Origin of the sequence: Mesorhizobium sp. Root102, from assembly GCF_001425625.1 — a bacterium.
Classification (GTDB): domain Bacteria; phylum Pseudomonadota; class Alphaproteobacteria; order Rhizobiales; family Rhizobiaceae; genus Mesorhizobium.
The window spans coordinates 111,695-168,101 of sequence record NZ_LMCP01000023.1 but is presented as its reverse complement, the minus strand read 5'-3'; the positions used below and the strand labels follow the sequence as shown (position 1 = coordinate 168,101).

Here is a 56,407-nt window from a genome sequence, read left to right as displayed (position 1 = left end):
GCGAGACGAGGCGGGCAAACTCGGCTTGGCTGCCGCCCGCCGATTTCAGGAACCAGTTCCTGAACGTCGCTTTCTTTGTCTTCGAGCCGATCATGCCGACATAGGCAGTGTCGCCGCGTTTCAGCACCTCGGCGACGATCAGGAAATCCAGCGCATGGTCGTGGGTGAGGATGGCGAAGGCTGTGCCAGCGGGGGCGTTTCGCACCTCGGCCTCGGGCATCGGTGTCAGCCGCGTCTCCACGGTTTCCGGCATGCCTTCCAGTGCTTCGGCGCGAGTCTCGATGACGACGCCGTGCACGGGAAGAAGTGCTATAGTCGACGCCAGCGCCTGGCCGACATGGCCGCCGCCGAAGATGTAGACATGCGGCAGGTGCGCCTCCTCGGCTTCCGCAGCCGCAACCAGTTCGGCGGCTAGCGTGGCATCGACGAGCCGGATCAACACTTCAACGCGCCCGCCGCAGCATTGCCCGATTTCCGGCCCGAGCGGGACGTCGAGGGTTGCGCAGATCTCGTCGACCTCGATACAGGCCTCTTTAGCCACCATCTGCCTGGCCTTGTCGATCGCCATATATTCGAGCTGACCGCCGCCGATCGTGCCAAAGATCGCCGTCTGCGAGACGAGCATGAAGGCGCCCTTTTCGCGTGGCGTCGAGCCTTTTGTCCCGGCCACTTCGACCAGGGCAACCCGACCGACGCTGGCGAGAAAGGCTTTCAGGCTTTGCACTTTCGAGTTCATGGTTCACGTTCCCGAATGGGAAATATAGGGTTTTTCGGCCCGAATTGCACGCTTTGCCGAGCCTGGGGCCGGGTTCAGGCGACGGCCTCTTTCTTCAGCCGCTCGATCGCCATCAGCACCCGCTCTGGCGTTGCCGGCGCGTCGAGGCGCGGGCAGATCCTGTTGTCGGCGACACTGGCCACCGCGTCCGACAGCGCGTGCAGCACCGACATGCCGAGCGGGAATGGCGGCTCGCCGACCGCCTTTGAACGATGGATGGTAGGCTCGCTGGCTTCCGGCCAGTCGGCCAAGGTGACGTTGAAGATCTTCGGTCGGTCGGAAGCGAGCGGAATCTTGTAGGTCGACGGCGCGTGCGTGCGCAGCCGGCCCTTGGCGTCCCACCACAGTTCTTCCGTCGTCAGCCAGCCCATGCCCTGGATGAAGCCGCCCTCGATCTGGCCGATGTCGATTGCGCGGTTCAGAGATCGGCCGCAGTCATGGAGAATATCGGTGCGCTCGACCATGTATTCGCCGGTCAGCGTGTCGACCGAGACTTCCGAGCACGACGCGCCATAGGCGAAATAATAGAAGGGGCGCCCCTCGCCCTTGTCGCGGTTCCAGTGGATTTTCGGCGTCTTGTAGAAACCCGCCGCCGAAAGCTGGATGCGGGCCATATAGGCTTGCTTGACGAGGTCGGCGAAGGCGATCTCCTGGTTGCCGATGCGCACCCGGTTGGGCAGGAACAGCACCTGATCGCGCGGCACCTGATATTTTTCGGCGGCGAAATCGATCAGCCGATCCTTGATCTGACGAGCGCCATTCTGCGCAGCCATGCCGTTGAGGTCGGAGCCGGACGACGCTGCCGTGGCCGAGGTGTTCGGCACCTTGCCGGTCGTCGTCGCGGTGATCTTCACCTGGTCGAGGTCGATCTGGAACTCTTCCGCCACCACTTGCGCCACCTTGACGTAGAGGCCCTGCCCCATCTCGGTGCCGCCATGGTTCAGATGCACCGAACCGTCGGTATAGACATGCACCAGCGCGCCGGCCTGGTTGTAGTGCGTGGCGGTGAACGAGATACCGAACTTGACCGGCGTCAGCGCCAGGCCACGCTTGATGAAACGGCTGTTGGCGTTGAAGGCCGATATTTCCCGACGCCGCCGCGCGTAGCTGGCGCTTTGCTCCAGCTCAGCGACGATGCGCTGGATGATGTTGTCCTCGACCGTCTGGTGGTAGGGCGTGATATTGCGGTCTGATGTGCCGTAGAAATTCTTCTTGCGGATTTCGAGTGGATCCTTACCGACGGCAAAGGCCACCTCGTCTATGACGCGCTCGGCGCCGACCATGCCTTGCGGGCCGCCAAAACCACGAAAGGCGGTGTTCGACACGGTGTTGGTGTACAGCGGCGCCGATTGGGCGTGCACCGCCGGCCAGAAATAGGTGTTGTCGCAGTGGAACAGCGCGCGATCGGTTACCGGGCCGGAAAGGTCCGACGAGAAACCGCAGCGCGCCGCGAACATGAAATCGACACCGAGAATGTTGCCCTCGTCATCGAAGCCGATTTCGTAGTCGACGAGGAAATCATGACGCTTGCCGGTGGCGATCATGTCGTCATCGCGGTCGGGTCGAATTTTCACGGCGCGATGGTGTTTCTTCGCGGCGATCGCGGCCAATGCGGCAAACTGATTGCCCTGCGTTTCCTTGCCGCCGAAGCCACCGCCCATGCGGCGGATTTCCACCGTGATGGCGTTGCTCGGCACGCCGAGCGCATGGCTGACCATGTGCTGGACTTCGCTCGGATGCTGGGTCGAGGAATAGATGGTGACGTCCTGGTCTTCGCCCGGAATGGCCATGGCGATATGGCCTTCGAGATAGAAATGCTCCTGGCCGCCGATGCGCATATTTCCTTTCAGCCGGCGCGGCGCCCGACGGATTGCTGCAGCGGCATCGCCGCGCTTCAGCGTGAGGGGCGGCGTGACGAGCTTGTCCTTCTTCGGATCAAGCGCGCCAATGTCGGTGACGAAGGGCAATTCCTTGTATTTGACCTTGGCCAATCTTGTGGCGCGGCGCGCCTGCTCTCGCGTCTCGGCAATGACGCAGAAGATAGGCTGGCCGTAGAATTGCACCTTGCCGTCGGCAAGCACCGGCTCGTCGTGGCGGCCGGTCGGCGAAATGTCGTTCTCGCCGGGCACGTCACTGGCCGTCAGTACGTCGACAACGCCGGGCGCCATACGCACCGCCGAGAGATCCATGCTGGTAATCGTGGCATGCGTGGCGGCAGAAAGCCCGAGGCAGCCATGCAGAGTGCCGGCCGGTTCCGGCATGTCGTCGATGTAGACGGCGGTGCCGCTGACATGCTTGTGGGCGGAGTCGTGGCGCTGATCGGTGGAAACGCCGCCGGCGATCTTTTCAGCCTTGAGGTTGGGGGCAGCGTGCTTGTTCATCATGCCGCCTCGTGCCTTGAAACCTCGACCGGCTCCCCGGTGCCGCTGGTCTCGGCGAAGAAGCGCAGCAAAAGGTTGCGCGCCGCCAGGGCGCGATACTCGGCCGAGGCCCGCATGTCGGTGAGCGGGGTGAAATCCTTGGCATATTCGGCCATCGCCACGTCAACCGTCTGTTCGGTCCACGGCTTGCCGAGCAGCGCTTTTTCGACAGAAGACGCCCGCTTCGGCGTCGCCGCCATGCCGCCATAGGCGATGCGCACCTCCGCGACCGTGCCGTCCTTGGCCAGCGTCAGGAAGAAGGCGCCGAGGGCCGCGGTGATGTCCTCGTCGCGACGCTTGGTGATCTTGTGGACGGCGAATTTTGTGCCCTTGGCGGGAACAGGAACATGCACGGCCTCGACGAATTCGCCCGGCTGCCGGTCCTGCTTGCCATAGGCGATGAAGAAGGTTTCCAGCGGGATCGTGCGCCGCTTCTTGCCCTTGCGCAGGGTGAGGCGCGCGCCGAGCGCGATCAAGGGCGGCGGCGTGTCGCCGATCGGCGAGCCGTTGGCGATGTTGCCGCCGATGGTGCCCATGTTGCGCACCTGTTCGCCGCCGATGCGATCGAACAACGGCCCCAGCGCCGGGATGCGCCTGGCCAGCGTCGAGAACGCCTCGGTGTAGGTAACGCCGGCGCCGATTGTGATGACGCCCTTGTCTTCCGAGATGGTGCAAAGCCCGTCGAGATCTCCGATGAAAATGGCCGGTGAAATATCGCGCATATGCTTGGTCACCCACAGCCCGACATCGGTCGAACCGGCGACGATGGTGGCGCCGGGATCCTTGTCCAGCACGGCGGCGAAATCATCGACGTTGGCCGGTACAACCAGCCGCGCCTTGCCAACGCCGATCTCGACCCGGGCGCCGTCGTGCATGACTTCCAGCCTCGCGGTGATCGCCTTGCGCTCCGCGGCCAGCGGGTCCTTCGCCGCCTTGCCGTAGCTGGAGATAGCGCGGGCGGCGCGCATGATCGCCTCGTAGCCGGTGCAGCGGCAGAGATTGCCTTGCAAAGCCTTTTCGATGGCCTCGTTCGATGGGTCGGGCGATTTCATCCACAAGCCATAGAGCGACATGACGAAGCCCGGCGTGCAGAAGCCGCATTGCGAGCCGTGGAAATCGACCATCGCCTGCTGCACCGGATGCAACTGGCCGGGTGAACCACGCAGATGCTCGACGGTCACGACATGGGTGCCGTCCAGCGAGCCGAGGAAGCGGATGCAGGCATTGACGCTTTCATAGACCAAGCCGCCCTCCGAGAGCTTGCCGACCAGGACGGTGCAGGCACCGCAATCGCCCTCGGCGCAGCCTTCCTTGGTGCCGCGCAGCGAACGCTCGAGCCGCAGCCAGTCGAGCAGGGTCGCGTCTGATGCCACCGACGAAAGTACCACATCCCTGCCGTTGAGAATGAAACGGATCTCGTTGCGGATATTGACCTTGGCCATGCCTCAGCTCCCCCTGTAGGTCGAGTAGCCGTAGGGCGAGACGAGCAGCGGTACATGATAATGCACCGCTTCGGCCATGCCGAAGCGGATCGGTATCACATCAAGGAAGGCGGGTTTCGGCAGGCTCAGCCCCTGCTGGCGCAAATAGTCGCCCGCGGCGAAGACCAGTTCGTATTCGCCGGTGCGAAACTCCGCTCCGGCCAGCAGCGGCGCGTCGCACCGGCCGTCGGCATTGGTGGCGACAGTCTTCAGATGTGTCCGCGCCTTGCCATCGACGTGATAAAGCGCGATCGACAGTCCCGCCGCCGGCTTGCCGGTCGCGGTGTCGAGGACATGGGTCGTCAGACGCCCGCCATCGGCTTTCGACGTTTCTGCCATTGGCCGCCTCCCATTTCCGGTACGGGCGAATTGGCCCGGTACGATCAAGTATCAACAGTGAATTGTGCGCCAATTAAAGGCGATGCATAAGCCCCGGTCGAGCGGAGTGCGACAAAAACACTTTCAAAAATTTTCGGGGGAATGCGCAGGCAGTCCTTTCGATATCCTGATCTTACTTCGGGCCATGCCCGGCGGGAGGGACGATGCGTTACATCAGAGACATGCGCGGCTATGGAGCCAATCCGCCAGACCCGAAATGGCCTGGCGGCGCGCATGTCGCCGTACAGTTCGTCGTCAATTACGAGGAAGGCGGCGAAAACTGCGTGCTGCACGGCGACAAGGCCTCTGAAGCCTTCCTGTCGGAAATCGTCGGCGCGGCGCCCTGGGTGGGCCAACGCCATTGGAACATGGAATCAATCTACGAATATGGGGCGCGGGCCGGTTTCTGGCGGCTGCTCCGGCTGTTCACCGAGGCCGAGGTGCCAATCACCTGCTATGGCGTCGCCACCGCGCTCGCCCGTTCGCCGGATCAGGTCACGGCCATGCAGGAAGCCGGCTGGGAGATCGCTTCGCACGGTCTGAGATGGATCGACTACCGTGACCATAGCGCCGAAGATGAGCGTCGCGACCTCGAAGCGGCGATCAAGCTGCATTACGAAGTTACCGGCGCGCGCCCGACCGGCTGGTATACGGGTCGCACATCGGTCAACACAGTGCGGATTGTGGCTGAAGAAGGCGGCTTCGACTATGTGTCGGACACCTATGACGACGAACTGCCCTACTGGTTCGAGCACGAGGGCGGCACGCAACTCATCATCCCCTATACGCTCGACGCCAACGACATGCGCTTCGCCACGCCGCAAGGCTTCAACTCGGGCGACCAGTTCTTTGCCTATCTGAAGGACAGCTTCGACACGCTCTATGCCGAGGGCCAGGCCGGCCGACCGCGCATGATGAACATCGGCCTGCATTGCCGCCTCGTCGGGCGGCCGGGCCGGGTCGCGGCGCTGAAGCGCTTCGTCGACTATGTGAAGTCGCACGACAAGGTCTGGCTGGCGCGGCGCATCGACATCGCCCGGCACTGGCAAGAGGTCAATCCTTACAAGCCAGCGGCACTCCGCCCATCGAAGATGGAATTCGAGACCTTCGTCCACACATTCGGCGGCGTGTTCGAGCATTCGCCGTGGATCGCTGAGCGCGCCTACGAACTGGAACTGAGTCCGGCGCATGACACTTCAGGCGGCCTACACAATGCGCTTTGCCGTATCTTCCGCTCCGCCAGCGAAACCGAGCGGCTTTCGGTGCTCAATGCCCATCCCGACCTTGCCGGCAAACTGGCCAAGGCCAAACGGCTGACGGCGGAATCGACCAGGGAACAGGCCTCGGCCGGCCTCGACGCGCTGACCGACAAGGAGCGCGAACTGTTTTCCAAGCTCAACGCCGCTTACGTCACCACCTTCGGCTTCCCCTTCATCATCGCGGTGAAGGGCAAGACGAAGGAGGAGATTCTTGCCGAATTCGAGGCGCGCATCGGCAACAGCCGCGGCGTCGAATTCGAAACCGCCTGCAAACAGGTCGAGCGCATCGCGCTGCTCCGCCTCAAGGACATGCTTCCGCAATAGGTTTGAACCCATGGATACGATCAGGATGCCCGAGCGAACCTATTACGCGCCGCATGGCGGCCATTCCGGCCAGAACGAGCTTCTGACCGGCCGCGCCGTCTTCACCGAGGCCTACGCCGTCATTCCCCGGGGGGTGATGCAGGACATCGTCACGAGCGCCCTGCCGTTCTGGGACAGGACCCGCGTCTGGATCTTGTCGCGACCGCTGTCCGGATTTGCCGAGTCGTTCTCGCAATACATTGTCGAGGTCGCGCCCGGTGGCGGCAGCGATCGGCCGGAACCCGATGCCGACGCCGAGGGCGCCCTGTTCGTGGTCGAAGGCGAACTGACGGTTCTGCTTGCCGGCAAGAAGCATGTGCTGCGACCGGGCGGCTTTGCGTTCCTGCCGCCGGCCAGCGGCTGGACGGTTCGCAACGAAAGCAAGGCCGACGTGCGCTTCCACTGGATTCGCAAGGCTTACGAGGCGGTCGACGGTCTCGATGCGCCGGAAGCCTTCTTCACTTACGAACAGGAGATCGCGCCGACGCCGATGCCCGGCACCGAGGGCCGGTGGGCGACGACGCGTTTCGTCGATCCGGCCGATTTGCGCCACGACATGCACATGACCATTGTGACGTTGGAACCCGGCGCGGTCATACCCTTCGCCGAGACCCATGTCATGGAGCACGGGCTCTATGTGCTGGAGGGCAAGGCGGTCTATCGCCTCAACCAGGACTGGGTCGAGGTCGAGGCCGGCGACTATATGTGGCTGCGCGCTTTCTGCCCGCAGGCCTGCTATGCCGGCGGCCCGGGCAAATTCCGCTATCTGCTCTACAAGGACGTCAACCGGCATGCCAAGCTCGGCGGCGCAGGCACCGCAAAGCGCGCGCCATGACACGTATCGTCGCGCGGCCGCTGATCCGCGAGAGCTTTGCCCCCTTCGGCGACGTCATCGACATGGGCGGCGACAACCACTACCCGATCAATGGCGGCAAGGCCGAGCGCTATCACGATCTCGCCACCGCTGAAGCCGCGGGCCCGAACGCCCGCGTGCTGATCTCGATGGTGCGCGGCACGCCCTACGAACTGCCTTTGAAGCTGAGCATGGTCGAGCGCCACCCGTTCGGCAGCCAAGCCTTCATTCCACTGTCGCCGCGCCCCTTCCTGGTCATCGTCTGCCATGACGGCGATGAGGGGCCGAGCGAGCCGCATGCCTTCATCACCGCACCCGGCCAAGGCATCAACTACCGGCGCAATCTCTGGCATGGCGTGCTGACGCCGCTCGGCGAGGCCCAGGATTTCCTGATCGTCGACCGTGGCGGCGACGGCTCCAATCTCGAAGAGTTCCATTTCTCGCACGCCTACGAGATCCATCTCCCCGACGAGAGCCTATAATGACCGATATTTCACTGATCGACCGTCTGCTCGATGTCATCGAGCACGACATCGTGCCGAAGACGGCCGAAGGCGTTGCCCATGGCAACAAGCTGTTCGGCGCGGCGATCCTGCGCAAGGAGGACCGTTCGCTGGTGCTGGCCGAGACCAACAACGAGATGGAAAATCCGCTCTGGCATGGCGAGGTGCACTGCCTGAAGCGCTTCTACGAAATGCCCAAGGCCGAGCGCGTCGATACGAAAGACGCCATCTTCCTCGCCACGCATGAACCCTGCTCGCTGTGCCTGTCGGCAATCACCTGGACCGGCTTCGACAATTTTTATTACCTCTTCAGCCATGAGGATTCGCGCGACAGCTTCGCCATCCCGCACGACCTGAAGATCCTGAAGGAGGTCTTCACCCTCGATCCCGGCGGCTACAACACTGAGAATGCCTATTGGAAGAGTTTTTCCATCCGCAGGCTGGTGCGATCGCTGCCCGAGACCGAGCGCCAGCGCCTGGAGACGCGGATTGGCGACATCTCGGCACGCTACGACGAATTGTCCGGCGTCTATCAGGCGAACAAGGACGATAACGACATTCCGCTGAATTGACGCGGATTGACCAGCCGAATTCGTTGGCTGGCCCACGACGCGGTACGGCAGGCTCCATCATCTGGCGATCCTGGAGCATGCCATGAAAACCGTCACCGAATTTCCCCGCAAGGTCGTCGAATTCCCGGACATGGGGATCGTCATGCCGGATGGTTGCCGCCTGTCGGCGCGGGTGTGGATGCCGGAAGATGCAGGCGACGATCCGGTGCCGGCAATCCTTGAGCATTTGCCTTACCGCAAGCGCGACGGCACCATCTTTCGCGATCAGCTGACGCATCCCTATTTCGCCGGCCACGGCTATGCCTCGATCCGCGTCGACATGCGCGGCAATGGTGATTCCGAAGGGCTGATGGACGACGAATATTCCGAGCAGGAATTGCAGGACGCCTGCGACGTCATCGCCTGGGCGGCATCGCAGCCCTGGTGCAACGGCAATGTCGGCATGATGGGCATTTCCTGGGGCGGCTTCAACTGCCTGCAGGTCGCGGCCAAGCAACCGCCGGCGCTGAAAGCGGTGATCAGCCTGTGCTCGACCGTCGACCGCTATGCCGACGACATCCACTACAAGGGCGGCTGCCTGCTGATCGAGAATTTCGGCTGGGCCTCGACGATGCTGTCCTACTCGTCGCGGCCACCGGACCCGTTGATCGCCGGCGACAACAGATGGCGCGATCTGTGGCTGACTCGGCTGGAGAACCAGTGCTTCCTGGCGCCGCTGTGGCTGAAGCACCAGCATCGCGATGGCTATTGGAAGCGCGGCTCGATCTGCGAGGATTTTTCCGCCGTCAAAGCCGCGGTGCTGTCGATCGGCGGCTGGCATGACGGCTATCGCAATACCGTCTCGCATCTGGCCAGCAACATCCAAGCCCCAGTCAAGGGCATCATCGGGCCGTGGATCCATAAATACCCGCACTACGCCGGGCCCAAGCCCGCCATCGGCTTCCTGCAGGAGGCGTTGCGCTGGTGGGACCGCTGGCTGAAGGGTGTCGACACCGGCGTAGAGGCCGACCCGGCCTACCGCGCCTATGTCATGGACAGCGTGCGTCCGGCGCGCTGGCATCCCGAGCGGCCGGGCCGCTGGGTTGCGGAAAAGCAATGGCCCTCGCCAGCCATCAAGACGCAAACGGTCGATCTGATCCCCGCAGGCGAAAAACCCGCCATCGTCGCCTCGCCGCAAAGCTGCGGCCTGGCCGGCGGCGAGTATTTTCCCTTCACCTTCGGCCCGGAACTGCCGGGCGACCAGCGCCCCGACGATGCGCTGTCGGTGTGCTTCGACCAGCAGGAACTCGGCGAAGCGATCGACATTGTCGGCGCGCCGGAAGTCGATCTGCGACTATCCTCCGATCGCTCGCAGGCCAATATCGCGATCCGGCTGTGCGATGTGCACCCGGACGGCGCGTCCGAGCTGATTTCCTATGGCGTGCTCAACCTGACACATCGCAATTCGCATGAATTCCCTGAAGCACTGGTGCCGGGCGAAACCGTGTCGGCGCGTGTCGTGCTCGATCAATGCGCCTATCGCGTTCCGGCCGGCCACCGCCTGCGTGTTGCCGTTTCGAACGCCTATTGGCCGATGATCTGGCCGTCGCCGGAGCCGGTCCAACTCACCTTGTCGGCGGCGACGCTCAGCTTGCCGCTGCGGCCGCTGGCGACAGACGACGAAGCGACGTTCGCCGAGCCGGAGGGGGCCACTCCCTGGGCAACGGAGACGATCCGCGCCGCCAGTTCCGAGCGCCATGTCGATCGGGACGAAAAGACGGGAATCGTGACACTTTCCATAGCAGATGATTTCGGCGAGCTCCGAGATCTCGCCCATGACCTGGCAAACGGCAGCATCGCCCGTGAAACCTGGACGATCCATCCTGACAATCCATTGTCAGCCGCGGGGAAAACACACTGGACGCAGACGCTGTCGCGAAATGGATGGTCGGTGCGTACGGAGACATGGGCCGAGATGCGATCGGACGCACGAAACTTCATCGTCAGCGCCAGAATCGAGGCCTATGAAGGCGAGAAACTTGTTTTCGAACGCAATTTCGAGGAGAAGGTGCCGCGGGCGCTTCTTTGAGCGCCGCTATCATTAGTCCAATTGCGACGCACGATTTACGCCACGGCATGTCGCATTCGGTCTTGCTTACCGCTTTCCCTTGCGGTCATTATTCTCCTCACAAGAAATAAGAAAAACGACCGCAGAGTCGAACCAACAGAGTGAGGAACTCAATATGTCGAACGAACTCGAATTCCTTAGCCGGCGTGTCGCATCGGGCAAACTGAGCCGTCGTGATTTTCTCGGCCGGGCGGCAGCGCTCGGTATCTCCGCACCCTTCGCCAACTCCCTGCTTTCAAGTGCGGCGCGCGCGGCCGGCCCAGTCAAGGGCGGCACGCTGAAGGCCGGTCTGGTCGGTGGTGAATCCACCAACAGCCTTGATCCTGCGCTGATGATGACGCAGGTGCCGTTCGCTTTCGGCAAGTGCTGGGGCGAAATGATCGTCGAGCTGTCACCCGAGGGCAAGCTCGAGAACCGCATCGCCGAGGAGATCGGCTCGTCGGACGACGCCAAGGTGTGGACGCTGAAGATCCGCGACGGCGTCGAATTCCACAACGGCAAGACGGTGACCGCCGAGGACGTGGCCGCCACACTCGAGCGCCATTCCGACGAGAAGTCGAAGTCCGGCGCGCTCGGCTACATGAAGGGCATCGAAACCATCAAGGCCAGCGGCAAGGAAGTGGTGCTGACCCTGAAGGAAGCCAATGCCGACCTTCCCTACCTGCTTAGCGACTATCACCTGATCGTCCAGCCTAACGGCGGCAAGGACAAGCCAGATGCCGGCATCTCGGCTGGCCCTTACGTGGTCAAGACCAATGAGCCTGGCGTGCGCCATGGCGCCGAGCGCTTCGCCAATTACTGGCAGGGCGACAAGATGGGCCATGCCGACCAGATCGAGGTCATCGTTATCAACGACGCGACGGCGCGCACCGCGGCCCTGCAGGGCGGCCAGGTCAACATGATCAACCGCGTCGAGCCGAAGATCGTCGACCTGATCAAGCGCCTGCCGGGCGTCACCATCCGCAATCACGCCGGTCCCGGCCACTACGTGTTCATAATGCATTGCAACACGGCGCCGTTCGACAATAACGACCTGCGCATGGCGCTCAAGCTGGCCATTGACCGCGAGGAGATGCTGGACAAGATCCTGCGCGGCTACGGTTCCCTCGGCAACGACTTCCCGATCAACGCGTCCTATCCGTTGTTTACCGAGATCGAGCAGCGCAAGTACGATCCCGACAAGGCCAAGTTCCACTTCAAGAAGTCGGGCCATGACGGCGCCGTCCTGCTGCGCACCTCGGACGTCGCCTTCCCGGGCGCTGTCGATGCTTCCCAGCTCTTCCAGCAGAGCGCGGCCAAGGCCGGCATCCAGATCGAGCTCAAGCGTGAGCCCGGCGACGGCTATTGGAACGAGGTCTGGAACAAGCAGCCCTTCTGCGCTTCCTACTGGGGCGGCCGCTCGACCCAGGACCAGATGTATTCCACCGCTTATCTCTCGACCGCAGACTGGAACGACACGCGTTTCATGCGTCCAGACTTCGACAAGATGGTACTGGCGGCGCGCGCCGAACTCGACGAGACCAAGCGCAAGCAGATGTACCATGACATGGCTGTCCTGGTGCGCGACGAGGGCGGCCTGATCCTGCCGATGTTCAACCAGTTCATCGACGCGACCGGTGCCAAGGTCGGCGGCTGGGTTGACGATCCACATCAAGAGCTGATGAACGGCTACGCGCTGGCGAAGTGCTGGCTCGAAGCCTGAGCCTGGCCTTGCGGATATGTCCTCACCCATCTTGAAACTGGTAGCCCAGCGCGTTGCGCTGGGCATTCTCCTCTTGTTGGCCGTTTCGGTCCTGATCTTCGCCGGCACCCAGATCCTGCCCGGCGACGTTGCGCAAGCTATTCTCGGACAGTCCGCGACCCCGGAGTCGCTCGCCAATCTGCGCGAGCAGCTCGGGCTCAACCAGCCTGCCTATCTCAGGTATTTGCATTGGCTCGGCGGCGTGCTGACCGGAGATCTTGGCACGGCCATGTCGAGCGGCCAGGATATCGCGACATCGATCAAGAGCCGGCTGTGGAACACGCTGTTCCTCGCCTTCTGGGCAGCCATCGTGGCCGTGCCGCTGGCGATCATCCTCGGCCTGATCGCGGTGCGCTACCGCAATGGCTGGGTCGACAAGCTGATCTCCGGCCTGGCGCTCGCCTCGACCTCCTTCCCCGAATTCTTCATCGGCTATGTGCTCGTCTATTTCTTCGCCGTGAAGTGGCAGATATTCCCCGGCATCTCGACCGTCTATGACGGCATGCCGTTCGGCGAGCGGATGCAGGCGATCGCGCTGCCGGCGACGGCGCTGACGCTGGTCGTGCTCGCCCACATGATGCGCATGACACGGGCGGCGATCCTCAATGTCATGCAGTCGGCCTATGTCGAGACGGCGGAACTGAAAGGCCTTTCGGCCTTCAACGTCATTCGCAAGCACGCCTTCCCCAACGCCATCGCGCCGATCATCAACGTGGTCATGCTCAACCTCGCCTATCTGATCGTCGGCGTCGTCGTGGTCGAGGTGATCTTCGTCTATCCGGGCATGGGGCAGTATCTCGTCGACCACGTCACTAAACGCGACGTGCCGGTGGTGCAGGCGGTCGGCCTGATCTTCGCCGCGGTCTACATCAGCCTGAACATCATCGCGGACATCGGGGCTATCGTCGCCAATCCGCGTCTCAGACATCCAAAATAGGGGGCGGATATGCTCGATATCAAACGCATCCCCATCCCCGCGCTGATCGGTATTGTCCTGACGGCGCTGTTCGTTCTGGCGGCGGTCTTCGCGCCGTGGATCGCACCGCACGGCAATGGCGAAATCGTCGGCGACGTCTGGGAGCCTATGTCGGCGACGCATTGGCTGGGCACCGACAACCTCGGCCGCGATCTGCTTTCGCGCATGATCTACGGCGCCCGCATCACCCTATTCATCGCGGTGCTGGCCACCGCGCTCTCGTTCTCGCTCGGCGCGATTCTCGGCTTCTCGGCGGCCGTCTTTGGCGGCTGGTTCGACACGCTGCTGTCGCGCCTTGTCGACCTTTTGATGTCGATCCCGACGCTGATCATGGGCCTCGTCGTGCTGTCCGTGCTGCCGACCAACCTGGTCACGCTGATCCTGGTGATGGGCATTCTCGACTCGACCCGCGTCTATCGCCTGTCGCGCGCGGTCGCCGTCGACATCAATGTCATGGACTATGTCGAGGCAGCGAAACTGCGCGGTGAAGGCAGCGCCTGGATCATCTTCCGTGAGATACTGCCCAATGCGCTGTCGCCACTGGTTTCCGAACTCGGCCTGCGCTTCATCTACGCCGTGCTGTTCCTGTCGACGCTGTCGTTCCTCGGCCTCGGCGTGCAGCCACCGGACGCCGACTGGGGCGGCATGGTCAAGGAAAACAAGGACGGCATCGTCTTCGGCATCGCGGCCGCACTCATCCCGGCGGCGGCGATCGCCTTGCTGGCGATTTCCGTCAACCTGGTTGCCGACTGGGTGCTCAACCGGACGACAAGCCTCAAGGGAGGACGCGGGTGATGGCCGACAGCAAAGCGAAACCCGGCCTGCTGCTCGACATCCGCAATCTGCGGATCGAGGCCACCGTCTTCCCCCCCGGCGAACCGCCGAAGAACATCGTGCTGGTGCACGATGTCTCGCTGACGCTCGAGAAGGGCAAGGTGCTTGGCCTGATCGGCGAATCCGGGGCCGGCAAGTCGACCATCGGCCTGTCGTCGATGGGTTATGGCCGCGGTGGCGTGCGCATCACCGGCGGCGAGGTCATCCTCAACGGCCGCGACATCCTCAAGGGCGGCAAGGACGGCTTCCGCAAGCTGCGCGGCCGCGAGGTCTGCTATGTCGCACAGTCGGCGGCAGCCGCCTTCAACCCGGCGCACAAGCTGATGGACCAGGTGGTGGAGGCCACGCTGCTACACGGCACCGCGACACGAGCCGAGGCCGAGAAGCGCGCGGTTGCGCTGTTCAAGAAGCTCAGCCTGCCAAATCCCGAAACCATCGGCGAGCGCTTTCCGCACCAGGTTTCGGGTGGCCAGTTGCAGCGTGTAATGACGGCGATGGCGCTGTGCTCGGAGCCGGACCTGATCGTCTTCGACGAGCCGACCACGGCGCTCGATGTGACGACGCAGATCGACGTGCTGGCGGCGATCAAGGATGCCATCCACGACACCCATGTGGCGGCGCTCTACATCACCCACGACCTTGCCGTCGTCGCCCAGGTCTCGGACGAGATCATGGTGCTGCGCCATGGAAGGCTGGTCGAATGGGGCGGCACAAGGCAGATCATCAAGGAGCCGCGCCAGGAATACACCAACGCGCTGGTGTCGGTGCATGAGATCGAGCATGCCGAACAGAAGCCCGGCACGACGCCGTTCCTGTCGGTGAAGAACGTCACCGCCGCCTATGGCCGCAGCCACATCAAGGTGCTGAAGAACGTCTCGGTCGACATCTATCCAGGCCAGACGCTGGCCGTTGTCGGCGAGTCCGGCTCCGGCAAGTCGACGCTGGCGCGCGCCATCACCGGCCTTTTGCCGCCAGAAGAGGGAACCGTCACCTTCGACGGGCGCCCGCTGGCAAACCGGCTGGCCGACCGACCGAAGGAGGACCTGCGGCAGTTGCAGATGATCTACCAGATGGCCGACGTGGCGATGAACCCGCGTCAGACCGTCGGCACCATCATCGGCCGGCCGCTCGAATTCTATTTCGGCATACGTGGCCGCGAACGCGACAAGCGCGTCGCCGAACTGCTCGACAAAATCGAGATGGGCAAGGGCTTTTCCGACCGCTACCCGGCCGAGCTTTCCGGCGGCCAGAAGCAGCGCGTCTGCATCGCCCGCTCACTTGCCGCCAAACCCAAGCTGATCATCTGCGACGAGGTGACTTCAGCACTCGATCCGCTGGTGGCGCACGGCATCCTCGAGCTGCTGCTCGAACTGCAGAAGGAGGAGAACGTCGCCTATCTGTTCATCACGCACGATCTCGCGACCGTGAAGTCGATCGCCGATTCGATCGCGGTAATGTATCGCGGTGAGGTGGTGCGCTACGGCCCGAAGAGCAAGGTTCTGACGCCGCCCTTCGACGCCTATACCGATCTTCTCCTCTCCTCGGTTCCGGAAATGGAGATCGGCTGGCTGGAAAAGGCTATCAAGGGACGACGCATGGCCAGCGCAGGGAACTAGCAAGTCAGCGGTCCGCGAGTTCAGGAGAGCCGGCGGGCGTCATCCAAATGCAACACAAGAGTACCACACGCCTTCGGACGGGCGCCGCTTGTGTGACGTTGTTTTGAAAAGGGGTAGGAAAAATGAAAACTGAACTCGACCATCTCGCTGAGCTCGCCGGCCAGGGCCGGATATCGCGCCGCGACTTCCTCGGCCGCACAGCCGCTCTTGGCGTGTCGGCGGCACTGGCAACGACACTGGCCGGCAAGGCTTTTGCCCAGACGCCGGTCAAGGGTGGAACGATCAAGGCCGGCCTGCAAGGCGGCGAGTCGACCAACAGCCTCGACCCGGCGCTCAACCTCAGCCAGGTCACCTACAGCTTCGGCAAGCAGTGGGGCGAATACCTTGTCCGGCTGATGCCCGACAACAGCCTGACAAATCTGATCGCCGAGGAGATCGGCGCCGCCAAGGACGCCAAGACCTGGACGATCAAGGTGCGCGAGGGCATCGAGTTCCACAATGGCAAGACCGTCACCGCCGAAGACATCGCGGCCACCATCGAGCGCCATGCCGACGAGAAGTCGAAATCCGGCGCGCTGGGCATCCTCAAGAACATCAAGGGCGTCAAGGCGAGCGGCAAGGAAGTGATCGTCACGCTCGGCGACGCCGATGCCGACTTCCCCTATCTGATGGCCGACTACCATCTCGTCATCCAGCCGAATGGCGGCAAGGACGATCCCAATGCCGGCATCAGCGCCGGGCCCTACAAGGTCACCGTCAACCAGCCGGGCGTGCGCCATGGCGGCGAGCGCTTCGCCAATTACTGGCAAGGCGACAAGGCCGGCCATGCCGACCAGGTCGAGATCGTCGTCATCAACGACGCTACGGCGCGGTTGGCTGCCTTGCAGGGTGGTCAGGTGCACATGATCAACCGCGTCGAGCCCAAGGTCGTGGATCTGGTCAAGCGCATCGCGGGAGTCACCATCGAGAACGTCTCGGGCAAGGGTTACTACCCGTTCAACATGTTCTGCGACACCGCCCCCTTCGACAGCAACGACTTGCGGATGGCGCTGAAACTCGCCATGGACCGCGAGGAGATGCTGGAAAAGATCCTGCGCGGCTATGGCTCGGTCGGCAACGACTTCCCGATCAACGAGGCCTATCCGCTGTTTTCCACCGACATCGAGCAGCGCAAGTTCGATCCGGACAAGGCGGCTGCAGCCTACAAGAAATCAGGCCATAGCGGCTCGATCGTGCTGCGCACGTCGGACGTCGCCTTCCCGGGCGCCGTCGATGCCGCCCAGCTCTATCAGCAGTCCTGTGCCAAGGCCGGCATCAAGATCGAGATCAAGCGCGAGCCCGGCGACGGCTACTGGTCGGAGGTCTGGAACAAGCAGCCCTTCTCGCTCTCCTACTGGGGCGGACGCGCCACGCAGGACCAGATGTACTCCACCGGCTACGTCTCGACCGCCGACTGGAACGACACGCGTTTCAAGCGGCCGGAATTCGACAAGATGCTGTTTGCGGCGCGTGGCGAACTCGACCAGGCCAAGCGCAAGGCGATCTACCACGACATGGCGGTGATGATGCGCGACGAAGGCGGCCTGATCGTGCCTTTCTTCAACCAGTTCATCGACGCGGCCGCCACCAACAAGATCAGCGGCTTTGCCAAGAGCCCGATCGGCGAAATGATGGACGGCTACGCGCTCGGCGAGTGCTGGCTCAACGCCTGACAATCGCAATATCCGGGCCTGGCGGATTGACCGTCAGGCCCGGGACCTCATCCCTGCCTCCATGACAAGACCGCAAGGAGCCGCCCATGGCGCTCAAATCCAAGCTTTTGCTGATCATCCTTGACGGCGTGCCCTATCGCAACTGGCGCCGGCTGATGGGCAATCTCGAAGGCTGGGTGCAATCGGGCGAGGCGCGCATCTGGAAGATGCGCTCCGTGCTGCCGTCGACCTCAGCCTGCTGCTATGCCTCGATCCACACCGGGGTCTCACCGCAGGTGCACGGGATTCTCTCCAACGAGAACCGGTTTCGCGTCGAGCAGCCTGACATCTTCTCAGAAGTCAGCAAGGCCGGCGGCAAGACGGGTGCGGTGACACATTCCTACTGGTCGGAATTCTTCCGCGCCTATCCGTTCGACCTGGTCGAGGACATGGAATTCGACGAACCAGGCGGGCCGATCACGCATGGCCGCTTCCACACCATGACCGGCTACAACGCTCGCAACCAGATGACGCCGAGTGATGTTGACCTGTTCGCGACGCTGACCATGCTGACCAAACGCCACGGCATCGACTATGGCATCCTGCACACCTGCACGCTGGATTCGATGGGGCACCGCTTCGGCCACGACTGCCACGAGATGGACCATGCCGTCTATGCGATGGACGGCATGCTGGCGGCCTTCCTGCCGCGCTGGATCGAAGCCGGTTATGAGGTGATGGTCACCGCCGACCATGGCCAGACCGACCGTGGCCATCATGGAGGCCATGACGACGAGATGCAGGATTTCGCGCTGTATTATTTCGGCGCCGGCAAGGGACCGCAGGCCGATACGCTGCTCGATCAGCTGCAGCTGGCGCCGACGGTTCTGAGCCGGCTGGGTGTTCCCGTGCCCGCGACGATGATGGCTAAGTCTTTCTTGGGGTGAGAAGCGGTCCGCGTAGCGGACGAAAAGCCAATTGCTTGGCTTTTCGAGCTTCGAACGCCCTGAGCCTGCGAAGGGCCGGGTGGTGATAACCCATCCCCCCTGCCAGCCCTGCGCTATGGCTTCGGGCGTTCGTCACTTCAATCGACAAATCGTTGTCGATTGACCCGCCTCCGGCGGACGCTCCTCCCCCCTCTGGCAACCGCCCCGCTCTTCGGTTAGCCTCCGCAAAATTCCTTGGCGGAGGATGAACCTTTTTGGACCGATCAGCGACAGAGCAGACAGGAGCCAGGCGGCTCGACCGGCCATGACGGCAGCGACGGAGACCGATCGCGCGCTTGTCGACCGGGTCGCGAAGGGCGACCGTGCCGCCGTGCGGCTCCTGTTCATGCGTCACCACGCGCGGGTCTACCGCTTCGTGGCGCGCCAGACGGGATCGGAAATGATGGCTGACGATATCGCCAACGAAGTGTTCCTCGAGCTGTGGCGCCAGGCGCCAAGCTTCGAGGGACGCTCCGAAGTCTCGACATGGCTGCTCGGCATCGCCCGTTTCAAAGCGCTGTCCTTGCTGCGCAAGAAGAAGGAAGACTGGATCGACGACGAGGCCGCTGCCGCGGTGCCCGACGGCGCCGATACGCCGGAAGTCGTCACCATGAAGGAAGACAAGGCTGCCGCCTTGCGGCGCTTCGTCAACGCATTGCCCGATGAGCATCGCGTGGTGATCGATCTTGCCTATTATCACGGACAGTCGGTGAGCGAGATCGGTGAGGTGCTCGACATTCCGGTCGCGACCGTCAAGACCCGGATGTTCTACGCCCGCAAGAAACTCGGCGAGGCCCTCAAGGCCGCCGGTTACGACAGGGGGTGGCCATGAGCGCCGCTGAAAAGATGTCGCGCCGCGACGAAATGGAAACGCTGCTGCCGTTCTATCTGAACGGCTCGCTGGAAGGTTCGGATCTGGAAGCCGTCGAGGAATGGCTGGCCAGCGATCCGGCCGCACTTGCCGCTCTTGGCGAGGCGGAAGCCGAATTCTCCGGCACCACCGCCGCCAACGAAGCAATCCGGCCGCCGGCCGATGCGCTCAGCCGTTTCGCCAAGGCACTAGACGCCGAGGCCGGACCACGCAAGCCGGCAGGTTCGTCCTGGCTGGCGCAGGCCTGGGGCCGCTTCATGGCGGTGCCGGTCGGTGTCGCCTGGGCCGCGGCCGCGGTTCTGCTGGCCCTGGTCATGGTGCAGTCGTTTGTCGAGCCTGGCGGCAAGGGCAATGACTTCGAGATTGCCGGCGCGCAAGACGATCTGGCGAAAATGCCGTTCGCCCTGGTCAAGTTCAAGCCGGATGCCAAGATGTCGGACATTTCTGGCTTCCTGGGCAGCAACGGGCTGAAGATCATCGGTGGACCGACCGCCGACGGCGTGTTCCGGCTTGGCATGCCGGCTGCCAACGCAGCCGACTATGCGAAGCAAATCGGCCTTATTGCCGCCCAGCCTTTTACGGAGACTGTGATCGAGGGAAGGAAACCGGCTGATGGCGGCTGAGGCAGTCATTCGATTTGCGGCAATCCTTGCGGCGGCGATGACAATCGCCGCCGTGCCCGCGTCGGCGCAGACCAACGCCCCCAATCCAGACCAGACGAAAATCGACTGCCGCGACGGGACCAACGCGGCGGGAGCCAACTGCGCCAAGGACGGCAGCGAGACAAAGAGCGGATCGGACGCGGGCCAATCCGGCGCTGTCTTCCTGCCGGCGCTGATCGTCGACCTGTTTCCCAATCCGGCGCCGGTGCCGACGCCACGGCCGGCGCCGGCAACGCCGCCGGCCGACACTCAAGCCGGCCCCCCGCCTGGCGGCCCGATCGTTTCGCCGACCGATCTCATCGCCGTTCAACCGCCGCGCGCGGTGGTCGGCGATTTCGTGCCCGACGAGGTGCTGGTGACCGTCGACGGCGATGCCGGCACTGTCCAGCAGATCGCCGCTTCCTTCGGCCTCCAGGTGCGCTCGCAGCGCCAGTCGCGGCTGCTTGGCACCACGCTGGTGCGCTTCGGCATTCCCGACGGCCGGCCCGTGGGCGCCGTGCTGGCGCAACTGGCCGCCGATGGCCGCACACAGCGGCGCGAGCCCAACCATGTCTATTCGCTGCAGCAGGCCGCCAGCATCGTCAACTATGCGTTCGACCGCATCGCGCTCGATTCCAAACAGGCCAGTGGCGAAAATGTCCGCATCGCGGTGATCGACACCGGGATCGACGACACCAACCCGGCGCTGGCGGGCGTCATTGCCGGGCAATTCGACGCCATGCCTGACGTGCCGATCGAAAAGCGCGATCACGGCACGTCGATCGACGGCCTGATCGCCGGCGTCGGCGCACTGGAAGGCATGGCGCCCGGCGCCAGGATCTACCACGCCCGTGCCTTCGAGGGCGGCAAGTCGACCATGGACGTCATCCTGGCGGCGCTGGACTGGGCGGCCGAGCAGGACGTGCGCATCATCAACATGAGCTTTGTCGGGCCGAAGAACGACCTGCTCGGCGTCGCCTGCCGCAATGCCCGCGCGCTCGGCATGGTGCTGGTCGCCGCCGCCGGCAACAATGGGCCCAAAGCACCCTATGGTTATCCGGCCGCCTTCGACGGCGTCATCGCGGTGACCGCCACCGATGCCAAGGACGGGCTGATGCCGCAGGCCAATCGCGGCGCCTATGTCTTCATCTCGGCGCCGGGCGTCGAGATGGTGGCGCCGAGCGGCGCCGGCTCGGACGTGGTCACCGGCACCTCGTTCGCGGCTGCGATCGTGAGCGGCGCCATCGCCAACCTCATCCATGCCGCGCCCGATCGCTCGGCCGACGACATCGAGAAGTCGCTCGCGGCAACGGCCAGGGATCTCGGCCCCAAGGGCCGCGACAATGATTTCGGCTACGGGCTGCTGGACATCGAGGCTGCAGCAAAGGAATAGGTCTAACGTTGGCCGCCCTGCATTATGCCGTTTTCCTGAAGCTGTCGCCGCCTTGAAGGGTACGCATGCAGGGCTTTGATCTCCCTGCTTCGGTGTCGAGCGAAATTTTGGCCGGGCCGACAGAGGTGTTATCTTGCACCTATACCGGAGGGGGGACTATGCGGAACGCAGTGGTCTGTTCAGGCGGCATCGACTGCTATCTCGGCGCTGGGCCGCTGGCGAAGGCGTCACGTTCATCTTTGCCCACATCAAAGCGCTGCAACGACTCTGGCACAAGGGCCTGCGGCAAATGAGGAGCAACGCCAATGTCCTTGATGCGGTGGTCGTCGGGGCCGGCTGGGCCGGCCTAGGCGTCAGCTATTCGCTGACACGGCAAGGCCTGCGGCATAGCATATTGGAGCGAGGCCGCATCGGAGAAACCTGGCGCACGCAGCGGTGGAATACTTTTCGGATGAATACCCCCAACGTGCAGACTGTCATGCCTGGCGACAGCTATGACGGTTCAGACCCGTTCGGTGCCCTAACGCGCAACCAGTTCGTCGCCCTCCTTGAGGACTTCGCCGAGCGGAACGGGCTCCCGGTCGAACCGGACACCGCGGTGACCGAACTCACCGGCGTGCACGAGAATGGCGCGTATCGACTGACCACCTCGCGCGGCACATTTTTGGCGCGGAACGTGGTGATCGCGAGCGGTGATATGAACTGTCCGGCGCGCCCACCTTGGACCGCTGCGTTGCCGCCGAGCCTCCGCCAGATCGACGCTTCGGATTACCGCAGCGCCGCCGATCTCCCGGATGGAGCGGTGCTGGTGGTCGGAAGCGGCCAGTCGGGTGCCCAGATCGCGGAGGATTTGACAGAAACAGGCCGAACAGTCTTCCTTGCCACCAGTCGGGTCGGACGGCTCTCACGGCGCTACCGAGGTCGCGACATCATGATCTGGCTCGTCGAAAGCGGGTTTCTCGACGTACGTCGAGAGGAAATCATTCGACTTGCGGGACGCGTTCCACCTCGTGGTCTGCTTGGGGCGGAATACACGTTAAGCCTCCAGGGACTCAGTGCCCGCGGTATCGTGCTGCTTGGCCGGTTCGCAGGCGTCGAGGGCGGCGGCTGTCTCTTGTTCGACGACGATCTGGAAGCGAACGTTCGTTTTGCGGACGAAGCTTCGGCCAACGTCAAACGCTATATCGACGAGTATATCAGCCGCTCCGGAATCGATGCTCCCCTTTCGGAACCCGATCCAGCGGAGACTGTCGCAGTCCATCTACCCAATCCGGCTGTCCGTTCTCTTGATGTTGCCAAGTCCGGCATCACGACCGTGGCGTGGTGCACTGGCTTCCGGGGCGATTTCAGTTGGGTGAATCTCCCGGGGGTGCTCGACTCGCAAGGACAGCCTATTCATGAGGATGGCGTGGCCGTTCAGCCAGGCATCTACTTCGCCGGGCTAGATTTTGCCTCCACGCGCAAATCAGGCACAATATTGGCGATTGCCGAGGAGGCACATCGCCTTGTCGAACACATCGTGAGGCATTCCTGACGGGCTGTCTGCCCAACGCGATCGAGTTTTAATCCCTACGCAGGTGCGCCGGCCACCGATCCCCTGACCACCAGGTCGACCGGCCAGACCTCGCCTCGCGCCCCCTCTTCCAGCCCCGAAATCCGTGCCGCCAGCCGCTCGGCGACGCGGGCGCCGGCGAGACGGATGGATGAACGCGTCGTCGACAGCGGCACCGAGAAATTCTCCGGCCTTAGCCAGGGGAAGACATCGTCATGGGCGATCAGCGACACGTCAGCCGGAATGCTCAGGCCGAGGTCGCGCACAGCACGAACGACGCCCAGCGCCATGATCAGGCTGGAGCAGGCGATCGCTGTCGGCGCGTCGCCCTCTTCCAGCAAACGCCTGGTGGCGCGATAGCCGTTCTCCTCGGTCATCGCCACCGAGCAGACATGGCGCTCGCCCAATGTCAGCCCGCTCGCGGCAAGCGCCCGGCGCACGCCGCGTTCGCGATGGATGGCGAAGGTCTCGCGATCGTCGCCGTTGATCAGCGCCAGCCGCCGGTGGCCGAGCTGGATCAGCAGCCTGGCCGCCTCGTGGAAGGCGCCCTCGTTGTCGATGTCGGTGAAGGCATAGTCGAAGTCGAAACCTTCGCTGCGGCCATGGACGATGAAGGGAATGCCGAGCGTGTTGACCAGCGCCACGCGCCGGTCGGCGGGCCTTGGCGACGAGATATAGACGGCGTCGACCTGCCGGTTGGCGACGATGCGCCGGTAGGTGGTCTCCTGGTCGTCGGCGTCGGCCGGCGACAGCACCAGGTCGAGTTCATGCGAGCGGGCGTAGTCGCCGAGACCGGACAGGAACTCGACGAAATGCGGATCGATGTCGACGGCGGCACCGGTCGGCAGGACATAGCCGATCATGCCGGTCTTGCCGGTCGCCAGCCGGCGCGCGCTCGGATTGGGGCGGTAGCCATGGCGCTTGGCGGCATCCATCACCCGCCGGCGCGTTTCCTCGTTGACCTCGGGATAGCCGTTCAGGGCGCGGCTTACCGTGGTCTGCGAAAGTGCCAGCATATGGGCGAGCTGCTTGAGGTTCACGAAAGGTCTCCATTTCCCTCAAAGCGCTTTCAGATTGAATCGACCCAAGTGCCGTAGGGGCCAGTCCATAGGAGGATGAACCATAGACGCGGTTTAGGCCGGTTTGAAACAAAAATTGCTGCTGCACTGCCATAAAAGCATGTTGCAGCGCACTTTTTCTATCGCAAACGCGCGAAATTAAATCGATTAGTTCGCCAGCCTCTTGACTTCCAGGCGATTCAATGGCGAGATCAAAAAAGCCAAAGCGCTTTGGAAGACTCTTCGAAAGGTTGCGGTTCCTTTCTGACTGAGTCACAGTCCTGCGGCGTCGGCGGGCGGAATGGAGGTTCCGTCCGGTGTGTGTGACCCACTGGGAGGAATACCGATGAAGAAAATGCTTTTGCTGGGTGCTGCGTTTGCCACGCTCGCCCTGAACGCGCCCGCGCATGCCGAGCTGAAGTTCAAGCCAGGCGAAGACAAGCGCTTCAACTGGGCGAACTACGAAGAGCTCAAGAAAGTCGACCTCAAGGGTGAGACGCTGTCGATCTTCGGACCGTGGCGCGGTGAGGACGAAGGCCTGGTGCGCGGCGTTCTCGACTATTTCTCGGAAGCCACCGGCGTCGAGATCAAATACTCCTCCTCGGAGAATTACGAACAGCAGATCGTCATCGACACACAGGCCGGTAGCCCGCCCAACATCGCCGTGCTGCCGCAGCCGGGCCTGATCCAGGACCTTGCATCGAAAGGCCTTTTGACGCCCCTCGGTGACGACACCGCCAAATGGGTCAAGGACAATTACGGCGCCGGACAGTCATGGGTCGATCTCGGCACCTTCAAGGACAAGGACGGCAAGCCGGGCTTCTTCGCCTTCCCCTACAAGGCCGACGTGAAGTCGCTGGTCTGGTACTCGCCGGATAATTTCGAGGAAGCCGGCTACAAGGTGCCGAAGACGCAGGAAGAACTCGCCGATCTCGAAAAGAAGATCATCGCCGATGGCGGCAAGCCATGGTGCATCGGCCTCGGCTCGGGCGGCGCCACCGGCTGGCCGGCAACCGACTGGGTCGAAGACCTGATGCTGCGCACCCAGGCTCCGGAAGTCTACGACAAATGGGTGAAGAACGAGATCCCGTTCAACGATCCGGCGGTGGTCAACGCCATCGACATCTTCGGCAAGATCGCCACCGACGACAAGATGGTCGATGGCGGCGCCAAGGCGGTTGCGGCGACTGATTTCCGCGACAGCCCGAAGGGCCTCTTCGCGGTGCCGCCGAAATGCTACCTGCACCATCAGGCATCGTTCATCCCGACCTTCTTCCCGGAAGGCACCAAGGTCGGCCAGGACGCGGACTTCTTCTACTTTCCGCCCTATGCCTCCAAGCCTGAACTGGGCACGCCCGTGCTCGGCGCCGGTACGCTGGCGATGATCACCAAGGACTCCAAGGCAGCGCGCGCGTTCATCGAATTCCTGAAGATGCCGCTCGCCCATGAGATCTGGATGGCCGAGGGCGGTTTCGTGACACCGCTCAAGTCGGTCAACAAGGATGCCTACGCCAGCGACGCGCTGAAGAAGCAGGGCGAAATCCTCGCCAACGCCTCGACCTTCCGCTTCGACGGTTCCGACCTGATGCCGGGCAAGATCGGCGCCGGCGCCTTCTGGACCGGCATGATCGACCTGGTCGGCGGCAAGCCGGCGCAGGATGTCGCCACCGATATCCAGAAGAGCTGGGACGCCATCAAGTAGGTGGCCGACAGAGGTAAGCAGCCCATCGTTCGGACTGGACGTTTGGACTATCCGATCCTGACTGGATCCGGGCCCTGGAGGCCCGAATCCGACCGGCGGCCCGTGCCGCGGCGACTATCATGAGCACACAGACATCCGGCATGAAGCGCGATCGGCAAAGGGAAAACCCGTCTTGCCTGGCGATCGCGCTCTGAACAACTGAATCGGCGCATCTCACCGACCGGACCGTTCGGCTTTGGCTGATGATGCGCAGGGGGAGGGACCCATGGCGGCTCAGATTTTCTCGGCCATTTTCGTCATCATCGTCGGCGTCGGCGGTTGCGTCGCCTATTTCTGGGGCGCCAACAAGCTGGTCGACCTGATATTCCCGTCGCGCGGCGTCGCCGGTGCCGCGGCCATCGACAATCTGCGCCGGCAGGGGCTGGTCCGTCCCTGGCTGTTTGTCGGCCCAGCGATGATCATCCTGACCATCTACCTGATCTATCCCGTGGTCGAGACGCTGCGACTATCCTTCCTCGATCGCGGCGGCATCAATTTCGTCGGCTTCGCCAATTACGAATGGGCCTTCGGCGACCGCGAGTTCCGCAACTCGATCCTCAACAACATCATCTGGCTGGCGGTCGTGCCCGCCGCCTGCACCTTCCTTGGACTGATCATCGCCGTGCTCACCGACAAAATCTGGTGGGGCACGATCGCCAAGAGCCTGATCTTCCTGCCGCTGGCGATCTCCTTCGTCGGCGCCAGCGTCATCTGGAAATTCATCTACGAGTATCGTGGCGAGGGGCAGACGCAGATCGGCATCCTCAACGCCATCATCCAGCATTTCGGCGGCCAGCCGCAGGTCTGGATATCGCTGCCGTTCTGGAACAATTTCTTCCTGATGGTGATCCTGATCTGGATCCAGACCGGCTTTGCCATGGTCATCCTATCCTCCGCCCTGCGCGGCATTCCCGAAGAGACACTGGAAGCCGCCGTCATCGACGGTGCCAATCCGTTCCAGATCTTCTGGAAGATCATGGTGCCGCAGATATGGGGCACCATCGCCGTCGTCTGGACCACGATCACCATTCTGGTGCTCAAGGTGTTCGACATCGTGCTGACCATGACCAACGGCCAGTGGAACAGCCAGGTGTTGGCCAATCTGATGTTCGACTGGATGTTCCGCGGCGGCGGCGATTTCGGCCGTGGCGCCACCATCGCCATCATCATCATGATCGCGGTCATTCCGATCATGGTCTGGAACATCCGCCAGGCGAACAAAGAGACGGGAGGACATTGAGATGGCCGTCGCGACCGGAAATTCCTTCGCCAGCCGCTTTGGCGTCCACATTGCCGTGCTTGTCTTTGTCGCGATTTGGACGATCCCGACGCTAGGTATCCTGGTCTCGTCGCTGCGCGACAAGAACCAGATCATCGCCTCGGGCTGGTGGAATTCCTTCTCCAGTTCCACCCAGACGGAAGCCGGCCGCCTGCCGGCCGCCTCGACGCAAGTCGAAAAGGACGGCAAGTTCGTCCTTGAGGGCAACATCTTCGGCGACGGCGCCAAGCGCAACATCAGCGCCTTCGGCGTCAAATCGGCGGCACCGACGCAATATCCCGCCAGCACGACAGCCGATCTCGGAGACGGCGTGACATTGCTGCTCAACGCCGATGGCAGCTTCGTCATGGCCTCGCCCAAGGCGTTCGAAGGCGATCGCGGCCAACGCGTCTACTATGCCTCGTCGGCGCCACCGAAATTCACCACCGACAACTACAAGACGGTGCTGTTTTCGGAAGGCATCGGGCGGTCATTCATGAACTCGCTGACCGTCACCATCCCGGCGACCGTCATCCCGATCCTGATCGCCGCCTTTGCCGCCTATGCACTGGCCTGGATGCGGTTTCCCGGCCGGGCACTGCTGATCGCGGTCATCATCGGCCTGCTGGTGGTGCCGCTGCAGATGTCGCTGATCCCGCTTTTGAAACTCTACAACGGCGTCGGCTCTTTCTTCGGCATGCCGTCGAAGACCTATCTCGGCATCTGGCTGGCGCATACCGGCTTCGGCCTGCCCTTCGCCATCTACCTGCTGCGCAGCTACATTGCCGGCCTGCCGCGCGAGATCATGGAATCGGCGCGCATCGACGGCGCCAGCGATTTCGAGATCTTCGTAAAGATCGTCTTGCCGCTGTCGTTCCCGGTGCTGGCCTCGTTTGCCATCTTCCAATTCCTGTGGGTATGGAACGATCTGCTGGTGGCGATGGTTTTCCTGGGTACAGAGGCAGACCAGATCGTGCTGACCGCCAAGCTCAACGCCCTGTTGGGCTCACGCGGCGGCGACTGGGAGATCCTGACGACATCGGCTTTCGTGACCATCATCGTGCCGCTGATCGTCTTCTTCTCGCTGCAGCGCTATTTTGTCCGCGGGCTGCTTGCCGGCTCGGTGAAAGGAGGCTGAGACGATGCAATCCGCTTTGAAGGCCAGTTCGAAGCCCGATCTCGCCATCGATAGCGACTGGTGGCGAGGCGCGGTGATCTACCAGATCTATCCGCGCAGCTACCAGGACTCGAACGGCGACGGCATTGGTGACCTCAAGGGCATCATCGGGCGGCTGCCCTACATCGCGGCACTCGGCGCGGACGCCATCTGGATTTCGCCGTTCTTCAAGTCGCCGATGAAGGATTTCGGCTATGACGTGTCCGATTACTGCGACGTCGATCCGATGTTCGGCTCGCTGGCCGATTTCGATGCGCTGACCGCCGAGGCACACAGGCTGGGCTTGAAGGTGATGATCGACGAAGTGCTGTCGCACACCGCCGACAACCATCCATGGTTCAAGGAAAGCCGGTCGAGCCGCACCAACCCGAAGGCCGACTGGTACGTCTGGGCAGACGCCAAGCCGGACGGCACGCCGCCCAACAACTGGCTGTCGATCTTCGGCGGCTCGGCTTGGCAATGGGACACCAGCCGCCAGCAATATTACCTGCATAATTTCCTGGCCGAGCAGCCCGACCTCAACTTCCACAACCGCCAAGTCCAGGACGCGTTGCTCGACGTCACCCGTTTCTGGCTGGAGCGCGGCGTCGACGGCTTCCGGCTCGACACCATCAATTTCTACTTCCACAGCCAGGGCCTGGAAAACAACCCGCCGCTGCCGCCGGAGGAGCGCAACGACCAGACCGCACCCGCGGTCAATCCCTACAATTACCAGGACCATCTCTACGACAAGAGCCGTCCGGAGAACCTCGGCTTCCTCGAACGCTTCCGCGCCCTGCTCGATGAATATCCGGCAACCGCCGCGGTCGGCGAGGTCGGCGATTCGCAGCGCGGGCTGGAAGTGGTGGCGGCCTACACCGCCGGCGGCAAGCGCGTGCACATGTGCTATTCCTTCGATTTTCTGGCGCCGGAAAAGATCAGTGCGGCCAAGGTCCGCTCGGTGCTGGAATCTTTCGGCAAGGTCGCCAGCGACGGCTGGTCGTGCTGGGCCTTTTCCAATCATGACGTGATGCGCCCGGCCTCGCGTTGGGCAGCCAATGAGGCCGACCCGATCGCCTACCTCAAGGTCATCTCGGCGCTGCTGATGTCCTTGCGCGGTTCGGTCTGCATCTATCAGGGCGAAGAGCTTGGGCTTGGCGAGGCCGACCTGCGGTTCGAGGATCTGCAGGACCCCTACGGCATCCGCTTCTGGCCTGAATTCAAAGGCCGCGACGGCTGCCGCACGCCGATGGTGTGGGACGGCAGCGCCAGCAATGGCGGCTTCTCGTCGGCAAAACCCTGGCTGCCGGTGCCGGCCAAGCATCTGGCGCAAGCGGTCAATGTCCAGCAGGGCGACGAGAGTTCGCTGCTCGAGCACTACCGGCGCTTTCTCAGCTTCCGCCGCGCCCATCCGGCGCTGGCCAAGGGCGATATCACCTTCATCGAAAGTGAGGGCGACACGGTCGCCTTCACGCGCCGCGCCGGCAACGAGCAGGTGGTCTGCGTCTTCAATCTGGGCGCCAGGCCGACCGAGGTTGACCTTGGCAACCGATCGCTGCAACCTTTGCCCGGGCACGGATTTTCGGGGCAGGCGAGCAGCGGCTCCATACAGCTTGGCGGCTACGGCGCCTGGTTCGGGCGCATCGACTGAATTCAAATCACTGGGAGGAAACCAATGGCCGATGTCACGCTAAGACAAGTGAAGAAGTCCTACGGCACTCTGAACATTCTCCACGGCATCGACCTCGATATAAAGTCGGGCGAGTTCATCGTCTTTGTCGGCCCGTCTGGCTGCGGCAAGTCGACATTGCTGAGGTCGATCGCCGGGCTCGAGGAAATCACCTCCGGCGAGCTCAGAATAGCCGGCGAGGTGGTGAACGACGTGCCGCCATCGAAGCGGGGCATCGCCATGGTGTTCCAGTCCTACGCGCTCTACCCGCACATGACCGTCTACGACAACATGGCGTTCTCGATGAAGATCGGCAAGGAAAACAAGGCCGAGATCGATCGCCGCGTACGCCAGGCGGCGGAAATCCTGCAGCTGACCAAATATCTCGACCGCCTGCCCAAGGCGATGTCGGGCGGCCAGCGACAGCGCGTCGCCATCGGCCGTGCCATCGTGCGCAATCCGAAAGTGTTCCTGTTCGACGAGCCGCTTTCGAACCTTGACGCCGCACTTCGCGTCGCCACCCGCATCGAGATCGCCAAGCTCAAGGAATCGATGCCCAACACGACCATGATCTACGTCACCCATGACCAGGTCGAGGCGATGACGCTGGCCGATCGCATCGTGGTGCTCAAGGACGGCCATATCGAACAGGTCGGCACGCCAATGGACCTCTACAAGAAACCCGGCAACCTGTTCGTTGCCCAGTTCATCGGCTCGCCGGCCATGAACATCCTGCCGGCGACCATCGACAAGACCGGCAACCCGACCGTCGTCAGCCATGTCGGCGGCCGCAAGGCAACCGTGCCGATCACCACGCCGGCTTCGGCGAAGGGTACCGCGGTGAGTTTCGGCGTGCGGCCGGAGGATCTGATCATCTCCAGCGGCGCTGACTATCTGTTCGAGGGAACGGTCGATTATGTCGAGCAGCTCGGCGAGGTCCAGCTGGTCTATATCGACATCGGCCGCGCCGATCTGCCGCTGGTGACCAAGCTGCCCGGCAATGTCGAGGTCAAGCGCGGCTCGACATTGCGGCTGAGCGCCAATGGCGAGGACCTGCATATCTTCGATACGGATGGGCATTCCTTTGCGCTGCAAAAGCCGGAAGCAAAGGCGGCCTGAGGCAGGACCACGTCTCGGACGTACGGCGGGCTTGGCCCGCCGCTCTTCTTTTGAAGATCAGCTTCGGCTGTTAGCGGCCGAAGAGGTTCCGGTCGCTGCCCTGAGGGGCGGACTTCTGTACGTCGCCCGACGAATTGAGCAGCTTCTCGACGAGGCCACCGCTGTTGCGGATCGAGCTCGTGTGCGCGGTGTCAACCGAAGTGACGGCAGGCTGGTTGGCGCCGTTGGAGCCAAAGTTGTCGCTACCGGCGAAGGCACTGCCGGTGATGGCCAGAACGGCGGCGGCAGCAATAAGGATCTTGTTCATTTTAGTCTCCTGAATTTCTAGATTTCGCCAGGACGGCAGGCATACCCGCCGTCAACTGGGAAATTGGTCGTTAGCGACCGAAGAGGTTGCGATCGCTGCCCTGAGCGGGCGTCTGGGCAACCGGTTCGGATGTCTTGGTGGAAGCCGTGTACGACTGGTCGACCGCCGCGGCAGGCTGATTGGCGCCGTTCGAACCATAGTTGTCGCTAGCGGCGAAGGCGCTGCCGGAAATGGCCAGAACGGCTGCGGTAGCAAGAATGATCTTCTTCATTTCAAGTCTCCTGAATTTCTGGATTTCGCCAGGACGGCAGGCATACCCCCCGTCAACTGGTGATTCGGCTGTTAGTGGTTGCCGAAGAGGTTACGGTCGCTACCCTGGGCAGGCGTCTGAGCAGCCGGTTCCGACTTCTTGACCGAAGCGGTGTACGAGCTGTCGACAGCAGTGGCTGCCGGGGCGTTCGAACCATAGTGGTCGCTACCATTAGCGAAGGCGCTGCCGGAAATGGCCAGAAGGGCGGCGGCAGTGAGAATGATCTTTTTCATTTTATGTACTCCAGTATTTTTAGTATTTTTCCCGTCCGTATAGCGGCGTGTCTTGGGAGGAAATCGCGTCGTTCGGACAGCCCCGATGTGGTAGGACCGGTCTGCCTTTTCCAATCACGAAGTTGTTCCGTGTGGACCATGAATCCGCCACTTGAAATTGCGCCAAGGGCTTCTACACCATACTTTTTCTATATATTTATCAATATGTTAGCCAAAGACGCCAGTCATATCACCAACTGTTTCGTAGGCCCAGCGTTCACACCGTCCTGCACGCACCGTCAACAGAAACGAACCGTTCGGTTCGATTTTAGTGACCGCTAATAGTCACTTTTCGAAACTGTTAACCTTTTTTGACCTCGGTCAGGGGTCGGTTTCGAGGAGATTGCAGATAGGAAGGCCGCCGCGGAGATAGGATTTCAGCGCGGCAATCGCCAACCGGGACGTTTCGCGTGCGTGTCGCGCCGCATGGATACGATGTCGTTTTCATGCCGATGACGCGTCCGCGATCGTGGTTAGATCATACCATCTCAGGTGCCACTTCGTGACGACGGGGCGGAGAATTGGGAAGCCGGTCAGAATCCGGCGCTGCCCCCGCAACGGTGGTGGAGTTCAAGTCGCAACGGGAGACCACTGGGCAACTGCCTGGGAAGGTGTCGCGATGGTCCGCAAGGACAACTCCAGAGCCCGGAAACCAGCCCAAGATTTCTAGACTCGACTGATCGCGGTGGGCGGTCAAGAGGTGGATCGTGCATGTCCGACGCATCGCCGGCCTGCGTCCAATCCTTCCTCCGTCACCACCAGTTCAGTCCTTAAAGCGAGGACAGGACATGGATATTCGCAACGACATGCTGAGGCTCTTAAACAGCCGCAGGCGAGGCTTTTCGCTAGAGCAGCCGTTCTACACCGATCCAGACTACTTCAAGCTCGACATGGAGCTGATCTGGTATCGCGACTGGCTGTTCATCGGCCACGATTGCGAGCTTCCGAAGCCGGGCAGCTACATCACAGTGCAGATCGGCGACTATCCGGTCGTTCTTGTCCGCGACCAGCAAGGCAAGATCAACGCCTTCCACAATTCCTGCCGGCATCGCGGCAGCCGCGTCTGCAACACCGAGAAGGGTACGGCGGCAAAGCTCGTCTGCCCCTATCACCAATGGACCTATGAGCTCGACGGCCGCCTGCTGTTTGCCCGCCAGATGGCCGACGGTTTCGACAAGAGCCAGTTCGGCCTGAAGCCGGTCGCCTGCGAAAACGTCGGCGGCTACATCTTCATCTGCCTAGCCAAGGAGCCGGCGGATTTCGCGCCGATGCGGGCGATGATCGAACCTTATCTTTTGCCGCACCGGTTGCGCGAAGCAAAGATCGCCTTCGAGAGCACGATCATCGAGAAAGGCAACTGGAAGCTGGTCTGGGAAAACAACCGCGAGTGCTACCACTGCGCCGCCAATCATCCCGAACTGTGCAAGACCTTCCCCGAGGCGCCGACCGTGACCGGCGTCAACGGCGCCGATAGCGACCCCGAGATGGTCGCGCATTGGGCCAAATGCGAGGCCGCCGGCCTGCCGAGCAAATTCCGCATCGATCCGGCCGGACAGTATCGCGCCACCCGCGCGCCACTGCTGCGCGATGCCGTCAGCTACACCATGACCGGCAAGCTGGCGGTCAAGAAGAACCTTTCCGACACCGTCTCCGCCGACCGGATCGGCACCTTGATGCACTATCACTATCCGACGACCTGGAACCACATCCTCATCGACCACGCGGTGACGTTCCGGGTGCTGCCGATCAGCGCCACGGAAACGGCGGTGACGACCAAATGGCTGGTGCACAAGGATGCGGTCGAGGGCATCGATTACACCATCGAAGACCTCACCCATGTCTGGACCGAGACCAACGACCAGGACCGCCGCATCGTCGAGGAAAACGCCTTCGGCATCCTGTCGCCCGCCTATGAGCCCGGCCCCTATTCGGAGCTGCATGAGGGTGGCGTGATCCAGTTCGTCGAATGGTACGCGTCGTTCATCGGTCCGCGCCTTGCCGAAGGCGAGCGGCCGACCCTGCGCAGCGTCGCCTAGCGCATGTCGCCCAAAAGTGCGCAGCGGTTTTGGGACATGCACAAAACAAAAGGGACAAGAGGATGAATGCGATGACGGATCTTGGCCTCTATCGCCATCTCGACCAGATGACGCCGTGGAACGACAGGCTGCAGGTGCTGGAAGTGATCGGCGTCAGCGACGAAGCGCCTGACGTTAAGACCTTCACCTTCCGCTCCGACAACCAGACCTGGTTCCGCTACAAGCCCGGCCAGTTCGTGACGCTGGAACTGCCGACCGCCGACGGGCCGCTGATGCGCACCTACACGCTGTCGTCCTCGCCATCGCGGCCGTTCTCGATCGCGGTGACAGTGAAGGCGCAGGCCGGCAGCATCGGCACGCGCTGGATGTTCGATCATCTGACGCCCGGGTCGCACGTCAAGGCCTATGGGCCGACCGGTGATTTTTCGCTGCACAGCCACCCGGCGGCCAAGTATCTGTTCATTTCGGCAGGCTCCGGCGTGACACCGATGATGTCGATGCTGCGCTGGCTGAATGACTGCGCGCCATGGACCGATGTCGGCTTCGTCAACTGCGCACGCCGCCCGGAAGAGATCATTTTCCGCAAGGAACTCGAACTGCTCGGCAGCCGTATGCCCGGCCTGTCGCTCGGCTTCATGATCGAGGAGCGGTCGAGCCGCGAGGGCTGGTTCGGCCATATGGGCCGCATCGACGCGATCCGGCTGCCACTGCTGGCGCCCGATTTCCGCGAGCGCGAAATCTTCTGCTGCGGCCCCGATCCCTTCATGCGCGCCGTGCGCGGCATGCTGGACTCAGCCGGCTTCGACATGACGAAATATCATCAGGAGAGCTTTGCGGCGCCTGTCGTGGAAGAAATCCCGGCGCCATTCGCGTCGCCGGCTGAAAACGGTGCCGCCATTGTCGCCGAAGCCGCGACGCCGATCCGTTTCGCGCTTTCGGATGTCGACGCCGAATGCGTCGCCGGCCAGACGGTGCTGCAGACAGCACGGGCCTCGGGCGTGCGGATTCCCGCCGCATGCGAGTTCGGCCTGTGCGGCACCTGCAAGGTGAGGAAGGTCGCGGGCAACGTCGAGATGAGCCACAATGGTGGTATCCTCGATCACGAAATCGACGACGGTTTTATCCTCGCCTGTTGCTCAAAACCGCTTTCGGCGCTCGAAATCGAGGCGTGATCCGCTTGGAGCCGCCGCGCGCGTTGGCTTGCCAAGAAAGAATCGAGTGTTTACAGGCCTTATGAGCTGAGCGACCGCGCCGACCGACGATTGCTCGCGCAGCTATGGGGGTCAAGAGCAATGCGTCATACCGATGTATACGCGATTTCGAGCAAGGACATTGTCTTTGAATCCTTCGACGGCGAAGCCGTCGTGCTCGATCTTTCGAGCGGGAAGTACTTCGGATTTTCCGATTCGGGCAGCAGGATCTGGCAGGCGCTATCGTCCGGCGTCGATGCCCAGGCTCTGATCGGGCTGACCGCTGGCGCCTCGACGATTGGCCCGGCTGAACTCGAAGGCTTCGTATCGCAATTGCTCGAGCTGGGGCTGCTGGTTGGCCTGGATGCGCCGCCGCAGCCGCTGCCTGACGAATTGCTTGCCGAGCTTGCCGCCACGAGCGAGCCGCTCACCGTGAATGTCCACGACGACCTCGCCGACCTGATCGTCGTGGATCCTATCCATGAAGTCGAGGAGCCGGTTGGCTGGCCGGCGGTCAAACAGGCATCCTGACGAGCCGCCGGTTGCACCGCGATAGAAGGGCGCTGGACTTGGCCATGTCGCGCGTCACTCTCGAAACCTTGCCGGATTACGCCCGGCATCTCATCGCCGCCGCTGAACGCGCGGCCGCGTACAATCCAGTCGTGCGCAAGATCCGCCTGCCCCGGCTGGAGCTTACCGCGCATCTCGGCCCTGGCGTGCTGGCGGATGCGCTCGGCCATGCTTTGGTCGAGACCAGGGACGATCAACCTGAAACGTCCAGTTGCCGCATTTTCATTGTTCATCCAGGCATCCCCGGCATCCCCGAGCCGGCCAAGTGGGGCGACGCGCATTTCACCGAGCACGGCTTTGCCAAGCGGCTCGCCGAGATCGGGTTGCGTGGCCACCATTTTCACGATCTCGACTTCTGGCAGTTCTACGATCCGCAACGTCGCGTTGGCGTGCAATTGATGGCCTCGACTGACGCCTTTCCACCGTGGGAGCCGGGAGCGCCGCTACGGGCCTTCCTGCACTGGGAGTATGCGGCGCGCGGCATGCGCCTTGCCCATGCCGGCACGCTCGGCGCCAATGGCAAGGGCGTTCTGCTGGCCGGCGCGGGCGGCGCTGGGAAATCCGGGACCGTCGCTGCCGGCCTCCTCAATGGGCTGGACAGCGTCGGCGACGATTATGTGCTGATCGATCTCGCCAACGGCGTGAGTGCCAGCCCGCTGTTTTCGACGCTCAAGCAGGATCCCCAAGGGTTTTCTCGGCTTGGACTCACGCACCGGCTGCCGGCCCATGGTCCGCTCAACTGGCAAGGCAAACATACTTTTCACATTGCCGATATTGCGCCTCAGCCGGTGCCTGCAACTCTGGACATCGTTGCGCTGGTGGTGCCACATATCGGCGGGGGCGGGGCAAGTTCGATCATGCCGGTATCGCGCAGGGATGCCATGATTGCCTTGGCGCCGTCCGGGATAGCGCAGATGCCGGGCGAGCGGGAAAGCGGCTTTCGCTTCTTCAGCGACCTGACCCGCCTGCTGCCATGCTACCGTCTGTCGCTGGGAACGCAGCCACAGGAGATAGCCGGCACGATTGCGGACTTTCTCGCGCGGGGCGCTTCGTGAAACTGAGCGTGATAATGCCTGTCTACAATCGCGAGCGCTATGTGGTTTCTGCATTGCGCTCGCTCGTGCGGCAGCGTGATGCCGCCGATCTCGACATTATCGTCATCGATGACGGCTCGACCGACGGCTCAGTGGAGGCCGTGCGCTCGATGATGCGCGAGACCCCCTGCATCCGCCTGTTCCGGCAATCCAACATGGGCGTCACCAAGGCGCGCAATGCCGGGCTGAAACAGTTGCTGCCGCAGACGCGCCTGGTGTCGTTTCTCGATTCGGACGACATCTCCCCGATGGGGCGCTTCACGGCGGATCTCGCCTGCTTCGAAGAGGATCCCGGCCTCGACCTGACCTATTCGCGCATGACGCTGGTGGACAAGATAGATGGCGAGACGCTGGAACCAGCCGCCGACAGCCACTCCATCACCGTCCGAGGGATCCACCTGTCAGCCGGAATCTTTGCGCGAGACCTCATCGAGCGCACCGGTGGCTTCGACGAGGATTTCAAACAGGCCGAGGACACCGACTATCTGTTGCGTATCTTTGAGAGCCAAGCAAAATACGTTATGCCCGATACGGTGGCTCTCTATTACCGGCGTCATCCCGGCAACATGACCAAGGAAGCCGATGTGCCCTTTCGCGAGTTCATGCGCGCCATTCACAAATCGATGAAGCGTCGCAGGGCCGACCCCAGCTTGCGCCCAGTGGAGGGAATCTTCGACGTCAAGGATCTCGCGCAGTGGCGATTCCCGTAATGGCAGGCTACGGCGTCGTCATTCCGGCTTTGAACGCGGCCGCCACCATAGGCGCGGCCCTGAACTCCGTTCTGGCCCAGACGGTAAAGGCGGAGGCTATCGTCGTGGTCGATGACGGTTCGACCGACGATACGGCTGCCGTGATCGACGCGATGAACCTGCCGGTAACGGTGCTGCGGCAAGAGAATGCGGGGCCCGGAAGCGCCACAACCAAGGGTTTTGCCGCACTCTCGACTCCGTTCGTCGCGACGCTCGATGCCGACGACCTGTGGCTGGCGGACAAGATCGAAAAGCAGCTGGGCTATCTCAACCGTCATCCCGCAACAGCGGGCGTTTTTACGCACTGGCGGACGTTTCGCGGTGACAGGCCCGATTTGCCCGAGGCGGCCAGTGTGGCGGGCTGGTCGCGCACGACGATGATGATCCGCCAGGAGGTGGTGCTGACCGTCGGTCCCATCATCGACCCACCCGGCGGCCGCGGCGAGATGATCGACTGGATCGCCCGGGTTCGTGAGGCAGGCTTTGTCCTTGCCATGCTCGACGACATGCTTGCATTGCGCCGCATCAGGCCGGGCAGCCTTTCCTATGGCCGCGACCCGGAGCGCGACCGCGGCTACCTCCAGGTGGCAAGGCTCGCCATGCAGCGGCGAGCTCAAAACAAGGCGGGCTCCAGTTGAAAGCCAGGCCCGTTCGCCGTATCGGGCGTCGCTTCCCGGATTATGGTTGGTCCTGGCCGACCGGCCAGCTCGACCAGTTGCTCAAGGCGGCGCTGCTCTCCGATGAAGACGCAGCCGCTGGCTGCGCCGCGCGCTGGCTGGACGAGAACGACATCGACCTTGTCTCGTTTAGGGAACACCGGTTGCTCGCTGCCATCTCCGACAGGTTCGGCAGAAAGCTTGCCGGCCATTCCGCCTATCCGCGCCTTGTCGGCCTGCAGAAGATGCTGTGGACCAAGTCGCGCATGGCGATGCGCGAGGGCGAGCCGGCGCTGAAGGCAATGGCCGACGGTGGCGCCGACATCATGCTGATAAAGGGCGCCAGCCGCGTTGCCTTGAATGCGTCGGCGCAGCGTGGCCGGGTGGCGCACGACATCGACATACTGGTGCGCCCGCGCGACATGGCTGCCGCCTTCGACATCCTGTGTGATCGCGACTGGCAGATCGCCTCGGGCGTCAGCGCGCAATATCTGCGAACCCGGTTGGCGTCGCTGCGGTCGATGAATTTCTTCAAGGGCCGTTTCGGCGACATCGACCTGCACCAGCTCGGCTATGACGGGTCGCAGGCAAGCGCGGAAGACGATCTGGCGATCTGGCAACGGGCGATCCCGGCCGAATTCAGCGGCGTCGCGGTCTTCGTGCCGTCGCCGGCCGATCGCATGGCCCTGGCCATCGCCCATGGCGGCCTCGATGCCCACACCCATAGCGACTGGCTTGTCGATTGCGCGGTCGCCATCCATGGCGGAGACGTCGACTGGGACGTGTTCCTAGACATCGTCGGCAGACGCGGCCTGGCCGTTCCGGCGGCGGTGGCATTGTCCTATCTGGCGTTTGAGATCGGCGTTGCTGTGCCCGAGTCGACATTGGCCAGGATCTTCGAGATGGCAGACCGGGCTGGCCTGTCGCGTTGGTCGTCGGTTCTGCAGGCCAAGCCGCGCACGGATTTCGGCGGCCTTGTCTGGCTGTCGCGCGGGCTTGCCAAGCAATTGCGCCTGAAGCGGAAGAAGGGCCGGTTGCAACAGGAGCCGCCCGCCAAGGCCTGGCGCGGCAGATCGGCCGCGCGCAAACCGCAAGCCGCACCGGCGCCATTGGCGTTTTCGCAGGCCATCGCCTGTCCGCAAACGACCGGCGACATGATGCTTGATATCACCGTCAGGATCAGTGTTCCGCCGGTCCGACGCCGTATCGAAATGGAAATCAATGCCGGTGACGACCATATCGCTCGGCTGCGCGCCATGGCCATCAGCCGATCCGGCAAGGAACGCGTGCTGCATTTTCGCGGCAAGGTGAAGCTCGACGGCGCGCGGAATGCCCTGACGCTCGAAGCGCGACCGTCGCGCCAGTTTCGTGAATGGAACGACGAGGCCACGGTGGCTGCCTATGGCGCCTTGCCTTTCCAGCTGTTGTCGGCGGATTTCTCGCCGATTGGCTGAAGAGCGAAAGGCGGCGTTCGTTCAAACTCCGTACCGTTCGGTCCGAATGTTTTGCGCCGCAACACCGGCATCGATCAGCGCCTGGGCGGCGGCGGAAACGAACGCATTGGACCCGCAGACAAAGGCGAGACCGGGCGGCTCGGGCAGCCGCGCCATCGCTTGCGCCATCATCGCGACGTCCACCCGCCGCGAATAATCGGCGGGACGGCGTGCGGCCTCGCGCGTCAGCGTCAGCACCAGATCGAAGCCGTGCTGGCGATCATCGAGGGTGATCAGTTCGTCACGAAAGATCACTTCGTCCCAGACCCGAGCTGAAAAGACCAGGACGACGGGCACGCTCGAATTCTGCGCGGCGCGATGGCGGACCATCGACATCAAGGGAACGACGCCCGAACCGCCGCCGACCAGCACAAGCGGGCCATTCTCATCTTCTGGCCAGACGAAATGCCCGCCGAGCGGTCCGCGCAGTTCGATTTCGTCGCCAATTGCCGCGACCTCGTGGAAGAAGGGCGAAACCTCACCGTCGTCGAGTTTTTCAATCGCCAGTTCGATCACATCGTTCGTTTCGGGTGCGGAGGCGATGGAATAGGAGCGGCGCGCCTGATAGCCGTCGGGCGCCGTCAGCCTGACGTCGACATGCTGCCCGGCGCGATAGGCAAAGGGCCGAGACGGCTGGAAGAAGAAGCTGGTGGCACGCGGCGTGCGCTTTTCGATGCGGACAATCCTGACTGTCTGCCAAGGCGATTGCACTGCCGCTGCATCGCTCATGGATCGTCCTTGTAGCGCTGTTCGCGCCACGGATCGCCGTAGATGTGGTAGCCGCGCAATTCCCAGAAACCGGGTTCGTCGTGCGTGGTGAATTGCAGGCCGTTCAGCCATTTGGCCGACTTCCAGAAATAGAGATGCGGCACTAGCAGTCTTGCCGGGCCACCATGGTCCGGCGTGATCGGCTTACCTTCGTAAAGCAGCGCCACCATGGCCTTGCCGGCGGTGAGATCCTTGACCGGCACATTGGTCGTGTAACCATCGAACGCGTGCGCCAGCGTGAAGCCGGTCGGCGGCTCCAACCCCGCGTCGGCAAGGATATCGTCGACCAACACACCCTGCCACGGCGTGTCGAACTTGGTCCATGCGGTCACGCAATGGATGTCGCGCGTCATCTTGGTCAACGGCAGCGCGTTGAACTCGGCCCAGTTCCATGTCTTGATCGGGCGTGGCCCATGCTTCAGGGTGAAAGACCAATCCTCGATGCGCACACGCGGCGTTGGGCCGGCCGACAGCACTGGAAAACCCTGTTCGAGATATTGGCCGGGCGGTATGCGCGCATCGCCATCGGTTGGCGGGCGCCGTCCTGAAGAGAAACCCCGGGTGACCATCGCGGCAATCCCCTTGCATCAAGCCACCATCGGCCTGATGCAGTGTTCTTGAAGATGTCGTGGCGGGCAACCGAAATCTTGACGGGCAGAGGCCGGCGGGGATCGTCACCGACGAGCCCTGCCGATCCTGCATTCACGTCAACGCCACATGTCAGCCGTTGGCGAAAGGCACCGCAACATAGATCTGGCTGCCGTCGCGCTCGACCAGCAGAAGCACAGACTTGCGGCCGGACTTGCCGGCCTGGGCGATCGCCTGCGTCACTTGCCTGGCGCTCTTCACCGGTACCTGATTGACGGCGACTATGATGTCGCCGGCCTGGATTCCGGATGCCGCGGCCGCCTTGTCTGGATTGACGCTGGCAACCATCGCGCCGTGCTGATTGTCGGCGAGATTCATCTGCTCGCGGATGTCAGGGGTGATGTCCATCAGGCCAAGCCCGATCGCCGGAAGGCGCGAGCCTTGCTCGGCGCTTGGCGTGCCGGAACCGTCGTCCGCCGACGCGGTCTTCACATCGTCGGTGTTGCGGCCGACAGCGACGGAAATCTGTACCGCCCTGCCCTTGCGCCAAACGACCAGCGTCTCCCGGGCGCCGGGCGCGACATTGGCGACCGCCCGCGACAGGTCCTTGGGATCCTTCACGTCCTGTCCAGCAAAGCTGGTGATGACGTCGCCTGTCTGGACACCGGCGCCGGCTGCCGGCGAGCCGTCATTGACCTGCGAAACCAGCGCGCCGCCAGCATGATCTAGCCCAATAGCGCTAGCCACATCCGGCGTCACCGGCTGGATCTCGACGCCGAGATAGCCGTACTGGATCGAGCCGTCCTTCATCAGCTTGGCGACCACTTTCTGGGCCTGATCCGACGGAATGGCGAAGCCCACGCCGACGCTGCCGCCATTGGGCGAATAGATCGCCGCGTTGATGCCGACGACATTGCCGTTCACATCGACCAGCGGACCACCGGAATTGCCGTGATTGATCGGGGCGTCGATCTGGATGAAGTCGTCAAACGGTCCGCTGTGCAGGTCGCGGCCGCGTGCAGAAACAATGCCTGCGGTGACCGTGGTGCCGATGCCGAACGGATTGCCGATCGCCAGCACCTGGTCGCCGGTCATCAACTTGTCGGAGTCACCCCATTTGACCGTCGGCAGGGACTTGCCGGCTTTGATCTTGAGCACGGCGAGATCGTTCTTGGCGTCGCGGCCGACGAGCGTTGCGGGAAGTTCGGTGCCATCGTCGAGCGTCACCTTGATCGAAGAGGCGCCGTCGATGACGTGATTGTTGGTGACGATGGTGCCATCGGAGGCGACGATGAAGCCGGAGCCGAGTGCCTCGGCCCGCTGTGCCTGTTCCTGCGGCGGCGTGCGCGGAGCAGCCCTGCCCTTGTCGCCGAAGAACTGGCGGAAATAGTCGTCGAATGGCGAGTTGCCGAGAGGCATGCCGTCATCGGTGCTTTCCGGCTGCGCCTTCATGACGGTGGTAACCGTGACCACGGCCGGCTTGTCGGCGGCCACGATGGGAGCGAACGAACCGTTAGGCGCAGTGATGCCGGCGACAGGTGTCTGGGTTGTCGGAACGGTGTTGCCCGCGCTTTGGGCGAAAGAGATCACGAAGGGGGATATGATTAGCGCAGCGCCCAGCAAGGCCGCGACGCGATGTCTGCGAAGGATATCTGACATGGTCGTTTGTCCGGGCGAGAGTTGATCCTGCGCCATGGCCTCTTCCCATGCAGGGAAAAGGTTTCCGGCGTGTCGAGGGTCGCTATTGCCTGTCTCGCCTGGCATGGCAGCCGACCGGATCGACAGCCTGCATCTAGGGCGCAGATCGGCCCGATTTAGGGTGTTCGGGCGACCTTACGAAGATTTAATCTCCGGACGACGGCAGGTCACAATGTCGTCAGGCGGGGCTTTTCTACTCCGCCGGGCGTCAGATCCCGACGGTTCGCCCGAGATAGGTCGTGGCAATCGCGCGCATGCGCTTGCCGTCGAAGCTCGGTCCGTGTCCGCCATGACCGATGCGGATCGGCAGGTTGAGCAGGCGCTGCATCGTACTGACATAGGCGACCATGTCCGAATCCGGCAGGTCGTCGATCAGCGTGTCGTCGTAGATGGCGTCGCCGCTGAAGAACAGGCCGTCAGCCTCATCGAACAGAGCGATAGAATCCGGGGAATGGCCGGGCAGATGCAGCACACGGAATTGCCGGTCGCCGAGATCGACGATGTCGCCCTCGTCCAGGGTTCGCGTCAACGGCGCGGACGGGATCTTGTAGTCGGCCGCCTTCCAGCCCGGCGCCGGCAGTCTCGAGACGGCGCCTTCGAGATCGTGGAACATGTAAGCGTAGGTCGCCGCCACATCCATGCTCTCGAATTGTTCCGCGCTCATCCTTGGCCCGGCCCGCAACGGAAATTCGTGCAGCGAGCCGACATGGTCGAGATGGATGTGGGTGGCGACGACCAGCAGCGGCTTGCCGTCGGACGTCTCGATCACGGGCGCCAGCGGGCAGATACCCATGCCGGTGTCTACGAGCAGGTCGGCGTCGCGGCCGCGCAGATGCCAGATGTTGGCGCGCAGGTACTCATGCACGAACGGTTCCGTCAGCATCGTTGTCTTGTCGTCGACGATGCTTCTGCTGAACCAGTCCATCAGACGAAGGGCTTCCCGACCTTGTACTTTTCCGGCACCAGCCGCTTGAGGTAGGCCATGCCGGCATCGGACAGCTGATTGACGTCGGGCTTCATGAAATCATCCGGCATGTGGCGGGTCTTGCCGGCGACGTTCTTCAGCGGCACCTTCTTCAGCACCGTTTTGGTGCCGTCATATCGCAGCGCCACCGAGCCGCCACCCTGTTCGGCGACAGTGACTGCAAAAGCGCCGGCATCGAAAGCCTCCTGCGCGTCGACGGCGCTAATGGCGCCGATATAGCCGCGCGGCATGTAGCCGAGTGCGTCGACGCGGGCCCGCTTGCCCGGCAGGCCTTCGGCCAGCGCGCGCTCAAGTGCGGCCGGCAGGTCACTGCCCGACAACTTGACGTTGCCATGCGCGTCGCGCTCCAGTTTGTCCGGCGGCACCAGGCTTTCGACCAACGCCTTGCCGTCGGCGGTGCTGACGCCTTCCGATACGGCGACGATGCATCGTTTGTGGCGATCGAGCGTGGCGCGGACGTCATCAATGAAGCCAGCGGCCGAGAATGGGCGCTCGGGCACATAGACGAGGTGCGGTCCGCTGTCGAGGTCGAGCTGCCAGGCAGCGGCCGCGGCAGTGAGGAAGCCGGCATGCCGGCCCATGACGATGCCGACATAGATGCCTGGCAGAGCGCGAAAATCGAGATCGACGGAGAGGAAGGCGCCGGCGACGAACTCGGCCGCGGAGATGAAGCCCGGCGTGTGGTCGTTTTCCTCAAGGTCATTGTCGATGGTCTTCGGCGCATGGACGAAGGCGATAGAGCCGCCGGCGGCGTCGGTCAGGATCTGCTGCGTGCCCGACGTGTCGTTGCCGCCGATGTAGATGAAAGCGTCGGCGCCGGCCTTCTTCAGGCCGTTGAGGATGACGTCGCAATAGGCAGCATCCGGCTTGTCGCGGGTCGAGCCAAGGGCCGCACTTGGCGTGCCCGCAATCAGCCGCAGCCGGTCTTCCGGGATGGCGGAGAGGTCGACATAATTGCCGTCACGAATGCCGCGCACGCCATGGATGGAGCCGAGGACCTTGGCGCCGGGATGCCGCTTGCGGATCTCCAGCGTCGCCCCGACCACCGTCTGGTTGATGACGGCGGTTGGGCCGCCGCCCTGCGCGATAACAAAAGTTCCGGCCATTCCTGACGTCTCCCGAGCGATGAATTCGCAGGCACATTCGCCTGTCTTTCGTTATCGCGCAACGGAAGAGTGGACCGGGTGACGCGTCAGACGACGACGACCGGATTTTTCTTGGAGACGCGGCTGTAGAGATCGATGATGTCCTGGTTGATCAGGCGCACGCAGCCCGACGACATCGCCTGGCCAATGCTCCACCACTCGGGCGAGCCGTGGATGCGATAGCCGGTGTCCTTGCCGTCCTGGTAGATGTAGAGGGCGCGCGCGCCGAGCGGGTTGGTCAGGCCGCCGGGCTGTCCAGCCTGCCACTTCACCAGTTCCGGCTTGCGCTGGATCATCTCTGGCGGCGGCGTCCAGGTCGGCCATTCCCTGCCATACTGGATGTTGGCGCGGCCGGACCAGCGGAAGCCGTCCTTGCCGATGCCGACGCCGTAGCGGATGGCATCGCCGCCCGGCTGGACGAGATAGAGCATGCGCTCCTGCAGATGGACGACGATGGTGCCGGGCGCCTCGCCTGTCGTGTCGACGACGATCTGGCGGCGGAATTCCGACTTGACCTTGAGATAGGGCACTTCCGGTACATTGAAGCCGCCATCCGTCATCGCGGCATACATCACGCCGGGGCTGGTGATGTTCTTGTCGACGCTGATGCTCGGCCGGATCGGTACCGAACCGGTGGTGACGTTGTCGAGGTCGAGCGCCGGCAGGCCGCCTCCCGAGGTCGAGCAGCCGGCGGCGCTGAGCAGCGCGAGCGCCCCTGCCCCGGACAGGACGGCACGGCGGGAAAGATGATGATCGGTTTCGAATGCGTCGCCGTTTCGCGGCGGCGTCAGACCTTGCGGCAACTCACGCATATACCCAAACCCTACGCTGTCGGCGGGAAGCACGGTCCGGCCGGATAGTAGGCATTTTCATCATTCATGGTTGATAAAGCGTGAAGACCTTGCACAGCTTGCGTTTGCGCGTTGCCCGGCGGGCGCTCGACCCTCCTGCCTGACCATTGACTGGGATCTGCTGCACAAAAAGACCTCGGTCGTGTCATAATCCCGGCGCCGGCGTTTCCTACCTCTCAAGCGATCAGCGAGGGGCCTCCAAGTGCAAGACCTTGAAAACCGACATCACGCTTTTTGCCGCTGCCATTGTCGCGGCATCAACCGCTCTCGGTGCCAATGTCAGCCCGGCCGATATCGTGAGCACGCTGAGCGGCGCGAACTGACGCCGGTCTGCCGTTGGCGCAGTTAGGGAAATCGCCTCTTTACATTCTCCCGGGCCTAAGGATTTATCCTCTTCCTTGAGCTCAAAGGAGACGGGCATGACCTTCGAAAACTGGGCCGCCTTTGCCGCCGCGTCGACGATTCTTCTCATCATTCCGGGTCCGACCATCCTGCTGGTCGTGTCCTACGCGCTGGGCCAGGGCTGGCGCACCGCCCTGCCGATGGCCATCGGCGTGGCGCTGGGCGACTTCACCGCGATGACCTTGTCGATGCTGGGCATCGGCGCGCTGCTGGCGGCTTCGGCGACCGTCTTCACCATCCTGAAGCTGATCGGCGCCGGCTATCTGATCTATCTCGGCGTGAAACTGTTTCGCGCCGGCGGCGCGCTGAAAGCCGAACCGCGCACCGATGCGGTATCATCGGCCAAGATGATGGCGCATGCCTGGCTGGTCACCGCGCTCAACCCGAAAAGCATCACCTTCTTCGTCGCCTTCCTGCCGCAGTTCCTCGACCGCCACGCCGATTTCTGGACGCAGATGCTGATCTTCGAGACGACCTTCCTGGCGCTCGCCTGCGCCAATGCCTTCGGCTATGCGCTGATCGCGGCACGCGCACGCAACGTCGTGCGCAATCCCAAGGCAATCCGCATCTTCAACCGCACCGGCGGCACGCTGCTGGTCGGCGCCGGCATCGCCACTGTGGCGATGCGTTCGGGTAATTAGGCTCTCTGACCGTGATCCCGAAACCGGTTTCCGGAATCATGGCCGGCTTCACCATTTGACGCTGAAGCCGAGATTGCCTTCGAGGACACGGCGTTTGTCGCCACCGAGATTTGTGGTGTAGTCGCCGGTGGCGAAGATGCTGACCTTGTCGCCTTCGTCGCAGCAAAGCAACTTCTCCTTCCGCACTCTCCAAACGACTGTTCGGAAGCATTTTTTCAGATGCCGCGTCGCGTTGTTTCGATTTTACAAAGTTTAACCTGCCTATCATGGTTGCCAAACTGCAAAGACTACTGAAACGCTCTAACGAAGCGCGTGAGTGGCGTGTCCGTGGCCCATGCTTTAGGATCCCCTCGGGCCGAAGGATCGAGGGCCTGTCACGGGTCGATGAAAGGACATCGCATGGCAATCAGGGACGCATTCGGCCTGACGCTTTCTGGTGCAACGGAGGTGGGATTCACGACCTACAACCAAGCGGTGCGTGAACTGCAGTGCTTCATCGGCGACCCCGTTGCCTCCATCGACAGCGCCATCGCGGAAGATCCCGGCTTCGTCATGGCGCATGTCTTCAAGGGCTATCTCTTCGGCCTCGCCACCGAGTGGGAGGCGACGGCGGTGGCCAAGGCTTGCCATGAGGCGTCACTGCCGCTTGCCGCGACCACACGCGAGCAGGCGCATGTCGCAGCCCTTGGTCACCTCGCCAACGGGCGTTGGCATGAGGCCAGCCGCGTTCTTGAAGATATCACCATCGAGACCCCGCGCGACGGGCTGGCGCTGCAGGTCGGCCACCAGATCGATTTCTTCACCGGCAATGCCCGCATGCTGCGCGACCGTATCGCCCGCGCCCTGCCAGCCTGGCAAAGCGGCATGCCCGGCTACCACGCCATGCTCGGCATGCAGGCGTTCGGGCTGGAGGAAATGGGCGACTATATCAGGGCCGAACAGCTTGGCCGCTCGGCAGTCGACATGGAGCCGCGCGACGGCTGGGCTCAGCATGCCGTCGCCCATGTCATGGAGATGCAAAGCCGGCAAAGGGATGGCATCGCCTGGATGCGCGCCAACCCGGAAGCGTGGACACGGGAGAGCTTCCTGCAGGTCCACAATTGGTGGCACCTGGCGCTGTTCCATTATGATCTCGGCGAAACGGACGACGTTCTTGCGCTCTATGATGGCCCCATCTACGGCGTGCAATCGACGATGGCGCTCAACATGGTCGATGCCTCGGCAATCCTGTGGCGGCTCCGCCTCGGCGGTTTCGATGTCGGCGACCGCTGGGCAGAGCTCGCCGCCAACTGGCGCAAGGCAGGCGCCGGCCTTTATGCCTTCAATGATGCCCACGCGATGATGGCCTTTGTCGGTGCAGGGCTCGACGCCCCGGCTCAGACCTTGCTCGAGGCGCAGCGTGAGGCCATGCGCGGCAATGACGACAACGCGGCTTTCACAAGGGATGTCGGCCATCCGCTGACGCTTGCCATCAAGGCGTTCGGTGAGGGCAACTATACCGAGACCGTGCACCTGATCCGGCCGATCCGGGCAATCGCCCATCGTTTCGGCGGCAGCCACGCCCAGCGCGACGTCATCGACCTGACACTGATCGAGGCGGCCCTGCGCGCCGGCGAGGGTGCGCTGGCCAGGGCGCTCACGGCAGAACGTTCGATGGCGCGACCCGACAGTCCGCTGTCAGCGCTGTTTCTGCGACGCGCCGCCGATTTGTCGGAGAATTGACCCGAAGCGGATCTTGTTTTAAAAACTGGCCAAGCCAGATTTTTTCGGAGCTCGAAAAAATTAATGGCATGGGAGGAAATCATGTATCTCGGCCTCGATCTCGGGACATCGGGCGTCAAGGCGCTGCTGATCGATGCCGGGCAGACCGTCATCGGCTCCGGCCATGCGTCGCTCGATGTTTCACGCCTGCATCCAGGCTGGTCGGAACAGAATCCCGACGACTGGATCCGGGCCTGTGAGGAGGCGGTTGCCGACCTCAAAGCCAGGCATCCCAGGGAATTCGCTGCGGTCAAGGGTATCGGCCTGTCCGGCCATATGCATGGCGCAACGCTGCTCGATGCCGCCGACAAGGTGCTGCGCCCCTGCATCCTGTGGAACGACACACGCAGCCATGCCGAGGCCGCCGTCCTCGATGCCGATCCGCGCTTCCGCGCGCTGACCGGCAACATCGTCTTTCCCGGTTTCACCGCGCCAAAGCTTGCCTGGGTGAAGAACAACGAGCCCGCTGTCTTCGCCGAGGTCGCAAAAGTGCTGCTGCCCAAGGATTTCCTGCGGCTCTGGCTCACGGGCGAACACATTTCGGAAATGTCGGATTCTGCCGGCACGTCCTGGCTCGATGTCGGCAAGCGGCGCTGGAGCGCGGACCTGCTCGCGGCGACATCGCTCGACGAAAAGCAGATGCCGTCGCTGGTCGAGGGTACGCAGAAGGCCGGCGCCTTGCGCGCCGACTTGGCCTCGAAATGGGGCATCCCGGCCGGCATTCCGATCGCCGGTGGCGCCGGCGACAATGCCGCCTCGGCCTGCGGCATGGGCACGGTCGGCGCCAGCCACGCCTTCGTTTCGCTCGGCACATCGGGCGTGCTGTTTGCCGCCAATGCTTCCTACCTGCCCAACCCGGCAAGTGCCGTCCATACCTTCTGCCACGCGCTTCCGAACACCTGGCACCAGATGGGCGTCATCCTGTCGGCAACCGATTCGCTCAACTGGCTGTCCGAAATCACCGGGAAGAGCGCCGGCGAATTGACCGCCGAACTCGGCGACACGTTGAAGGCGCCCAGCGGCGTGTCCTTCCTGCCTTACCTCTCAGGCGAGCGCACACCCTACAATGATTCCGCCATTCGCGGCGCGTTCACCGGCCTGGCGCATGAATCGAGCCGTGCGGTGCTGACGCAGGCCGTGCTCGAAGGCGTCGCCTTCGCATTCCGCGACAGCCTCGAAGCCCTGGCCACAGCCGGCACGACCTTGACGCGGGTGACGGCGATCGGCGGCGGTTCGCGTTCGCGCTATTGGCTGAAGGCGATTGCCACCGCGCTTCAACTGCCTGTCGACATTCCCGCCGACGGCGACTTCGGCGCCGCCTTCGGTGCTGCGCGCCTCGGCCTGATCGCGGCGACGGGTGCCGATCCGCTTCAAATCTGTACGGCACCGAGGACCGATGCGACGATCGAACCGGACGCCGCCCTAGGGGGTGTCTACGCGGAAGCTTATCAGCACTACCGGGCGCTCTATCCGGCAATCAAGGTCACCACGGCGTGAGCAACTTCTCGCCCACGCCGCGGCTTGCCAGCTCACTGCGCCGGCACCTTGTCGAGGAAGCCGGTGACGCTCTTCAGGCGGCCGTTCTCGATGACGCCGATGTCGGTGCCTTCGATGACGGAAGGAATGCCTTCCGGACCAAGGTTCCACGAGAAGCGGATCTTGTCGGCAAAACCGTCCGGCGCGCCCTTCAGCGAGAACCGGAAGCCGGCAAAGCGCTGCTGCACGCCGTCGATCAGAGCCGCGACGCCCGCATGGCCATCGCCCTGCATGAGTGGATCGCGGTAGCTGACGTCTTCAGTGAAGGTCGCCTTGAGCAAGTCGGCCCGGCGCTCGGCATCGCTCTCGTTCCAGGCGGTGATGTAGTTTTGGGCGATCTTGTTGAGGTCGGTCATGGTCTGTCTCCTTTGTTTGACGGTTTTGACACGAGCCTTTTCGACCAGCGGAAGAACGAAACCAATTACGCCTGAGGTAATCAGGGCGAATTACCTGAGGTAATCAGGGCGAACTATTCGAAAGAGGAAAAAGACCATGAGCAGCGGATTTTTCGGCGACATCCAGAAAATCAAGTACGAGGGGCCAGATTCGACCAATCCGCTGGCCTACCGGTTCTACAATCCCGATGAGGTCGTCGCCGGCAAGCGGCTGGAAGACCATCTGCGCTTTGCCGTCGCCTATTGGCATTCCTTTGCCTGGCCGGGCGGCGATCCGTTCGGCGGCCAGACCTTCGACCGTCCCTGGTTCCCCAAGGCCGGCGGCATCGACACGATGGAACTGGCCAAGCTCAAGGCCGATGTCGCCTTCGAGATGTTCTCGCTGCTCGGCGCTCCCTATTTCTGCTTCCACGATGCCGATGTGCGGCCGGAGGGCAAGGACTTTTCCGAAAGTGCGGCTCGCCTCGACGAGATCGCCGACTACTTCGCCGGAAAGATGAAGCAGACCGGCGTCAAGCTGCTTTGGGGCACGGCCAACCTGTTCTCCAATCGCCGTTTCATGTCGGGTGCGGCCACCAATCCCGATCCGGATGTGTTTGCCTATGCGGCGGCGACGGTAAAAAGCTGTCTCGACGTCACCAAGCGGCTGAAGGGCGAGAACTACGTGCTGTGGGGCGGGCGCGAGGGCTATGAGACGCTGCTCAACACCGACCTTGCCCGCGAGCAGGAGCAGGCCGGCCGGTTCCTCAGCATGGTCGTCGATTACAAGCACAAGATCGGCTTCAAGGGCACGATCCTGATCGAACCGAAGCCGCAGGAGCCGACCAAGCACCAGTATGATTACGATGTCGCCACCGTCTACGGCTTCCTCAAGCGCTTCGGGCTGGAGAAGGAGGTCAAGCTCAACATCGAGCAGGGCCACGCCATCCTGGCCGGCCATTCCTTCGAGCACGAGCTGGCGCTGGCCAATGCGCTCGGCGTCTTCGGCTCGATCGACATGAACCGCAACGACTACCAATCGGGCTGGGACACCGACCAGTTCCCCAACAACGTGCCCGAGATGGCGCTGGCCTACTACCAGGTCCTGCAGGCCGGCGGCTTCAAGACTGGCGGCACCAATTTCGACGCCAAGCTGCGCCGCCAGTCGCTCGATCCGCAGGACCTGCTGATCGGCCATATCGGCGGCATGGACTCTTGCGCACGCGGTCTGAAGGCCGCGGCCCGCATGGTCGAGGACAAAGCGCTGTCCGCGCCGCTGGCCGAACGTTATGCCGGCTGGAACACGGCCGAGGGCAAGGCGATGCTTTCCGGCAAGCGCACGCTGGAAGACATCGCCGAGCGCGTCGTCAAGAAGAAGATCGAGCCGCAGCCAAGGTCGGGCCGTCAGGAACTGCTGGAAAACATCGTCAACCGCTACGTGTGAAGCCCGATCTCTGGACCGACATCCGCTACCACTGGCTGAAAGCCGGAGTTATCACCATCTGCTAGTCAGCGCATTTCGCGAGAGGCTGCCGAGGATCGCATGGATCTTTGGCGGCCTGCGCGCGATCAAGGTGCCGCACCGCCGAAAAGGCGAAGCGGCGGCCTTTACCTTGATGCATGTCGTCGTCCCAAAACCGCTGTGCACTTTTGGGCGACATGCATTGGCAGGAGACGGGAAATGGCAGAGGATCGAACCATCGTGCGCCCGGCGCAGGCAAGCGATATCCCGGCTTTGAAGCGGGTCCTGCAGGAAACATTCGAAGGCACCTGGCTGCCTAACATCACCGAGGCAGCGGCGCAGCGCTATATCAAGACGGATATTGGCGGGCGTTATGTCGACCAGAGCTGGCCTGAATTTGCCGTTGCCGAGATCGATGGCGCGGTCGCCGGCCTGATCCATTGGCGCGCGGCTTCATCGAAGCCCTACACGTCATGGCGTCCCGTCAACGGCAAGGTGTCGGCCGCAAGCTGCTTTCCCATGCCGAACAGGCGATCGGCGCCGCCGGATCGGCGCAGGCGCGGCTGGAAGCCGACGCCTGCGCAAGCACTCTACAAGGCGGTCGGCTATATCGAGAAAACCCGCTATCCAGATGACGAATGGGACAGTGGCTTCACCACGGTGCTGTTCGAAAAGTGGCTGTAGATTTCTGCTTGACCTGACCTGCCCAGACGCAGGATCAAACTTTACGCGAGGGCGCGTCCGACGACACGGTTTTGCCCTTTGCCGCCCTTCAATGACCTCGCTCTTGCCTTCAAACAGCCGTCACGTATCTCGTATAAGACTGGCTCGTGGCGGGAGAGGAAGAAGGAGGCGAACCGATATGCAGAACGAACGTGAAATCGACGCCCTGCTCTCACCGGGCGAAGCCGGATCTATCATCGACCGGTTGATGGCGATGCCGAGGAAAACCGACGGCGCCAAGATCTCGAACGAGTGGGATCGCGCCGTCGCGAGCCGCTTTGAGACCCATCTTGCCAGACAGATGCGCTCGCAGATCGACGGCGACCGTCAGAACGCGGCCTGATCGCCCGTTGAAACCTACCCCCTCCGCAGCCTGACCGGCGCTTCGCCGAAAGCCCTTGAAAACGCTCTCGAAAACGCCGCGGCGGACGAAAATCCGGTCCGCCCGGCAATATCGGCCATGGCTACCCTTGTATCGACCACCAGCCGGCGGGCGGCGCCGAGGCGCAGCCTGAGGTAATAGGCGCCCGGCGTCTCGCCGATCGACTTGCGAAAGATGCTCTCCAGTGTCCGCGCCGTCACCCCGGCGCGCTTTGCCATCGCCTCTATGGTCAGCGGCTGATCGACATGCGATTCCATCAGCCGGATGGCTTGCGCAAGGCGCGGGTCGTAGCCGTCGAGCCGGCCGAGCGAGACCAGCGGCTGCGCGTCGGTGGCGGCGCGCGCCTGATCGTAGATAAAGACGCTGGCGACATCGAGCGCGACAGCCATGCCGAGCCGCGTGCGAATGAGATGCAGCATCAGGTCGAAGGTCGGCGACGCGCCACCCGACGTGAACACCGGCCCATCGATGACATAGCGGTCCGGGCGGACATCGACACCTGGGAAGGCCGAGGAAAAATCCTCCATGTCCTCCCAATGGGTGGTGGCGCTGCGCCCTTCCAAGAGGCCGGCACGCGCCACCAGCCAGGTGCCGGCTTCGACGCCGCCGCAAGCGCGTGCTGTCCGCGCCGCGCGACGCAGGCCCGACAACAGAGCCGAGGTTGCATAGTTCTGGGTGCCGAAGCCGGCGACGACGACAAGAACGTCGGTTGGCTCGGCCGCATCGAAGCGGCCACTGACCGCCACCGGCAGGCCGCATGTGGTGACCGGAGCCTCGCCGGTCACCGAGACCAGCCGGAAATCGAACAGGGTTTCACCGGAGATGCGGTTGGCGGCGCGCAGCGGATCGACGGCCGAGGCCACGCACATGATGGATGAGCCGGAAAACACCAGCAGCGTCACCTTGAGCGGCAGGCGCTCGGCACGAAAGATCGTTGGTTTTTCGCTTTTCGTCATGGAAGCTTCGTAAAACGCAAAACAGTTTCCGGCAAGTCGGGCATTGTTGATTGGTCTTTGTGCATGTCGTTATGCCAAAACCGGTTCCCACTTTTGGGCGACATGCATAGTGTTTCTATCGGAGGAGAGTTCCATGCCGCTTGCGATGAACCGTGAGGTTTTCATTACCTGTGCCGTGACCGGGTCCGGCGGCTCGCAGGACCGCAGCCCGCATGTGCCGCGCTCGCCCAAGCAGATCGCCGACTCGGCCATCGATGCGGCCAAGGCGGGCGCTGCGATCGTGCATTGCCATGTGCGTGATCCCGAAACCGGCAAGCCCAGGCGTGACGTGCATCTCTACCGCGAAGTGACCGAGCGCGTCCGCGAGGCCAATGTCGATGTGGTGCTGAACCTGACCGCCGGCATGGGCGGCGACATGGTGTTCGGCTCGCCGGAAGCGCCGCTGCCGCTCAACGAAAAGGGCACCGATATGGGCGGCGCCACCAACCGCATGGAACATGTGCGCCAGTGCCTGCCAGAAATCTGCACGCTCGACTGCGGCACCATGAACTTCGCCGAGGCCGACTATGTCATGACCAACACGCCCGGCATGCTGCGCGCCATGGGCGGCATGATGACTGCGCTCGGCGTCAAGCCGGAGATCGAGGCTTTCGACACCGGCCATCTGTGGTTCGCCAAGCAGTTGGTCGAGGAAAAGGTGCTCAACCCCGATGCGCTGGTGCAGCTTTGCATGGGCGTGCCGTGGGGCGCGCCTGACGACCTGAACACCTTCATGGCCATGGTCAACAATGTGCCGTCGACCTGGAACTGGTCGGCCTTCGCCATCGGCCGCAACCAGATGGCCTATGCCGCGGCAGCTGTGCTGGCCGGCGGCAATGTCCGCGTCGGGCTGGAAGACAATCTGTGGCTCGACAAGGGTGTGCTGGCGACCAATGCGCAACTCGTTGAGCGTGCCGCCAGCATCGTCACCAATCTGGGCGCCAGGATCATCGGCCCGGAGGAGGTGCGCAAGAAGCTGAATCTGACCAAGCGGGCGCCGATAGCCGCATAGATTATTCGCTGGGGAGGTCGGCATGAGTACCGTAAAATTCACCGCGATGAAGGATGGCGACCGGGACGACTACGAGTTCCTGACCGCGCATGAGATCGACTATGCGGCCAGGACCGGCGAGCGGCTGCTCGACGCGCTGGTGCAGCTCGACGAGGGCCTGTCCGGCTACAAGATCACCCGGCTCGGCCATTCGCTGCAGGCGGCGACGCGCGCCTGGCGCGACGGCGCCGACACCGACTGGATCACTTGTGCGCTGCTGCACGATATCGGCGACATCTATGCGCCCTACAATCACGACGAATATGCCGCATCGATCCTGAAACCCTTCGTGCGCGAACAATGCACCTGGGTGGTGGAAAAGCACGGCGACTTTCAGCGGCTCTATTATGCCCATCATCTCGGCGGCAACCGCCATGCGCGCGACCGCTTTGCCGGCCACGCCTATTTCGACGATTGCGACCAGTTTTGCGAACGCTGGGACCAGTCGAGCTTCGACCCCGACTATGACACGCTACCGATCGAATTCTTCCGGCCCTTCGTGCTCGAGGTCTTAGCCCGCAAGGCCTACGACGCGACCGTGATCCGCGCCGGCGAGCGCGTGCCTCTCACCGATCCAACAACAGCCAAGACAAGAACCGGAGCCTCCGCATGAGCATCATCAACAAGGCAGCCGCCATCGGCGGTGGCGTCATCGGTGCCGGCTGGGTGGCGCGGCTGCTCCTGAACGGCATCGACGTGTCGATCTTCGACCCGGATCCCGAGGCATCGCGCAAGGTTGGCGAAGTGATGAAGGGCGCGCGCCGCGCCTACAAGCAGATGGTGCCCGGCGGCCTGCCGAAAGAGGGCAAGCTGACCTTCGCCAAGACCATCGCCGAGGCGGTGGCCGATGCCGATTTCATCCAGGAAAGCGTGCCGGAGCGGCTTGACCTCAAACATCGCGTGCTGGCAGAGATCGACGCACATGCGCCGGCCAACGCGATTGTCGGCTCGTCGACCTCCGGCATCAAGCCGACCGACATGCAGGTGGCGATGAAGAAGCATCCGGAGCGGCTGGTCGTCGGCCACCCGTTCAACCCGGTCTATCTCCTGCCGCTGGTGGAGATCGTCGGCGGCGAACAGACCTTCCCCGAGGCGATCGAGGTCGCCAAGGAGATGTATACCTCGATCGGCATGAAGCCGGTCGTCATCCGCAAGGAGATCGAGGCTTTCGTCGGCGACCGCCTGCTCGAAGCGGCATGGCGCGAGGCGCTGTGGCTGATCAAGGACGGCATCTGCACGGTCGAGGAACTCGACGACATCATGCGCTATGGCTTTGGCCTGCGCTGGGCGCAGATGGGCATGTTCCAGGTCTATCGCGTCGCCGGCGGCGAGGCCGGCATGCGCCACTTCATGGC

Annotated in this window: 54 protein-coding genes and 1 riboswitch (2 of these 55 cut by a window edge); of the genes, 36 read left to right on the top strand and 18 right to left on the bottom strand. The window is 63.0% G+C overall.

Going from position 1 to position 56,407, the window contains the following annotated elements; translation table 11 throughout:
- From xdhC to uraH, 4 genes are all read right to left on the bottom strand, one after another.
- On the bottom strand, positions 1-736 hold the 5' portion of the coding sequence (gene xdhC, locus ASD12_RS19420) for a xanthine dehydrogenase accessory protein XdhC (RefSeq protein WP_056589560.1). Its footprint begins 146 nt before the window's first position; the window shows 736 of its 882 coding nt (coding positions 1-736); its start codon is at positions 734-736; its stop codon lies beyond the left edge, outside the window.
- Positions 737-810: 74 nt separating this feature from the next.
- A complete protein-coding gene (gene xdhB, locus ASD12_RS19415) occupies positions 811-3,156 on the bottom strand; it encodes a xanthine dehydrogenase molybdopterin binding subunit (protein ID WP_056589557.1) in 2,346 nt (781 codons plus the stop codon).
- Positions 3,156-4,637 (bottom strand): xanthine dehydrogenase small subunit, encoded by a 1,482-nt coding sequence (xdhA, locus tag ASD12_RS19410; RefSeq protein ID WP_056589554.1) that lies wholly within the window; start codon positions 4,635-4,637, stop codon positions 3,156-3,158. The genes xdhB and xdhA overlap by 1 nt, the downstream gene beginning before the upstream one ends.
- Positions 4,638-4,640: 3 nt before the next feature.
- Positions 4,641-5,015, bottom strand: coding sequence for a hydroxyisourate hydrolase (gene uraH / locus ASD12_RS19405; RefSeq protein ID WP_056589551.1), 375 nt, complete (start codon positions 5,013-5,015; stop codon positions 4,641-4,643).
- Positions 5,016-5,218: 203 nt separating this feature from the next.
- Between uraH and puuE the strand changes: the two genes are divergently transcribed.
- From puuE to ASD12_RS19330, 15 genes are all read left to right on the top strand, one after another.
- The gene (gene puuE, locus ASD12_RS19400; protein WP_056589547.1) at positions 5,219-6,637 is read left to right on the top strand and encodes an allantoinase PuuE; all 1,419 of its coding nucleotides are present in this window, start codon (positions 5,219-5,221) and stop codon (positions 6,635-6,637) included.
- A 10-nt stretch (positions 6,638-6,647) separates the two neighbouring features.
- Positions 6,648-7,511 (top strand): bifunctional allantoicase/(S)-ureidoglycine aminohydrolase, encoded by an 864-nt coding sequence (locus tag ASD12_RS19395; protein WP_056589544.1) that lies wholly within the window; start codon positions 6,648-6,650, stop codon positions 7,509-7,511.
- Complete coding sequence (locus ASD12_RS19390; protein ID WP_056589540.1) at positions 7,508-8,011, top strand: ureidoglycolate lyase; 504 nt, start codon at positions 7,508-7,510, stop codon at positions 8,009-8,011. The genes ASD12_RS19395 and ASD12_RS19390 overlap by 4 nt, the downstream gene beginning before the upstream one ends.
- Positions 8,011-8,604 (top strand): nucleoside deaminase, encoded by a 594-nt coding sequence (locus tag ASD12_RS19385; protein WP_056589537.1) that lies wholly within the window; start codon positions 8,011-8,013, stop codon positions 8,602-8,604. Before ASD12_RS19390 ends, ASD12_RS19385 begins: the two co-directional genes overlap by 1 nt.
- Positions 8,605-8,686: 82 nt before the next feature.
- Entirely contained in the window at positions 8,687-10,672 is a 1,986-nt protein-coding gene (locus tag ASD12_RS19380; RefSeq protein WP_056589534.1) for a CocE/NonD family hydrolase, read from the top strand.
- Positions 10,673-10,826: 154 nt separating this feature from the next.
- The gene (locus ASD12_RS19375) at positions 10,827-12,413 is read left to right on the top strand and encodes an ABC transporter substrate-binding protein (RefSeq protein ID WP_056589531.1); all 1,587 of its coding nucleotides are present in this window, start codon (positions 10,827-10,829) and stop codon (positions 12,411-12,413) included.
- Between the two features lie 16 nt (positions 12,414-12,429).
- Positions 12,430-13,389 (top strand): ABC transporter permease, encoded by a 960-nt coding sequence (locus tag ASD12_RS19370; RefSeq protein ID WP_056589528.1) that lies wholly within the window; start codon positions 12,430-12,432, stop codon positions 13,387-13,389.
- Between the two features lie 9 nt (positions 13,390-13,398).
- Positions 13,399-14,223 (top strand): ABC transporter permease, encoded by an 825-nt coding sequence (locus tag ASD12_RS19365; RefSeq protein ID WP_056589525.1) that lies wholly within the window; start codon positions 13,399-13,401, stop codon positions 14,221-14,223.
- A complete protein-coding gene (locus ASD12_RS19360) occupies positions 14,223-15,878 on the top strand; it encodes an ABC transporter ATP-binding protein (protein ID WP_056589521.1) in 1,656 nt (551 codons plus the stop codon). Before ASD12_RS19365 ends, ASD12_RS19360 begins: the two co-directional genes overlap by 1 nt.
- Before the next feature lie 122 nt (positions 15,879-16,000).
- Complete coding sequence (locus ASD12_RS19355) at positions 16,001-17,590, top strand: ABC transporter substrate-binding protein (protein ID WP_056589519.1); 1,590 nt, start codon at positions 16,001-16,003, stop codon at positions 17,588-17,590.
- An 86-nt stretch (positions 17,591-17,676) separates the two neighbouring features.
- Positions 17,677-18,516: an alkaline phosphatase family protein gene (locus ASD12_RS19350; RefSeq protein ID WP_056589515.1), complete on the top strand. Its 840-nt coding sequence runs from the start codon at positions 17,677-17,679 to the stop codon at positions 18,514-18,516.
- Between the two features lie 304 nt (positions 18,517-18,820).
- On the top strand, positions 18,821-19,387 hold the full coding sequence (locus ASD12_RS19345; RefSeq protein ID WP_056589512.1) for a sigma-70 family RNA polymerase sigma factor: 567 nt from the start codon (positions 18,821-18,823) through the stop codon (positions 19,385-19,387).
- Entirely contained in the window at positions 19,384-20,049 is a 666-nt protein-coding gene (locus ASD12_RS19340) for an anti-sigma factor (protein WP_082525532.1), read from the top strand. Before ASD12_RS19345 ends, ASD12_RS19340 begins: the two co-directional genes overlap by 4 nt.
- Positions 20,039-21,460 (top strand): S8 family serine peptidase, encoded by a 1,422-nt coding sequence (locus ASD12_RS19335; RefSeq protein ID WP_056589505.1) that lies wholly within the window; start codon positions 20,039-20,041, stop codon positions 21,458-21,460. The genes ASD12_RS19340 and ASD12_RS19335 overlap by 11 nt, the downstream gene beginning before the upstream one ends.
- A gap of 289 nt (positions 21,461-21,749) precedes the next feature.
- Positions 21,750-22,994, top strand: coding sequence for an NAD(P)/FAD-dependent oxidoreductase (locus tag ASD12_RS19330; RefSeq protein ID WP_056590117.1), 1,245 nt, complete (start codon positions 21,750-21,752; stop codon positions 22,992-22,994).
- A 35-nt stretch (positions 22,995-23,029) separates the two neighbouring features.
- Here the strand turns inward: ASD12_RS19330 and ASD12_RS19325 are convergent, their stop codons facing one another.
- The gene (locus tag ASD12_RS19325; RefSeq protein ID WP_056589503.1) at positions 23,030-24,052 is read right to left on the bottom strand and encodes a substrate-binding domain-containing protein; all 1,023 of its coding nucleotides are present in this window, start codon (positions 24,050-24,052) and stop codon (positions 23,030-23,032) included.
- A gap of 364 nt (positions 24,053-24,416) precedes the next feature.
- Between ASD12_RS19325 and ASD12_RS19320 the strand changes: the two genes are divergently transcribed.
- The 5 genes from ASD12_RS19320 to ugpC all read left to right on the top strand — a co-directional run bounded on the left by ASD12_RS19320 (position 24,417) and on the right by ugpC (position 31,013).
- Positions 24,417-25,772 carry an ABC transporter substrate-binding protein gene (locus tag ASD12_RS19320; protein ID WP_056589499.1) on the top strand — a complete coding sequence of 452 codons (1,356 nt, stop codon included), beginning with the start codon at positions 24,417-24,419 and terminating at the stop codon, positions 25,770-25,772.
- Positions 25,773-26,037: 265 nt separating this feature from the next.
- Positions 26,038-27,051, top strand: coding sequence for a sugar ABC transporter permease (locus ASD12_RS19315; RefSeq protein ID WP_056589496.1), 1,014 nt, complete (start codon positions 26,038-26,040; stop codon positions 27,049-27,051).
- Between the two features lies 1 nt (position 27,052).
- A complete protein-coding gene (locus ASD12_RS19310; protein ID WP_056589490.1) occupies positions 27,053-28,207 on the top strand; it encodes a carbohydrate ABC transporter permease in 1,155 nt (384 codons plus the stop codon).
- A gap of 4 nt (positions 28,208-28,211) precedes the next feature.
- Positions 28,212-29,876 carry an alpha-glucosidase family protein gene (locus tag ASD12_RS19305; RefSeq protein WP_056589487.1) on the top strand — a complete coding sequence of 555 codons (1,665 nt, stop codon included), beginning with the start codon at positions 28,212-28,214 and terminating at the stop codon, positions 29,874-29,876.
- 24 nt (positions 29,877-29,900) lie between these two features.
- Entirely contained in the window at positions 29,901-31,013 is a 1,113-nt protein-coding gene (gene ugpC / locus ASD12_RS19300; RefSeq protein WP_056589484.1) for a sn-glycerol-3-phosphate ABC transporter ATP-binding protein UgpC, read from the top strand.
- A gap of 70 nt (positions 31,014-31,083) precedes the next feature.
- Here the strand turns inward: ugpC and ASD12_RS19295 are convergent, their stop codons facing one another.
- The 3 genes from ASD12_RS19295 to ASD12_RS19285 all read right to left on the bottom strand — a co-directional run bounded on the left by ASD12_RS19295 (position 31,084) and on the right by ASD12_RS19285 (position 31,863).
- Positions 31,084-31,320 carry a DUF680 domain-containing protein gene (locus tag ASD12_RS19295; RefSeq protein ID WP_056589482.1) on the bottom strand — a complete coding sequence of 79 codons (237 nt, stop codon included), beginning with the start codon at positions 31,318-31,320 and terminating at the stop codon, positions 31,084-31,086.
- Between the two features lie 70 nt (positions 31,321-31,390).
- The gene (locus ASD12_RS19290; protein ID WP_056589479.1) at positions 31,391-31,591 is read right to left on the bottom strand and encodes a DUF680 domain-containing protein; all 201 of its coding nucleotides are present in this window, start codon (positions 31,589-31,591) and stop codon (positions 31,391-31,393) included.
- A 71-nt stretch (positions 31,592-31,662) separates the two neighbouring features.
- Positions 31,663-31,863 (bottom strand): DUF680 domain-containing protein, encoded by a 201-nt coding sequence (locus ASD12_RS19285; RefSeq protein ID WP_056589476.1) that lies wholly within the window; start codon positions 31,861-31,863, stop codon positions 31,663-31,665.
- A 512-nt stretch (positions 31,864-32,375) separates the two neighbouring features.
- Positions 32,376-32,578: riboswitch (cobalamin riboswitch) on the top strand.
- Positions 32,579-32,690: 112 nt separating this feature from the next.
- On the opposite strand from ASD12_RS19285, the gene ASD12_RS19280 reads away from it, so the two are divergent.
- The 7 genes from ASD12_RS19280 (at position 32,691) to ASD12_RS19250 (ending at position 39,651) form a co-directional block, all read left to right on the top strand.
- Positions 32,691-33,938 (top strand): aromatic ring-hydroxylating dioxygenase subunit alpha, encoded by a 1,248-nt coding sequence (locus ASD12_RS19280; RefSeq protein WP_056589472.1) that lies wholly within the window; start codon positions 32,691-32,693, stop codon positions 33,936-33,938.
- Positions 33,939-34,009: 71 nt separating this feature from the next.
- Positions 34,010-35,110, top strand: a complete 1,101-nt coding sequence (locus ASD12_RS19275; protein ID WP_082525561.1) for a hybrid-cluster NAD(P)-dependent oxidoreductase — start codon at positions 34,010-34,012, stop codon at positions 35,108-35,110.
- A 120-nt stretch (positions 35,111-35,230) separates the two neighbouring features.
- Positions 35,231-35,659, top strand: a complete 429-nt coding sequence (locus ASD12_RS19270; protein ID WP_056589465.1) for a PqqD family peptide modification chaperone — start codon at positions 35,231-35,233, stop codon at positions 35,657-35,659.
- Between the two features lie 44 nt (positions 35,660-35,703).
- Positions 35,704-36,753: a hypothetical protein gene (locus ASD12_RS19265; protein ID WP_056590113.1), complete on the top strand. Its 1,050-nt coding sequence runs from the start codon at positions 35,704-35,706 to the stop codon at positions 36,751-36,753.
- Positions 36,750-37,502, top strand: coding sequence for a glycosyltransferase family A protein (locus tag ASD12_RS19260; RefSeq protein ID WP_056589461.1), 753 nt, complete (start codon positions 36,750-36,752; stop codon positions 37,500-37,502). Before ASD12_RS19265 ends, ASD12_RS19260 begins: the two co-directional genes overlap by 4 nt.
- Entirely contained in the window at positions 37,487-38,179 is a 693-nt protein-coding gene (locus tag ASD12_RS19255; RefSeq protein WP_244482899.1) for a glycosyltransferase family A protein, read from the top strand. The genes ASD12_RS19260 and ASD12_RS19255 overlap by 16 nt, the downstream gene beginning before the upstream one ends.
- Positions 38,176-39,651 (top strand): nucleotidyltransferase family protein, encoded by a 1,476-nt coding sequence (locus tag ASD12_RS19250; protein WP_056589455.1) that lies wholly within the window; start codon positions 38,176-38,178, stop codon positions 39,649-39,651. The genes ASD12_RS19255 and ASD12_RS19250 overlap by 4 nt, the downstream gene beginning before the upstream one ends.
- 21 nt (positions 39,652-39,672) lie before the next feature.
- On the opposite strand, the gene ASD12_RS19245 is transcribed toward ASD12_RS19250, so the two are convergent.
- The 6 genes from ASD12_RS19245 to ASD12_RS19220 form a co-directional block, all read right to left on the bottom strand.
- Positions 39,673-40,419 (bottom strand): FAD-binding oxidoreductase, encoded by a 747-nt coding sequence (locus tag ASD12_RS19245; RefSeq protein ID WP_056589452.1) that lies wholly within the window; start codon positions 40,417-40,419, stop codon positions 39,673-39,675.
- Positions 40,416-41,027 carry a sulfite oxidase-like oxidoreductase gene (locus ASD12_RS19240; RefSeq protein WP_056589448.1) on the bottom strand — a complete coding sequence of 204 codons (612 nt, stop codon included), beginning with the start codon at positions 41,025-41,027 and terminating at the stop codon, positions 40,416-40,418. Before ASD12_RS19240 ends, ASD12_RS19245 begins: the two co-directional genes overlap by 4 nt.
- Positions 41,028-41,178: 151 nt before the next feature.
- Positions 41,179-42,705: a DegQ family serine endoprotease gene (locus ASD12_RS19235; protein WP_056590110.1), complete on the bottom strand. Its 1,527-nt coding sequence runs from the start codon at positions 42,703-42,705 to the stop codon at positions 41,179-41,181.
- A 247-nt stretch (positions 42,706-42,952) separates the two neighbouring features.
- A complete protein-coding gene (locus ASD12_RS19230) occupies positions 42,953-43,669 on the bottom strand; it encodes an MBL fold metallo-hydrolase (protein WP_056589445.1) in 717 nt (238 codons plus the stop codon).
- Positions 43,669-44,835 (bottom strand): diphosphate--fructose-6-phosphate 1-phosphotransferase, encoded by a 1,167-nt coding sequence (locus ASD12_RS19225; RefSeq protein WP_056589441.1) that lies wholly within the window; start codon positions 44,833-44,835, stop codon positions 43,669-43,671. The genes ASD12_RS19230 and ASD12_RS19225 overlap by 1 nt, the downstream gene beginning before the upstream one ends.
- Before the next feature lie 86 nt (positions 44,836-44,921).
- Positions 44,922-45,686, bottom strand: coding sequence for a L,D-transpeptidase (locus ASD12_RS19220; RefSeq protein ID WP_056589438.1), 765 nt, complete (start codon positions 45,684-45,686; stop codon positions 44,922-44,924).
- A gap of 458 nt (positions 45,687-46,144) precedes the next feature.
- On the opposite strand from ASD12_RS19220, the gene ASD12_RS19210 reads away from it, so the two are divergent.
- Complete coding sequence (locus ASD12_RS19210) at positions 46,145-46,768, top strand: LysE family translocator (protein WP_056589430.1); 624 nt, start codon at positions 46,145-46,147, stop codon at positions 46,766-46,768.
- Between the two features lie 48 nt (positions 46,769-46,816).
- On the opposite strand, the gene ASD12_RS34205 is transcribed toward ASD12_RS19210, so the two are convergent.
- Positions 46,817-46,954, bottom strand: coding sequence for a hypothetical protein (locus tag ASD12_RS34205; protein ID WP_156398618.1), 138 nt, complete (start codon positions 46,952-46,954; stop codon positions 46,817-46,819).
- 213 nt (positions 46,955-47,167) lie between these two features.
- Here ASD12_RS34205 and ASD12_RS19205 point away from each other — a divergent pair, with 213 nt between their 5' ends.
- Both ASD12_RS19205 and xylB read left to right on the top strand, forming a co-directional pair.
- Positions 47,168-48,490 (top strand): tetratricopeptide repeat protein, encoded by a 1,323-nt coding sequence (locus ASD12_RS19205; protein WP_056589428.1) that lies wholly within the window; start codon positions 47,168-47,170, stop codon positions 48,488-48,490.
- Between the two features lie 81 nt (positions 48,491-48,571).
- Complete coding sequence (gene xylB / locus ASD12_RS19200) at positions 48,572-50,026, top strand: xylulokinase (RefSeq protein ID WP_056590107.1); 1,455 nt, start codon at positions 48,572-48,574, stop codon at positions 50,024-50,026.
- A 32-nt stretch (positions 50,027-50,058) separates the two neighbouring features.
- On the opposite strand, the gene ASD12_RS19195 is transcribed toward xylB, so the two are convergent.
- On the bottom strand, positions 50,059-50,421 hold the full coding sequence (locus tag ASD12_RS19195; RefSeq protein ID WP_056589425.1) for a nuclear transport factor 2 family protein: 363 nt from the start codon (positions 50,419-50,421) through the stop codon (positions 50,059-50,061).
- Between the two features lie 136 nt (positions 50,422-50,557).
- Between ASD12_RS19195 and xylA the strand changes: the two genes are divergently transcribed.
- Positions 50,558-51,883 carry a xylose isomerase gene (xylA, locus tag ASD12_RS19190; RefSeq protein ID WP_056589422.1) on the top strand — a complete coding sequence of 442 codons (1,326 nt, stop codon included), beginning with the start codon at positions 50,558-50,560 and terminating at the stop codon, positions 51,881-51,883.
- Positions 51,884-51,934: 51 nt separating this feature from the next.
- Here xylA and ASD12_RS35425 read toward each other — a convergent pair whose 3' ends face one another.
- Positions 51,935-52,342 carry a hypothetical protein gene (locus tag ASD12_RS35425; protein WP_244482898.1) on the bottom strand — a complete coding sequence of 136 codons (408 nt, stop codon included), beginning with the start codon at positions 52,340-52,342 and terminating at the stop codon, positions 51,935-51,937.
- Between the two features lie 32 nt (positions 52,343-52,374).
- On the opposite strand from ASD12_RS35425, the gene ASD12_RS35420 reads away from it, so the two are divergent.
- Positions 52,375-52,536, top strand: coding sequence for a GNAT family N-acetyltransferase (locus tag ASD12_RS35420; RefSeq protein WP_244482915.1), 162 nt, complete (start codon positions 52,375-52,377; stop codon positions 52,534-52,536).
- A gap of 227 nt (positions 52,537-52,763) precedes the next feature.
- Complete coding sequence (locus tag ASD12_RS19180; RefSeq protein WP_056589415.1) at positions 52,764-52,967, top strand: hypothetical protein; 204 nt, start codon at positions 52,764-52,766, stop codon at positions 52,965-52,967.
- Between the two features lie 14 nt (positions 52,968-52,981).
- Here the strand turns inward: ASD12_RS19180 and ASD12_RS19175 are convergent, their stop codons facing one another.
- Positions 52,982-53,962, bottom strand: a complete 981-nt coding sequence (locus ASD12_RS19175) for a GlxA family transcriptional regulator (protein WP_056589412.1) — start codon at positions 53,960-53,962, stop codon at positions 52,982-52,984.
- A gap of 133 nt (positions 53,963-54,095) precedes the next feature.
- Between ASD12_RS19175 and ASD12_RS19170 the strand changes: the two genes are divergently transcribed.
- The 3 genes in view from ASD12_RS19170 to ASD12_RS19160 are tightly spaced (at most 22 nt apart) and all read left to right on the top strand, a layout consistent with a single transcriptional unit that may run on beyond the window.
- The gene (locus ASD12_RS19170; protein WP_056589410.1) at positions 54,096-55,013 is read left to right on the top strand and encodes a 3-keto-5-aminohexanoate cleavage protein; all 918 of its coding nucleotides are present in this window, start codon (positions 54,096-54,098) and stop codon (positions 55,011-55,013) included.
- 22 nt (positions 55,014-55,035) lie between these two features.
- Entirely contained in the window at positions 55,036-55,665 is a 630-nt protein-coding gene (locus ASD12_RS19165) for an HD domain-containing protein (protein WP_056589408.1), read from the top strand.
- Positions 55,662-56,407: the 5' portion of a carnitine 3-dehydrogenase gene (locus tag ASD12_RS19160; RefSeq protein WP_056589405.1), read on the top strand. 358 nt of this gene lie beyond the right edge of the window; only the first 746 of its 1,104 coding nucleotides appear in the window; the start codon lies at positions 55,662-55,664; its stop codon lies off the right edge, out of view. Before ASD12_RS19165 ends, ASD12_RS19160 begins: the two co-directional genes overlap by 4 nt.

What these genes read in the sequence shown, in the direction of transcription:
- ASD12_RS19235 (WP_056590110.1), bottom strand. Translation starts at nt 42,705, where the DNA reads ATGTCAGATATCCTTCGCAGACATCGCGTCGCGGCCTTGCTGGGCGCT.
- xylA (WP_056589422.1), top strand. Translation starts at nt 50,558, where the DNA reads ATGAGCAGCGGATTTTTCGGCGACATCCAGAAAATCAAGTACGAGGGG.
- ASD12_RS19220 (WP_056589438.1), bottom strand. Translation starts at nt 45,686, where the DNA reads ATGCGTGAGTTGCCGCAAGGTCTGACGCCGCCGCGAAACGGCGACGCA.
- xylB (WP_056590107.1), top strand. Translation starts at nt 48,572, where the DNA reads ATGTATCTCGGCCTCGATCTCGGGACATCGGGCGTCAAGGCGCTGCTG.
- ASD12_RS19240 (WP_056589448.1), bottom strand. Translation starts at nt 41,027, where the DNA reads ATGGTCACCCGGGGTTTCTCTTCAGGACGGCGCCCGCCAACCGATGGC.
- ASD12_RS19305 (WP_056589487.1), top strand. Translation starts at nt 28,212, where the DNA reads ATGCAATCCGCTTTGAAGGCCAGTTCGAAGCCCGATCTCGCCATCGAT.
- puuE (WP_056589547.1), top strand. Translation starts at nt 5,219, where the DNA reads ATGCGTTACATCAGAGACATGCGCGGCTATGGAGCCAATCCGCCAGAC.
- ASD12_RS19280 (WP_056589472.1), top strand. Translation starts at nt 32,691, where the DNA reads ATGGATATTCGCAACGACATGCTGAGGCTCTTAAACAGCCGCAGGCGA.
- ASD12_RS19320 (WP_056589499.1), top strand. Translation starts at nt 24,417, where the DNA reads ATGAAGAAAATGCTTTTGCTGGGTGCTGCGTTTGCCACGCTCGCCCTG.
- ASD12_RS19360 (WP_056589521.1), top strand. Translation starts at nt 14,223, where the DNA reads ATGGCCGACAGCAAAGCGAAACCCGGCCTGCTGCTCGACATCCGCAAT.
- ASD12_RS19205 (WP_056589428.1), top strand. Translation starts at nt 47,168, where the DNA reads ATGGCAATCAGGGACGCATTCGGCCTGACGCTTTCTGGTGCAACGGAG.
- ASD12_RS19330 (WP_056590117.1), top strand. Translation starts at nt 21,750, where the DNA reads ATGAGGAGCAACGCCAATGTCCTTGATGCGGTGGTCGTCGGGGCCGGC.
- ASD12_RS19375 (WP_056589531.1), top strand. Translation starts at nt 10,827, where the DNA reads ATGTCGAACGAACTCGAATTCCTTAGCCGGCGTGTCGCATCGGGCAAA.
- ASD12_RS35420 (WP_244482915.1), top strand. Translation starts at nt 52,375, where the DNA reads ATGGCGTCCCGTCAACGGCAAGGTGTCGGCCGCAAGCTGCTTTCCCAT.
- ugpC (WP_056589484.1), top strand. Translation starts at nt 29,901, where the DNA reads ATGGCCGATGTCACGCTAAGACAAGTGAAGAAGTCCTACGGCACTCTG.
- ASD12_RS19270 (WP_056589465.1), top strand. Translation starts at nt 35,231, where the DNA reads ATGCGTCATACCGATGTATACGCGATTTCGAGCAAGGACATTGTCTTT.
- ASD12_RS35425 (WP_244482898.1), bottom strand. Translation starts at nt 52,342, where the DNA reads ATGGATCAGGCCGGCGACCGCGCCATCGATCTCGGCAACGGCAAATTC.
- ASD12_RS19395 (WP_056589544.1), top strand. Translation starts at nt 6,648, where the DNA reads ATGGATACGATCAGGATGCCCGAGCGAACCTATTACGCGCCGCATGGC.
- ASD12_RS19355 (WP_056589519.1), top strand. Translation starts at nt 16,001, where the DNA reads ATGAAAACTGAACTCGACCATCTCGCTGAGCTCGCCGGCCAGGGCCGG.
- uraH (WP_056589551.1), bottom strand. Translation starts at nt 5,015, where the DNA reads ATGGCAGAAACGTCGAAAGCCGATGGCGGGCGTCTGACGACCCATGTC.
- ASD12_RS19310 (WP_056589490.1), top strand. Translation starts at nt 27,053, where the DNA reads ATGGCCGTCGCGACCGGAAATTCCTTCGCCAGCCGCTTTGGCGTCCAC.
- ASD12_RS19265 (WP_056590113.1), top strand. Translation starts at nt 35,704, where the DNA reads ATGTCGCGCGTCACTCTCGAAACCTTGCCGGATTACGCCCGGCATCTC.
- ASD12_RS19180 (WP_056589415.1), top strand. Translation starts at nt 52,764, where the DNA reads ATGCAGAACGAACGTGAAATCGACGCCCTGCTCTCACCGGGCGAAGCC.
- ASD12_RS19170 (WP_056589410.1), top strand. Translation starts at nt 54,096, where the DNA reads ATGCCGCTTGCGATGAACCGTGAGGTTTTCATTACCTGTGCCGTGACC.
- ASD12_RS19245 (WP_056589452.1), bottom strand. Translation starts at nt 40,419, where the DNA reads ATGAGCGATGCAGCGGCAGTGCAATCGCCTTGGCAGACAGTCAGGATT.
- xdhA (WP_056589554.1), bottom strand. Translation starts at nt 4,637, where the DNA reads ATGGCCAAGGTCAATATCCGCAACGAGATCCGTTTCATTCTCAACGGC.
- ASD12_RS19295 (WP_056589482.1), bottom strand. Translation starts at nt 31,320, where the DNA reads ATGAACAAGATCCTTATTGCTGCCGCCGCCGTTCTGGCCATCACCGGC.
- xdhB (WP_056589557.1), bottom strand. Translation starts at nt 3,156, where the DNA reads ATGAACAAGCACGCTGCCCCCAACCTCAAGGCTGAAAAGATCGCCGGC.
- ASD12_RS19370 (WP_056589528.1), top strand. Translation starts at nt 12,430, where the DNA reads ATGTCCTCACCCATCTTGAAACTGGTAGCCCAGCGCGTTGCGCTGGGC.
- ASD12_RS19345 (WP_056589512.1), top strand. Translation starts at nt 18,821, where the DNA reads ATGACGGCAGCGACGGAGACCGATCGCGCGCTTGTCGACCGGGTCGCG.
- ASD12_RS19335 (WP_056589505.1), top strand. Translation starts at nt 20,039, where the DNA reads ATGGCGGCTGAGGCAGTCATTCGATTTGCGGCAATCCTTGCGGCGGCG.
- ASD12_RS19290 (WP_056589479.1), bottom strand. Translation starts at nt 31,591, where the DNA reads ATGAAGAAGATCATTCTTGCTACCGCAGCCGTTCTGGCCATTTCCGGC.
- ASD12_RS19390 (WP_056589540.1), top strand. Translation starts at nt 7,508, where the DNA reads ATGACACGTATCGTCGCGCGGCCGCTGATCCGCGAGAGCTTTGCCCCC.
- ASD12_RS19165 (WP_056589408.1), top strand. Translation starts at nt 55,036, where the DNA reads ATGAGTACCGTAAAATTCACCGCGATGAAGGATGGCGACCGGGACGAC.
- ASD12_RS19230 (WP_056589445.1), bottom strand. Translation starts at nt 43,669, where the DNA reads ATGGACTGGTTCAGCAGAAGCATCGTCGACGACAAGACAACGATGCTG.
- ASD12_RS19275 (WP_082525561.1), top strand. Translation starts at nt 34,010, where the DNA reads ATGACGGATCTTGGCCTCTATCGCCATCTCGACCAGATGACGCCGTGG.
- ASD12_RS19340 (WP_082525532.1), top strand. Translation starts at nt 19,384, where the DNA reads ATGAGCGCCGCTGAAAAGATGTCGCGCCGCGACGAAATGGAAACGCTG.
- ASD12_RS19285 (WP_056589476.1), bottom strand. Translation starts at nt 31,863, where the DNA reads ATGAAAAAGATCATTCTCACTGCCGCCGCCCTTCTGGCCATTTCCGGC.
- ASD12_RS19195 (WP_056589425.1), bottom strand. Translation starts at nt 50,421, where the DNA reads ATGACCGACCTCAACAAGATCGCCCAAAACTACATCACCGCCTGGAAC.
- ASD12_RS19365 (WP_056589525.1), top strand. Translation starts at nt 13,399, where the DNA reads ATGCTCGATATCAAACGCATCCCCATCCCCGCGCTGATCGGTATTGTC.
- ASD12_RS19315 (WP_056589496.1), top strand. Translation starts at nt 26,038, where the DNA reads ATGGCGGCTCAGATTTTCTCGGCCATTTTCGTCATCATCGTCGGCGTC.
- ASD12_RS19385 (WP_056589537.1), top strand. Translation starts at nt 8,011, where the DNA reads ATGACCGATATTTCACTGATCGACCGTCTGCTCGATGTCATCGAGCAC.
- ASD12_RS19210 (WP_056589430.1), top strand. Translation starts at nt 46,145, where the DNA reads ATGACCTTCGAAAACTGGGCCGCCTTTGCCGCCGCGTCGACGATTCTT.
- ASD12_RS19350 (WP_056589515.1), top strand. Translation starts at nt 17,677, where the DNA reads ATGGCGCTCAAATCCAAGCTTTTGCTGATCATCCTTGACGGCGTGCCC.
- ASD12_RS19380 (WP_056589534.1), top strand. Translation starts at nt 8,687, where the DNA reads ATGAAAACCGTCACCGAATTTCCCCGCAAGGTCGTCGAATTCCCGGAC.
- ASD12_RS19225 (WP_056589441.1), bottom strand. Translation starts at nt 44,835, where the DNA reads ATGGCCGGAACTTTTGTTATCGCGCAGGGCGGCGGCCCAACCGCCGTC.
- ASD12_RS19175 (WP_056589412.1), bottom strand. Translation starts at nt 53,962, where the DNA reads ATGACGAAAAGCGAAAAACCAACGATCTTTCGTGCCGAGCGCCTGCCG.